At 65.0% G+C, this 57,671-nt stretch carries 41 protein-coding genes (1 of these 41 running past the window's edge); 23 read left to right on the top strand and 18 right to left on the bottom strand.

Features of this window, described 5'->3' with window-relative positions:
* The 4 genes from B9A15_RS15320 to pip form a co-directional block, all read right to left on the bottom strand.
* Positions 1 to 320, bottom strand: partial view of a zinc ribbon domain-containing protein YjdM gene (locus B9A15_RS15320; protein ID WP_084411300.1) — the 5' portion only. It extends 16 nt beyond the left edge of the window; only the first 320 of its 336 coding nucleotides appear in the window; it begins with the start codon at positions 318 to 320; its stop codon lies off the left edge, out of view.
* Positions 321 to 427: 107 nt separating this feature from the next.
* Positions 428 to 1,474, bottom strand: a complete 1,047-nt coding sequence (ruvB, locus tag B9A15_RS15315; protein ID WP_084411298.1) for a Holliday junction branch migration DNA helicase RuvB — start codon at positions 1,472 to 1,474, stop codon at positions 428 to 430.
* 134 nt (positions 1,475 to 1,608) lie between these two features.
* Positions 1,609 to 1,881, bottom strand: coding sequence for a DUF6894 family protein (locus B9A15_RS15310; protein WP_139798417.1), 273 nt, complete (start codon positions 1,879 to 1,881; stop codon positions 1,609 to 1,611).
* A gap of 41 nt (positions 1,882 to 1,922) precedes the next feature.
* Positions 1,923 to 2,870, bottom strand: a complete 948-nt coding sequence (pip, locus tag B9A15_RS15305) for a prolyl aminopeptidase (RefSeq protein WP_084411294.1) — start codon at positions 2,868 to 2,870, stop codon at positions 1,923 to 1,925.
* Positions 2,871 to 2,924: 54 nt separating this feature from the next.
* On the opposite strand from pip, the gene B9A15_RS15300 reads away from it, so the two are divergent.
* Complete coding sequence (locus tag B9A15_RS15300) at positions 2,925 to 3,119, top strand: hypothetical protein (protein WP_084411293.1); 195 nt, start codon at positions 2,925 to 2,927, stop codon at positions 3,117 to 3,119.
* A 194-nt stretch (positions 3,120 to 3,313) separates the two neighbouring features.
* The gene (locus tag B9A15_RS15295) at positions 3,314 to 4,417 is read left to right on the top strand and encodes a matrixin family metalloprotease (RefSeq protein ID WP_170923323.1); all 1,104 of its coding nucleotides are present in this window, start codon (positions 3,314 to 3,316) and stop codon (positions 4,415 to 4,417) included.
* Positions 4,418 to 5,056: 639 nt separating this feature from the next.
* Here the strand turns inward: B9A15_RS15295 and B9A15_RS15290 are convergent.
* A complete protein-coding gene (locus B9A15_RS15290) occupies positions 5,057 to 5,317 on the bottom strand; it encodes a DUF6894 family protein (protein WP_139798416.1) in 261 nt (86 codons plus the stop codon).
* 447 nt (positions 5,318 to 5,764) lie between these two features.
* Here B9A15_RS15290 and B9A15_RS15285 point away from each other — a divergent pair, with 447 nt between their 5' ends.
* From B9A15_RS15285 to B9A15_RS15275, 3 genes are all read left to right on the top strand, one after another.
* Positions 5,765 to 6,112 carry an ArsR/SmtB family transcription factor gene (locus B9A15_RS15285; protein ID WP_084411287.1) on the top strand — a complete coding sequence of 116 codons (348 nt, stop codon included), beginning with the start codon at positions 5,765 to 5,767 and terminating at the stop codon, positions 6,110 to 6,112.
* Positions 6,113 to 6,252: 140 nt separating this feature from the next.
* On the top strand, positions 6,253 to 6,978 hold the full coding sequence (gene arsH, locus B9A15_RS15280) for an arsenical resistance protein ArsH (RefSeq protein WP_084411396.1): 726 nt from the start codon (positions 6,253 to 6,255) through the stop codon (positions 6,976 to 6,978).
* A gap of 235 nt (positions 6,979 to 7,213) precedes the next feature.
* The gene (locus B9A15_RS15275; RefSeq protein WP_084411285.1) at positions 7,214 to 8,365 is read left to right on the top strand and encodes a PQQ-dependent sugar dehydrogenase; all 1,152 of its coding nucleotides are present in this window, start codon (positions 7,214 to 7,216) and stop codon (positions 8,363 to 8,365) included.
* 108 nt (positions 8,366 to 8,473) lie between these two features.
* Here the strand turns inward: B9A15_RS15275 and B9A15_RS15270 are convergent, their stop codons facing one another.
* The 3 genes from B9A15_RS15270 to ubiE form a co-directional block, all read right to left on the bottom strand.
* Complete coding sequence (locus B9A15_RS15270) at positions 8,474 to 8,845, bottom strand: hypothetical protein (RefSeq protein WP_084411283.1); 372 nt, start codon at positions 8,843 to 8,845, stop codon at positions 8,474 to 8,476.
* Between the two features lie 189 nt (positions 8,846 to 9,034).
* On the bottom strand, positions 9,035 to 10,621 hold the full coding sequence (gene ubiB, locus B9A15_RS15265; RefSeq protein WP_084411281.1) for a 2-polyprenylphenol 6-hydroxylase: 1,587 nt from the start codon (positions 10,619 to 10,621) through the stop codon (positions 9,035 to 9,037).
* A 65-nt stretch (positions 10,622 to 10,686) separates the two neighbouring features.
* Positions 10,687 to 11,466 carry a bifunctional demethylmenaquinone methyltransferase/2-methoxy-6-polyprenyl-1,4-benzoquinol methylase UbiE gene (gene ubiE, locus B9A15_RS15260; RefSeq protein WP_084411279.1) on the bottom strand — a complete coding sequence of 260 codons (780 nt, stop codon included), beginning with the start codon at positions 11,464 to 11,466 and terminating at the stop codon, positions 10,687 to 10,689.
* Between the two features lie 189 nt (positions 11,467 to 11,655).
* On the opposite strand from ubiE, the gene mutM reads away from it, so the two are divergent.
* Positions 11,656 to 12,549, top strand: coding sequence for a bifunctional DNA-formamidopyrimidine glycosylase/DNA-(apurinic or apyrimidinic site) lyase (mutM, locus tag B9A15_RS15255; protein ID WP_084411277.1), 894 nt, complete (start codon positions 11,656 to 11,658; stop codon positions 12,547 to 12,549).
* A 134-nt stretch (positions 12,550 to 12,683) separates the two neighbouring features.
* On the top strand, positions 12,684 to 12,866 hold the full coding sequence (locus tag B9A15_RS15250; RefSeq protein WP_084411274.1) for a hypothetical protein: 183 nt from the start codon (positions 12,684 to 12,686) through the stop codon (positions 12,864 to 12,866).
* A 27-nt stretch (positions 12,867 to 12,893) separates the two neighbouring features.
* Here the strand turns inward: B9A15_RS15250 and B9A15_RS15245 are convergent, their stop codons facing one another.
* A complete protein-coding gene (locus tag B9A15_RS15245) occupies positions 12,894 to 14,246 on the bottom strand; it encodes an HlyD family secretion protein (protein ID WP_170923322.1) in 1,353 nt (450 codons plus the stop codon).
* 628 nt (positions 14,247 to 14,874) lie between these two features.
* On the opposite strand from B9A15_RS15245, the gene B9A15_RS15235 reads away from it, so the two are divergent.
* The 5 genes from B9A15_RS15235 (at position 14,875) to B9A15_RS15215 (ending at position 20,314) form a co-directional block, all read left to right on the top strand.
* The gene (locus tag B9A15_RS15235) at positions 14,875 to 16,344 is read left to right on the top strand and encodes an FAD-dependent oxidoreductase (protein ID WP_084411268.1); all 1,470 of its coding nucleotides are present in this window, start codon (positions 14,875 to 14,877) and stop codon (positions 16,342 to 16,344) included.
* Positions 16,341 to 17,717: an MFS transporter gene (locus B9A15_RS15230; protein ID WP_084411267.1), complete on the top strand. Its 1,377-nt coding sequence runs from the start codon at positions 16,341 to 16,343 to the stop codon at positions 17,715 to 17,717. The genes B9A15_RS15235 and B9A15_RS15230 overlap by 4 nt, the downstream gene beginning before the upstream one ends.
* Positions 17,717 to 18,529, top strand: a complete 813-nt coding sequence (locus B9A15_RS15225) for a thioesterase II family protein (protein WP_084411266.1) — start codon at positions 17,717 to 17,719, stop codon at positions 18,527 to 18,529. The genes B9A15_RS15230 and B9A15_RS15225 overlap by 1 nt, the downstream gene beginning before the upstream one ends.
* Positions 18,530 to 18,833: 304 nt before the next feature.
* On the top strand, positions 18,834 to 19,124 hold the full coding sequence (locus B9A15_RS15220; protein ID WP_084411265.1) for an acyl carrier protein: 291 nt from the start codon (positions 18,834 to 18,836) through the stop codon (positions 19,122 to 19,124).
* Positions 19,124 to 20,314 carry a beta-ketoacyl-[acyl-carrier-protein] synthase family protein gene (locus tag B9A15_RS15215; RefSeq protein WP_084411263.1) on the top strand — a complete coding sequence of 397 codons (1,191 nt, stop codon included), beginning with the start codon at positions 19,124 to 19,126 and terminating at the stop codon, positions 20,312 to 20,314. The genes B9A15_RS15220 and B9A15_RS15215 overlap by 1 nt, the downstream gene beginning before the upstream one ends.
* 128 nt (positions 20,315 to 20,442) lie before the next feature.
* Here B9A15_RS15215 and B9A15_RS15210 read toward each other — a convergent pair whose 3' ends face one another.
* The 3 genes from B9A15_RS15210 to B9A15_RS15200 form a co-directional block, all read right to left on the bottom strand.
* Positions 20,443 to 21,879, bottom strand: a complete 1,437-nt coding sequence (locus tag B9A15_RS15210; protein ID WP_139798415.1) for an efflux transporter outer membrane subunit — start codon at positions 21,877 to 21,879, stop codon at positions 20,443 to 20,445.
* Positions 21,880 to 21,973: 94 nt separating this feature from the next.
* Complete coding sequence (locus B9A15_RS15205; protein ID WP_084411261.1) at positions 21,974 to 22,798, bottom strand: ABC transporter ATP-binding protein; 825 nt, start codon at positions 22,796 to 22,798, stop codon at positions 21,974 to 21,976.
* Complete coding sequence (locus B9A15_RS15200) at positions 22,795 to 23,919, bottom strand: ABC transporter permease (protein WP_084411260.1); 1,125 nt, start codon at positions 23,917 to 23,919, stop codon at positions 22,795 to 22,797. Before B9A15_RS15200 ends, B9A15_RS15205 begins: the two co-directional genes overlap by 4 nt.
* A gap of 447 nt (positions 23,920 to 24,366) precedes the next feature.
* Here B9A15_RS15200 and B9A15_RS15195 point away from each other — a divergent pair, with 447 nt between their 5' ends.
* From B9A15_RS15195 to B9A15_RS15180, 4 genes are read left to right on the top strand one after another with little or no spacing between them, the layout of a single operon-like run.
* Positions 24,367 to 24,813 carry an acyl carrier protein gene (locus B9A15_RS15195; RefSeq protein WP_170923321.1) on the top strand — a complete coding sequence of 149 codons (447 nt, stop codon included), beginning with the start codon at positions 24,367 to 24,369 and terminating at the stop codon, positions 24,811 to 24,813.
* Positions 24,810 to 26,927, top strand: coding sequence for an AMP-binding protein (locus B9A15_RS15190; protein ID WP_084411257.1), 2,118 nt, complete (start codon positions 24,810 to 24,812; stop codon positions 26,925 to 26,927). The genes B9A15_RS15195 and B9A15_RS15190 overlap by 4 nt, the downstream gene beginning before the upstream one ends.
* 43 nt (positions 26,928 to 26,970) lie before the next feature.
* A complete protein-coding gene (locus tag B9A15_RS15185; protein ID WP_084411255.1) occupies positions 26,971 to 43,899 on the top strand; it encodes a hybrid non-ribosomal peptide synthetase/type I polyketide synthase in 16,929 nt (5,642 codons plus the stop codon).
* Positions 43,896 to 45,299, top strand: coding sequence for a condensation domain-containing protein (locus tag B9A15_RS15180; RefSeq protein WP_084411253.1), 1,404 nt, complete (start codon positions 43,896 to 43,898; stop codon positions 45,297 to 45,299). Before B9A15_RS15185 ends, B9A15_RS15180 begins: the two co-directional genes overlap by 4 nt.
* Before the next feature lie 67 nt (positions 45,300 to 45,366).
* Here B9A15_RS15180 and B9A15_RS15175 read toward each other — a convergent pair whose 3' ends face one another.
* The 6 genes from B9A15_RS15175 to B9A15_RS15150 form a co-directional block, all read right to left on the bottom strand.
* The gene (locus tag B9A15_RS15175) at positions 45,367 to 46,437 is read right to left on the bottom strand and encodes an ABC transporter ATP-binding protein (RefSeq protein WP_084411252.1); all 1,071 of its coding nucleotides are present in this window, start codon (positions 46,435 to 46,437) and stop codon (positions 45,367 to 45,369) included.
* Positions 46,438 to 46,455: 18 nt separating this feature from the next.
* Positions 46,456 to 47,505, bottom strand: a complete 1,050-nt coding sequence (locus B9A15_RS15170) for an NAD(P)-dependent alcohol dehydrogenase (protein WP_084411250.1) — start codon at positions 47,503 to 47,505, stop codon at positions 46,456 to 46,458.
* A 5-nt stretch (positions 47,506 to 47,510) separates the two neighbouring features.
* Positions 47,511 to 47,780 (bottom strand): DUF2160 family membrane protein, encoded by a 270-nt coding sequence (locus B9A15_RS15165; RefSeq protein ID WP_084411248.1) that lies wholly within the window; start codon positions 47,778 to 47,780, stop codon positions 47,511 to 47,513.
* A gap of 4 nt (positions 47,781 to 47,784) precedes the next feature.
* Entirely contained in the window at positions 47,785 to 48,621 is an 837-nt protein-coding gene (locus tag B9A15_RS15160) for a carbohydrate ABC transporter permease (protein ID WP_084411246.1), read from the bottom strand.
* Between the two features lie 3 nt (positions 48,622 to 48,624).
* Positions 48,625 to 49,500: a carbohydrate ABC transporter permease gene (locus B9A15_RS15155; protein WP_084411394.1), complete on the bottom strand. Its 876-nt coding sequence runs from the start codon at positions 49,498 to 49,500 to the stop codon at positions 48,625 to 48,627.
* A 224-nt stretch (positions 49,501 to 49,724) separates the two neighbouring features.
* Positions 49,725 to 51,176: an extracellular solute-binding protein gene (locus tag B9A15_RS15150; RefSeq protein ID WP_084411244.1), complete on the bottom strand. Its 1,452-nt coding sequence runs from the start codon at positions 51,174 to 51,176 to the stop codon at positions 49,725 to 49,727.
* Between the two features lie 210 nt (positions 51,177 to 51,386).
* Between B9A15_RS15150 and B9A15_RS15145 the strand changes: the two genes are divergently transcribed.
* From B9A15_RS15145 to B9A15_RS22625, 7 genes are all read left to right on the top strand, one after another.
* Positions 51,387 to 52,367: a sugar-binding transcriptional regulator gene (locus B9A15_RS15145; RefSeq protein ID WP_244556975.1), complete on the top strand. Its 981-nt coding sequence runs from the start codon at positions 51,387 to 51,389 to the stop codon at positions 52,365 to 52,367.
* A gap of 53 nt (positions 52,368 to 52,420) precedes the next feature.
* A complete protein-coding gene (locus tag B9A15_RS15140; protein ID WP_084411240.1) occupies positions 52,421 to 53,305 on the top strand; it encodes a sugar phosphate isomerase/epimerase family protein in 885 nt (294 codons plus the stop codon).
* Positions 53,306 to 53,309: 4 nt separating this feature from the next.
* Positions 53,310 to 54,296 (top strand): tagatose kinase, encoded by a 987-nt coding sequence (locus B9A15_RS15135; RefSeq protein WP_084411238.1) that lies wholly within the window; start codon positions 53,310 to 53,312, stop codon positions 54,294 to 54,296.
* Complete coding sequence (locus B9A15_RS15130) at positions 54,293 to 55,582, top strand: D-tagatose-bisphosphate aldolase, class II, non-catalytic subunit (RefSeq protein WP_084411236.1); 1,290 nt, start codon at positions 54,293 to 54,295, stop codon at positions 55,580 to 55,582. The genes B9A15_RS15135 and B9A15_RS15130 overlap by 4 nt, the downstream gene beginning before the upstream one ends.
* 17 nt (positions 55,583 to 55,599) lie before the next feature.
* The gene (locus B9A15_RS15125) at positions 55,600 to 56,364 is read left to right on the top strand and encodes an SDR family NAD(P)-dependent oxidoreductase (protein WP_084411234.1); all 765 of its coding nucleotides are present in this window, start codon (positions 55,600 to 55,602) and stop codon (positions 56,362 to 56,364) included.
* A 99-nt stretch (positions 56,365 to 56,463) separates the two neighbouring features.
* A complete protein-coding gene (locus tag B9A15_RS15120) occupies positions 56,464 to 57,192 on the top strand; it encodes an SDR family oxidoreductase (RefSeq protein WP_084411232.1) in 729 nt (242 codons plus the stop codon).
* A gap of 120 nt (positions 57,193 to 57,312) precedes the next feature.
* On the top strand, positions 57,313 to 57,579 hold the full coding sequence (locus tag B9A15_RS22625; RefSeq protein ID WP_139798414.1) for a hypothetical protein: 267 nt from the start codon (positions 57,313 to 57,315) through the stop codon (positions 57,577 to 57,579).
* The last annotated feature ends 92 nt before the right edge of the window (positions 57,580 to 57,671 follow it).

Below are 57,671 nucleotides of genomic sequence, written 5' to 3'. Positions count from 1 at the left end.
AATTCCGACTTCAGCTTCATCGCGCCGACCCCGTCGATCTTGCAGTCGATATCGTGATCGCCCTCGACGAGACGGATGTTCTTCACCTTGGTGCCGACCTTGACCACCTGGGAGGTGCCCTTGATCTTCAGATCCTTGATCACCGTCACCGTATCGCCGTCGGCGAGCGGATTGCCGTTGGCATCGCGGTATTGCGGGTTGGCCTCGCCGCCTTCCCCCAATGGCGCCCATTCATGGCCGCATTCGGGACAGATGAGGAGGTCTCCGTCCTCATAGGCGTGAGGGGACTGGCATTGGGGGCATGCGGGACTATCGCTCATCGATCAGATCTCGAAGAAGGGGTGGAAGGGGTGGAGCGAGCGGCGCGTCCGGCAGACGAACGGACCGCTTGCTTGACTGAGGTGGAGGAGTTCCGTGTTGTCCAGCCTCACGTCTCGCCGCCCTCTTCGAAGAGGCTCGACTGGACGCCCTGATAGCCAGCCGGGACGGCAAGGCCCATATGGCGAAAGGCATGCTGGGTGAGGACGCGGCCACGCGGCGTGCGCTGAAGAAAGCCCTGTTGCAGAAGATAGGGCTCGACAATGTCCTCGATGGCATCGCGCGGCTCCGACAGCGCCGCCGAGATCGTTTCGATGCCAACCGGGCCGCCGCCGAAATTCAGCGCGATGAGATCGAGATAGCGCCGATCGAGCTGGTCGAGGCCGAGACTGTCCACCTCCAGCCGCGACAAAGCCTCGTCAGCGATCGGCCGGGTGACGACCTTGGCCTTGGCGAATTCGGCGAAATCGCGCACTCGGCGCAGGAGCCGGCCGGCGATGCGCGGCGTGCCTCGCGCGCGCCTGGCGATTTCCCGAGCCCCCTCCTCGTCCATCGGCAGAGCCATCAGCCGCGCGCCGCGCAAGACGATATGTTCGAGCTCGGCGATCGTATAGAAATTGAGCCGGGTCTGAATGCCGAAGCGATCGCGCAAAGGGTTGGTCAGGAGACCCATGCGGGTCGTCGCGGCGACGAGGGTGAATTTCGACAGGTCAATCTTCACCGATCGCGCGGCCGGGCCTTCGCCGATGATGAGATCGAGCTGAAAATCCTCCATGGCCGGATAGAGGATCTCCTCCACCGCGGGGCTGAGACGGTGGATCTCGTCGATGAAGAGGACGTCGCGTTCTTCGAGATTGGTGAGAAGGGCGGCGAGATCGCCGGCCTTGGCGATCACCGGACCGGAGGTCGCGCGGAAATTGACGCCCAGCTCCTTGGCCATGATCTGGGCAAGCGTTGTCTTGCCGAGACCGGGAGGGCCGACGAAGAGGACATGATCGAGCGCATCGCCCCGCGCCTTGGCCGCCTCGATGAAGACCTTCAGATTGGCGCGGGCCTGGGCCTGGCCGACGAAGTCGTCGAGCACTTGGGGCCTGAGGGTCGTGTCGACGTCTTCGCCGCGCTTGTCGGGCGTAACGAGGCGATTGTCGTCGCTCATGGGGCAATGCTCCGCACCGGCTGGCAGGCCATTGGTCCGCCGTTCGGGACCTGGCACTTCTTAGAGCCTTCGCATAGCCCTCGGGGCGCGCGGGTTCAATCGTGGCGCGGACCGAGACGAGCGAGCATCCCGCCTCAATGGATGGCTTCGGCCTGGGGTGAGGACATGGCCAGCATGGCGATGACGAAGAGGAGACACCCGGTTTCGTCCGTCACCTCGACGCGCCAGGACCCGCTGTTGAGGACGAGATCGGGCTGATGCTGAAGAACCGTCGCGCCAAACATGACCGCCTGAGCGCGCGCCGCTTCGAAGGAGGGCAGTTCCGTGCCCTCGCGGTCCAGTTCGCGAGCGCCATTGGTGACATGAAAGAAGAAGCGCGGCATTGCAGCACCGGATGCATGGGTCATGGCGATCGAACGCCGCCGCCATTCCACCGGTTCCGATGTGATTAGCCGCCGAAGCGATCCGTTGCCTCGATCAGACGCTCCAAGATCCCGCTCTCGTCAAAGGCGTGGCCGGCGCCTTCCACGATGTGAAACTCGGCATCGGGCCAGGCTTTCGACAGCTCATAGGCGGTGCGGGCCGGGCACGGCATGTCGTAGCGGCCATGGATGATGGCGCCGGGAATGCCGGCCAGACGATGCGCGTTGTCGAGAAGTTGGCCCTCTTCCAGCCAGCAGCGATGGACGAAGAAATGGTTCTCGATCCGTGCAAAGGCGAGCGCGAAATGGGCGTCCGCAAAGGCTGCCGAGAGCTCGGCATTGGGGATCAGCTTGATCGTCTCGGCTTCCCATGTGCTCCAGGCTTTCGCGCAGGCGAGCTTCTCGGCCTCGTCCTCGCCGGTCAGGCGCTTGCGATAGGCGGCGATCATGTCGCCGCGCTCGGCCACGGGGATCGGGGCGAGGAACCGCTCCCATTTTTCGGGAAACATCTCCGAGACGCCGAAGCGGTAATACCAGTCGAGCTCGCTCTGCGTCACCATATAGACGCCGCGCAGAATGAGTTCGCTGACCCGGTTCGGATGGGTCTCGGCATAGGCGAGCGCTAGCGTCGAGCCCCAGGAGCCGCCAAAGACCTGCCAGCGCTGGGCGCCCACCATCTCGCGCAGCCGCTCGATATCGGCGACGAGATCCCAGGTGGTGTTGGCCTCGAGACACGCATGGGGCGTCGAGCGCCCGCAGCCGCGCTGGTCGAAGACGAGGATGTCGTAACGGGCAGGATCGAAAAGACGCCGATGGAGCGGACTCGCGCCGCCGCCCGGCCCACCATGAAGGAAGACAACCGGCTTGGCGCCCTTCGTGCCGCAACGCTCCCAATAGATCCGGTGGCCGTCCCCCACGTCCAGCATGCCAGTCTCGAAAGGCTCGATCGGGGGATAGAGATGGCTGGTGTGCATAGGGCGAAGGCTCCCTGACAGGGGATGGGACGGCGATAGACGACCCGATAGACCATGGCCGGCGCCAAGGCCAAAGCCTTTATTCACCCTGCCAGCGCGATTTTTTGCCGTGAAATCGGCCGCGAAACGCTCCAAGCGAAGCGCGTCGGGACCCTGAAAGCTTCCCCCAGAAGCACCGGTTCAGCGGCGGCCCAGCCAAACCGCCCGACCGACACCTTCAAGACATTGATATCAAACGTTTTTCTTTGATACCGCCGGATAAGCCGCAAGGCTAACAGAGAACGAAGCGCGATGCTTAACAAGACGAGAAACGATCAGGTAAATCAAACCTGAAATCAAACTATCAGATTTGAGGTCTATTCGGAACGTATTCTCAGATTCTGCTGGCTACCTTCGAAGCATAACGAGCGCAAAGACGCCGAAACACTTCGATGGGGATCGTCATGGACCACGTTCAGCAGAATTATTCTCTTAACCACGCCCATTGGCAGGAATTTAAGTCGGCCAGCTGGCAGAAGACGACCGTGACCTGGTCGTTCGCCGACTTCAACACATCCGCCGAGCGCATCAAGTTCGACGGCTTTATCACCAACGCGGACTTCCAAGAGGCGATCCGCGCCGCCTTCGCCGAATGGGCCTCGGTCGCCAATCTCGAATTCATCGAATCCGACGACACGTCCGGTGTCGATGTGCGGATCGGCTTCGGCGATCTGGACGGCGCCCGCGGCGTCCTGGCTACGACGGACTATTTTTACTCCGGAACCATGTTGAAGGAGTCCTTCATCCGCTTCGACACGGCGGAGAGCTGGCAGAGCTCGCTCACTTCCAACAGCCAGACGCCGACCTATCTCGTTGCCTTGCACGAGATCGGACATGCGCTCGGCCTCGGCCACTCGACCACCGGCGCCGACACGGTGATGAAGGCGACCTTGAACCGCGGCGCCGAAGGTCTCGGCGCCGACGATATCGAAGGCATCCAGAAGCTTTACGGCGCGGTCGCCGAACGACAGACCGAAGCCGGCAGCGCGCCGGATGCCCTGGCCGGAACCGGATGCGGTTGTGGCTGCGGAGATAGCGGCTTCAAATGCGACAATCCGGACCATCAGCCGGACGCTTCCACCCAAACCCCCAACGTGCCGGGGCTGACGCCCGATCTCTCCCAGGCTCTGGGCGATACGACGGAAGCCGTTGTCTATCGCTTGTATCTCGCCGCCTTCGATCGAGCGCCCGATGCCGACGGTTTCGGTTTCTGGGTCGACATGGCCTCGGATGCTCTCGATTTCACCGCGGTTGCGCAGACCATGATGCAATCGGACGAGTTTCAGGCGAAATATGCCGAGGCGACGACCAGCCACGCCTTTGTCGAAACGCTTTACGAGAACATCCTCGATCGTGACGGCGAAGCCGACGGCGTCGGTTTCTGGTCCAACATGATCGAGACCGGATCGCTCAGCCGGGCCGATGTCCTCGCCCAGTTCGCGGAATCCCATGAGACCATGGCCCACCTGACCGCAGCGGTCCATGCCGACGACCACCTGATCTTCTGATCGACCTTCCGAGGCGCTGGACCGAGCTTGTTCGGCGCCTTTCCCGGCCCAAAGACGCTCATAGGCATGAATCGGCGACCAAGGCCGATCCTGCCCCCAACGGCTGAGCCGGCATCATCCCCCAACTGAGCCGCCGTTCCATGATCGGAATGGCGGTCTTTTTTGTTTGCGAAGCCGAGCTTTGCAAAGGACGCAAGGAACGGCCGCCTTGCTTCGAAAAGGGCCGGATCGGCGGGCTGAATCTTTGAGCGCCAGGCGATATATCGGGATCGCAGTGCTCGACACTTCGCTCGAACGCAGGCGGCGACTTGTTTGCAAAACCAATACCGTCGACGCTTCGTCATTCTCGGCCAGCGTGCCGAGACTCCAGGCTCAGCGCCGCCTAAAGGCGGTTCAGAATTAGAGTCGGCCATTATTCCAGTTGGTCAAACCGCCGCGCTGGATTACCGGTACGGGGACCGAGAATGACGCGCGCGATGAAAGCCAAGGTCTGACCTTTAAGTGCCGAGCACTCGATATATGCCGTTTGAAAAGACTGTCGTGTTCCCTTCAATCGGGATCGCCCCCTCCCGTCTAACTCTCTATATTGCCACATGATATGACCGGGAAAGTCGTGCAATTTTCCGATCACATCATGCTCTAGTGCTGGCCGTTCGGATGAGGCGGCGTCAGCCAGCCGGATTCCACCGTCAGCGTCGCGGCGAAGACCGGCCGATTGGTCTCGTCGCGAACTTTGACCTCGGCGACATAATGATCGTCCTCAACCGGCAGGTTCTCAGCCACGATGACGGGAAGCGATGCGATTGCAAGGCGCCGCACCGTGGCGACATCAAGCCCGTCGCTACCCTGTTCATCCAATACCTCGTTCGTCCCGATCCGGACGTCGAAGTAATAGCGCATCGTCATTTCCTTGTTCGAGACCACCCTTCATGCAGGTCGCACATGGATGGGCGATGGGCCGTCTTTGCTCCCACCCTTTTTCGTTCACGGGGCAAAGGCGTTGATGGAAACCGGACGAGAGGGACGGATATCGATTTCAGTCCAATGCTCTCCCAGTGCTTGTTCGGCGGCATGCCCCGGCGGAACAGGTGAACTCTCGCCGCGCCATGCCTCAAACGATTACATATGCAATCGATTGCTATCCTTATATTATAAACTGACTCGGACACGGGACATAGAGGACCGCGCGCTTTATTCGGTCGCTGAGCAATTGATCCGCCGCACGGATCGCTCAAAATGCGTAGGGCGATCGAAAGCCGAGAAGGGTGGTGGGCAGCTCGGTCCCCTGTGGGGCCGTCCCAAAAGCGTATTCCTTGCATCCTACAAGGATCATTGTATAGTTTTGTCATGACCGATGACAATGCCGTTTCAGCGCTTGCCGCCCTCGCCCATAACGACCGACTTCGGGCCTTCCGAACTCTCGTGCGCGCTGGACCGAACGGCATGGCGTCGGGCGAGATCGCCGACCATCTTCAGGTGCCGCCGACACGGATGAGCTTTCATCTGGCGAGCCTCGAACGGGCCGGCCTCCTGCGCTCCTGGCGGGACGGACGGCGGATCCTCTATGCGGCGAGCTATGACGATATGCGCCGGCTTCTGGCGTTTCTCACCGAGGATTGCTGCTCCGGAAATCCGGAGATCTGCGGCGAACTGGCGCCCTTGGCAGCGCTCTGCTCATCGGATGATTGCGTGTGAGCCTTGAAACCCGTCGCAGCGACATCGCTCCTTGAGACAAGCGGCGCGACGGCCATTCCAACGCTCTCGTCAAGCTCGGCGCAGACGACATGGCCTTTCGCGCCCACCAGACCATCCATGCCACCCTGCCCGAGTTGCCCATGACCGATCCCCTGCCCTTGGACCTGCCGAATATCGACGCTCCCCAACTCCATCCGATCGACAGAGAGATGCTGGCGGGGTCGGGCGATCCGCGCCATCCGCCCCGCATCCTCGTTCTCTATGGTTCGATCCGCGAACGCTCCTATTCCCGCCTTCTGTCGGAAGAGGCCGGCCGGCTGCTTCGCTGGTTCGGCTGCGAGGTGAAGAGCTTCGACCCGCGCGATCTGCCGCTGCCGGACGGGGCAGAGGCAGATCACCCCAAGGTGAAGGAATTGCGCGATCTGGCCGACTGGTCGGAAGGGATGGTCTGGGTCAGCCCCGAACGCCATGGTGCCATGACCGGCATCATGAAGGCGCAGATCGACTGGATACCGCTTTCACTCGGAGCCAAGCGCCCGACCCAGGGCAAGACGCTCGCCGTCATGGAGGTTTCCGGCGGTTCGCAGAGCTTCAACGCCGTCAATCAGATGCGGATTCTAGGGCGCTGGATGCGGATGGTGACGATCCCCAACCAGTCCTCGGTTCCCAAGGCCTTTCTGGAATTCGACGACGCCGGCCGCATGAAACCCTCGGCCTATTATTCGCGGGTCGTCGATGTCTGCGAGGAACTCGTCAAGTTTACCTATTTGGTGCGCGGCCGCTCGGCCTATCTGACCGATCGCTATTCAGAACGGGTGGAAAGCGCCGAGGCGCTGTCGGAGCGGGTCAATCAGCGCAGCCTCTGAGCGATCGGAGTCTGTGAGATAGCTCCCCGCGGATGCGCGCCAGCTCCCGCTGCCATAACGCCAGGGTGATTCTGGATTGAAGGAACGCCGAGCGCGGCTCGGCCTTGTTGTCATAGCGTGCCCACGCATCATCGGGCGGGCGGTTGGACTTGCCGATGGCAAAGTGCCGACAACGCCCCGCCTGCCGAGCGCGGGGCCAAATCGCGATCCGACACATGCACCGATGAGGCATTTCATGACGAAGATCACCCCGACCATCGCCGCGCCCTTCATCGGCGCGGTTCTTCTCTCCACCACCGCGCTTGCCCAGGAGGGCTTCACCATCAATGGCGGCGACCAGGCCGTCTCGGTCACGCCGGTCACCGAATTCGACGAACCCTGGGCCATGACCTTCCTGCCGGACGGCACCATGCTCGTCACCGAAAAGGGCGGCACGCTTCTGCATGTCACGCAAGGCGGCGAGAAGACTGAGGTGTCCGGCGTGCCCGCTGTCGCCTATGGCGGCCAGGGCGGTCTCGGCGACGTGGTACTCCATCCCGACTTTGCCGAGAACGACATGGTCTATCTGTCCTATGCCGAAGAGGGCGAAGGCGGCTATGGGGCGGCGCTCGCCCGCGGCACGCTCGATCTGTCCGGCGACAGCCCGGCCCTTCGCGATGTCAATGTCATCTGGCGCCAGGCGCCCAAGGTCGACAGCCAGAAGCATTACAGCCACCGCATCGTCTTTTCACCGGACGGCATGATGTTCGTCACCTCCGGCGAGCATCAGGAGCAGACGCCGGCGCAGGACATGGACACCAATCTCGGCAAGATCATCCGTCTCAATGACGACGGGAGCGTGCCGGACGACAATCCGTTCCAGGACCAGGGCGATCTCGCTCGCCAGTTCTGGTCGGTCGGCCATCGCAACATGCTCGGCATCGCCTTTGACGGCGACGGGCAGCTCTGGGCCCATGAAATGGGACCGCGTGGCGGCGACGAACTCAATCGCATCGTCGCCGGCGAGAATTATGGATGGCCGGTCGTCTCCAATGGCGACAATTACAGCGGATCGCAGATCCCCGACCACGACACCAATGACAGCTTCAAGAAGCCTGAAGTGTCCTGGAATCCTGTGATTTCACCGGCCGGCTTCGTCATCTATGACGGCGAGATGTTCCCCGAATGGCAGGGCGACGGCTTCATCGGCGGCCTGTCGAGCAAGGCGCTGATCCGCGTCGGCTTCGGCGAGCAGGAAGACGGCACACTCGGCGCCGAGACCGAACGCTTCGATATGGGGGAACGCATTCGCGAGGTCGAACAGGGCCCCGATGGCGCGCTCTGGCTTCTGGAGGATGGCGACGGCGGCCGGCTTCTGAAGCTGACCCCGCAAGAGGACGCCAGCTGAGAGAAAGGGGCTTCTCGATCGGGATGGTGGGAATGAAATGGAGCGTCGCCCCTCGGGCGGCGCCTTTTCTGTCGACGCGGGCCGGCAGCTTTATGCGCCGCCGAGGCCTCAGGCGCCAGGCTTCTGCCAGACTTCGGCGCCAAGCTTGGCGCCGCCATGGACGACCCAGGTGCCGGACAGAGATCCGTCGCCCCGCAGATCATAAAATGCGACGCCCGGCCGCGCATTGTCCGGCTGATAGACGACCGCCAAACGCCCGTCGCGGAAAATCCCCGTCCCTTCGGTGCGATCGGAGCCTATGGTCCAGGTGATCCGGTAGGTTTCGCCTTGCGGCTCGATTACGACCTCGCCGCGATACTGACCCTGATTGCTAGGATTGCTCCCCACAACGTCATAGCGCCCGCCGATCTCCGCCGCCTGGATGACATAGGTCGACGCGACGAGGCAAAGGCCCGTGGCGAGGCCGAAGAAAGCGCGCATGATGCAACCCTCACAGAGAGAAAATCCGGCGCCGTCGACGAAGACAATTGCCAGCCGGCTCGGCGAAGAATCGCATCATATCGGGTTGGTGACAAGGAGTGGCGTCGCTGATTCTTCTTCGAAGCCTACGTCAAAAGAAGCGCTATCTGCCATTGAACGGCGGCTCGGAATGTCTCCAGCACTATACGATCACCCAAATGCCAATGAAATCGCGATCGAGACCAGTGAGATCGCGATGATCCATTGGGCGAGACGGCCGGACATGATCGATGCGCGTTTTTCGGTGGCGAGATCCTTCAAGGTGTCGTCGTTCAGCCTGATGCCGTTTTCGATAAGATCGGGCAGCTGGATGGACAGAACTTCGAGCCCATGCGCGAGATCGGGCACGCGTCTCAAAAGCCTCAGTGCAGCCTGTGCCCCGTCGCGGGCCTCGCGCAATTTGGCGGCCGGCCCGAGCTCGTTGAGGATATAGTCCGAGACCACCGGCTCGGCGGCCACCCACATATTGAACTTCGGATCGAATGAGCGGGCAACGCCTTCGACGACGACCATCGTCTTCTGAAGAAGCACCAGCTCGGGACGCGCCTCCATGTGGAAGAGCTCGGTGACCTCGAAGAGCAGCGAGAGCAGATGCCCCATGGAGATGGTCTCGGCCGGCTGGCCGTATATCGGCTCGCCGATCGCCCGCAGCGCCTGGGCAAAGCTCGCAACGTCCTGATTGCGCGGCACATAGCCGGCCTCGAAATGGAGTTCGGCGACGCGGCGATAGTCACGCCGGATAAAACCATAGAGGATTTCAGCCAGGAACCGTTTGGAATCGGCCGACAGGCGCCCGACGATCCCGAGATCGACGGCCACCACATCGCCATTCGCCGCAACGAACAGGTTTCCCTGATGCATGTCGGCATGGAAGAAGCCGTCGCGCATCGCCTGGCGCAAAAACGACTGGACGACGGTGACGGCGAGCTTCTTGGTGTCGTGGCCAGCCGCCTCGATCGCCTTCACATCGGCCATCTTGATGCCGTCGATCCACTCCATCGTCACGACGTCGCGGCCGGTGCGCTCCCAGTCGATGCGCGGCACGCGAAAGCCGGAGTCGTCGGCGAGATTCTCCGCCATTTCCGAGGAGGCCGCCGCCTCCAGCCTGAGATCCATCTCGATGCGGGTCGACTGGGTCAGGGTCTCGACGATGGCGACGGGGCGCAGGCGCCTCGCCGAGACGAAGAAGCGTTCCAGAAACTTGGCGATGAAGGCAAAGGCGTCGAGTTCGCGGCGGAATTGGGCGCGCACATTCGGCCGGATCACCTTGACGGCGGCAAAGCGCTCGGTGCCGTCGTCATTGCGGATACGGGCCTTGTAGACCTGGGCGATCGAGGCCGCGCCGACGACATCGCCCAACTCGATGAAGAGCTCGTCGATCTTGCGCCCGAGCGTGACCTCGATCTCGGAAATGGCGAGTTCGGTCGGAAAGGGCGGCACCTTGTCCTGGAGAAGACCGAGTTCCGTCGCAACGCCAGTCCCAACGATATCGGGCCGGGTCGCCAGAAACTGGCCGAGCTTCACATAGGATGGGCCGAGCCGGTTGAAGGCGCGCGAAAGATTGTCCGAACGCTCCCGCTTGGAAGCGGACCGCCGCTCCAGAAGCCGCGCGAAGCGATAGGCGAGCATCGGGCCGGGCGGCAGACCTTCGGCGGGAAAGGATCCGACCACGCCTTCGCGGGCCAGCACAAAGGCCGCGCGAATTAGGGCGAGCGTACCGGAAATGGGATTGGCCACGATCCGTCAGCCCCACATCGCCCGGGCGCCCACCGGCATTGCGATCGTCGAAAGTCTCATGGCCTTCAAAGCTTCCAGCCCGAATGGATGGCCGCGATGCCGCCGGTCAGATTGCGATAGGTGACGCGCTCGAAGCCGGCCCTCTCGATCGCGGCGGCGAAATTGCGCTGGTTGGGGAAGCGCCGGATCGATTCCACCAGATATTCGTAGGATTCGCGGTCCTTGGCGACGCGCTCGCCGATGGCCGGAATACCGCGGAACGACCACGCGTCGTAAAGCGCGTCGAGCCCCGGAACGTCGACCTCGGAAAATTCCAGGCACAGGAAGCGCCCGCCCGGCTTCAAGACGCGGAAGGCTTCCTCCAGCGCCGTCTGGATGCGCGGCACATTGCGGATGCCGAAGGCGATCGTATAGGCGTCATAGGCGTTGCCAGGCAGGTCGAGCGCCTCGGCATTGCCCTCCAGAAAACGCAGATTGTCCGAAAGGCCGCGCTTGATCGCCCGCTCGGCGCCGACGCCGAGCATCGAGGCGTTGATGTCGACCACCGTCCCCGTCGCGCGCCGACGCGTCGCCTCGACGATGCGGAAGGCGACGTCGCCCGTGCCGCCGGCGACGTCCACGAAGCGGTAGGACGGGCGATGGGCGGGTGCGAGCCAGGCGACCATCGCATCCTTCCAGGCCCTGTGCAGACCGCCCGACATCAGATCGTTCATGATGTCGTAGCGCTTGGCGACCCGATGGAAGACCTCGTTGACGCGGCCCTGCTTCTCCTCGCGCCCGGAGACCGTATCGAAGCCGTAGCTGGTCTCCATCGCATCCGCATCTCTCGCGCGGCTGTCGGACATTGAGCGGCACCCCGTAATTGTTTGCATCCGGCCCGATGACGATATGGGCATTCGAACGCGACGACGCTTATCTTGCGTGACGCCATTCGTATGGCGGGTCTAGCTGTCCGATCGCCGCATGGGCAAGCGCATCAGAACCCGATACGGCGCGAAGGCCGATCGCGCTGCGAAATGAGGACTTAAACGACCATGCCCGAATTGCCAGAGGTTGAGACGGTTCGGCGCGGGCTTTTGCCGGTGATGGAGGGCGCGGTGTTTCAGCGCGTCACCGCGAACCGGCCGGATCTGCGCTTTCCCTTGCCCGAAAGATTGGCCGAGCGCCTGGAGGGAACGCGGATCGAAGCCTTGAGCCGGCGCGCAAAATATCTTCTCGCCGAAACCTCGGCCGGCCTCGTCCTCGCCATGCATCTCGGCATGTCGGGTTCGTTCCGCATCGAAGCCGATGGGGCAAGCGAGGTGCCCGGCGAGTTTCTCTATCCGCGCAGCGAAAACCGGCTGCACGATCACGTGCGCTTCGACTTGCGTCATCCGGACCGGCCAGGTGCATCGGTCGTCTTCAATGATCCGCGCCGCTTCGGCTATATGACATTAATCGAGCGGGTGGGGCTTGCCGATCATCCCCATTTTCGCGCCCTCGGCATCGAGCCGACGGGCAATGCCCTGTCGGGGGCGTCTCTGGCGCCGCGTTTCGCCGGGCGTGCTGCCCCCTTGAAGGCGGTGCTGCTCGACCAATCGGTGATAGCCGGGCTCGGCAATATCTATGTCTGCGAGGCCCTGTGGCGGGCGCGCCTATCACCGCGCCGCTCTGCCGGAACGCTTGTGAACAAGGCGGGTGGCCCGACGCGCCGGCTGGACGAACTCGCAAGCCACATTCGCGAGACGATCGCCGATGCGATCAAGGCCGGCGGCTCCACCTTGCGCGACCATCGCCAAGTCGATGGCGATCTCGGCTATTTCCAGCATAGCTTCGCCGTCTATGGCCGGGAGGACGAGCCCTGCCTGCGGCCATCCTGTCGCGGCGTCGTCAAGCGCATCGTCCAGTCGGGTCGCTCGACCTTCTTCTGCCCCCTCTGTCAACGCTGAGCCTTTGTCCCCACCGAGCGGAATGTCCGACCGCGAGCGTCAGCGATGTTGCTCGGCAGTCCCTTCATCTGGATCAGCGAAATTCCGGTGGCTATAACGCCTCGATCGCCAATCATGAGGGGCTTTGAAGGATCGTGTTCACGCTGATCGTCACCAGCATCATCTATGCAGCCGGGCCGCAGGAACGGATCGAGGCCATCGATACGGCCAGCATCGCGGGTTTCGAGACCGTCGAACTCTGCGAAGCGGCGGCCAAGACGATCGGGGGGCAGGCGCTCAACGTCGAACGCCAGGCGGTCTGCGTGAAAACTCGCTGATCGCGGCGGCGGCGGCAAGACAATCCGTCAGGGCTTCAAGAGAAGCATGAGATCGGCATAGGGGTCTTGCAGGCCATCGCTATGGTGATGCCCCCTTGGGTGCCGATCGTCATGAGAGGCCGCACTCTCGACCGAGCCGATGAGAAGCGGATCGAGATCGGGCAGGCTCTCGCCTTGCGTCGTCTGACGCAGCGACATCGCGATGGTCTCGATCGCCGGAGCGCTTTCGATCACCTCGGACACCTCGCTCGAGTCCTCCTCGCTGCGTGGTATGCTCCCGATGTCGATCATCACGTCGACCCGCAGATTGATCGGCAGCTTAACGCCTTCAGGCAGGCTGACGATGACATCGAGGACACGCGTATCGCGCAATTCGGCCGGATCGTCGGCCGTGATCACCTTGGCGCCGAGGCGCGGGCTGATGCGCAGAACCGTGCCGGTGAGCGTGCGCCCGCCAAGAGCGGCCGCCGTGATCGTCGCGCTCTGCCCGACGGCGACGTTGGAGAATTGGGTCTCGTCCACCTGGGTGCGCACCACGAGACGGGAGGTGTCGGCGATCTGCAAAACCGGGGTCTCGATCTGGGCGGTGATCGCCTCGCCCGGCTCGCGATAGACGCGCAGCACCACCCCGTCGACGGTCGCGCGCACTTCCGACAATTCGAGCGCGGCTCGTGCCTCGTCGAGCTGGCTCTTGGCGAGCGCTTCCTCGCCGCGCGCCGCCTCGATCTCTTCTGGGCGCGATCCCTCAGTGAGAATCGCCAGCGCCTCCTCGGCGTCGGCCCGCCTCTCGCGGCCCGCCTTCAGCGCGGTTTCGGCCTCGTTGAACGCTTCCCGCGAGACCGCGCCCTGACCGACAAGCGCTTGTCGGCGCCGATATTGTTCCTCGGCAAGGGCGAGATTGCCCAGTTCCAGCCGCAGTCGTGCCTCGGCCTGACGAACCTCTTCGTTTCGCGGGCCTTTTTCAATCATGGCGCGCTGGGCGGCCTTGATCCGCAGCGTCGCTTCCGCTTGGGCAACGCGGGCCTTTAGATCGTCGTTCTTCAGGGAGGCGACCAGTTGGCCGCGTTTGACCCTGTCGGCCTCCTTGACCGAAACCATGGAGAGAACGCCGGGAATACCCGGTGAGAGATCAATGGCCCCCGATTCCGGCTCGACCACCCCCAGTCCCGCCACGAAGCCGCTGCCCCGCGGCTGCTGACCCTCATCGAGTTGCGCAAGGAGAATGCCGCCGGCCGGCGAGCGATCGAGGATCGAGCCTGTCGTCAGCCGATCGAGGCGCAATCCCGCGACACCGTCATGGTCGAAAACCGCCAGAGCGATGGCCGTCGCGGCCACGGCGGCGAGCTGCCTTGTGGCGACCGCCTTTTGCTTCGCACTCATGCGCGTCCCCATCGGATAGCGGCGGCAGATCCCGAGCAAAGTCCGGCAAAGCCGCGCCGGTCGGTCCAAGGCACTCGACCAAATCCATGCGTCATGCTGCCCATCCGCACCTTTGAACTGAAGCCACGCGGCCTCGATACCCGTCCGCTTCGGCGGCTTTCCGTCCACGGACCCGCCAGGGCCTGAAGCTCGCATCTCATGGTTAACGTCGCGTGAAAGACGGCGAATCCTCGCCTGCATTCGGCGAAGATCTTCGATGGAAATCGTCGACAATTTTATTTCAATTTTACCCTGCGATTTACCATCCATCTACGCGACATCTGCTCATTTTAAAAATTCGTTGAGAATAAACCGCACGTGGACTATGGGTTCTCTTTAGAGATTAACGAGACATTAAGCATGACGGTGCGGTGCATGTCGTCGACATCCAGCCCCGAGCCGCCATCCCCAAGCCGATTGCGGTGCCGCCCTCGGATGGAAGCCGGTCGGTCGGAGCCGCTGAGGTCCTCAGCGTCCTCAAGGCCCCCTCCCGCCCGGCGGCGGACAGCCCGGCAACGCCTCGGCGCCTCCCGCCCGCGAAGGCTCGGTGCAGCATCTTTTGACGCCAGGACGAGAGGACAGAGCCCCAATGCCATCCCGAACCGCCTCTTCCTTTCAGGGCCAGAAGATCGTCATCATCGGCGCCGGCCTTGCCGGAACGCTCTGCGCCATCCTGCTCGCCCAGCGCGGCGCGCGCGTCGAACTGATCGAGCGCCAGGATTTCGAGCCGGGTGCCGATTACAGCAATCGCCGTTCCTTCAATCTGACCATATCGAGCCGGGGCGCGGCGGTTCTCGAAGCGGCTGGATTGTGGCCGCGCATCAAGGCGCGGACGATCCCCATCACCGGCCGCATGTGCCATGACGGACGCGGCATTCAGAAGTTTCCTTACGGCCGCGACGAAAGTTTCGCGCTCCATGGCTGCCGCCGGGCCGACGTTAACGCCGAACTCGTGGCGGCCGCCCGAGAATACGAGACCGTCACTCTGCGCAGCGGCTACACGCTGGACGGGATCGACAAGCGCAGCGGCGCGGTGACGATCTCGCCGGTCGCCGGCGGTCCGTCCGAGACCATTTCGGACGCCGATTTCACCATCGGCGCCGATGGCGTCTATTCGACCATGCGCCGGCTGATCCATCGCGGCGAGCGGGCCGACTTCAATCAGCATTTCCTCGACTGGAACTATCGCGAGGTCTTCGTGCCGGCGGGCTCCGACCCCGATCATCCCTGGGTCATGGATCCCAACGCTCTGCATATCTGGCCGCGCGGCGATCTGATGATGTTCGCCCTGCCCAATCCGGACGGCTCCTTCACCGGCAATTTCATCTATCCGTCCGACCGGGAGACCGACTTTCAAGTGCCGGGCCTAATGGGCGAACTCTTCCGCCGAGAATTTTCCGACGTGGCCGGTCTCCTCGCCAATCCGGAAGAGACGCTGAAGGCGACGCCCCCCTCCTATTTCCCCACCCAGCGCAACACCAAATGGTATTACGGGGACAAGTTCGTGCTCCTCGGCGATGCGGCCCATGCCACGGTGCCCTTCTACGGCCAAGGCATGAATTCGGCCTTCGAGAGCACGGCCGAACTGATCCGGTGTCTTGAAGCCGTGGAGCCTGTGGCCCGCGCCAAGGCCTTCGCGACCTATCAGGCCAAGCGAAAGCCGAACACCGACACGATCGCGGACCTCTCCATGACGAATTTCGAGGAGCTGCGCTCGAATTTCAAACATGTCATGCCGAAAGCGCGGCGGCGCGCGGAAGTGCTTCTCAACCGCCTTTTTCCGGACCATTTCGTACCGCTGCATGTGCAGATTTCCCATTCCCTGACCGACTATCGCCAGGCCGTGGACGACTGCGCCCGCCGCGACCGGATGCTGCGCTGGTTCGGGCTCGACATTCTGATCCTGGGATTTGCGGCGATCGACCTCGTCAGCCGGGGCATTGCCCGCCTCTCCGCCGATTCGGCGGCCGATTTTTCCGACCTCTCCTCGGCCATGGGCGAGACGGCCGAGACCAGCTTTGGCCTTGCCCCCACGGATTCGATGGAGCGCCGGGCATGATGGCCTTCGCCGTTCTCATCGGAGGCCAGCTTCTCTCCTTCATCGGCACGACGCTGACCGCCATGGCGGTTGGCATCTGGGTGTTCGAGGAGACCGGCTCGCTCGTCTCCTTCGCCTGGCTCCTGATCCTGACCCTCGTTCCGGCGATCCTCATCCTGCCCTTTGGCGGCCTTATCGCCGACCGTCTGCCGCGAAAGCCGGCGATGATCGTGGTCGAATGCCTGTCGGTCTCGACCAGCGCGGCGGTTCTCGCCCTGATGGCCTCCGGTCGCCTGGAGATCTGGCATCTCTTCGTCCACGCCGCGCTCAACGGCGTCGCGCTCGGCCTTCAGCGCCCGCTCTATGAAAGCACGACGCCGCTGATGGTGCCTAAGGAACGTCTCGGCTCGGTCAATGGGATCGTTCATTCGGTCGCGGGGCTCGGTCAGGTTCTGGCACCGGTCATGGCCGGAACCCTGGTCTTCACGATCGGGCTCGAGCGCGTTCTGATGCTCGATCTCGCGACTTTCCTCTTCGCGCTTGCCTGCCTTCTCGCCGTTCGCGTGCCCAATCCGCCCCGCGAGGAGAAGGCGGCCGGGGAGAATTCAGGCCGCGCCTTTTTCGAGGATGTCGCAAAAGGCTGGCGCTTCGTCACCCAGCGGCCCGGTCTTCTGGCGCTTTTCGGCTTCGTTACCTTGCGCAACTTCTTCTTCGCCACCTGCGAAGTCGTGGTGATGCCGCTGCTTCTCGTCGTCACGACGCCGGAAAAGGCCGGGGCCGTGCTCTCGGCCGGCGGGCTCGGCGTTATCGCCGGCGGTCTTGCCATGGGCTATCTCGGCCGCAGCCGCCGCCTCGTCACCTGGATCATCGCCGCCCAGGGCCTGACGGGCATCGCGATGATCGTCGGCGGCATCGTCACCGACCTGACCGTCATCGCCGTCGCCCTGTCGCTTGCCTTTCTCGCCTTCCCGATCGAGGAGGCGAGCAGCACGACCATCATGCAACGCAAGGTGCCGGCCGCGCTTCTCGGCCGCGTCTCCAGCGTGCGCAACATCATGGCCATGAGCGCGCCGCCGCTTGCCATGATCATCGCCGCGCCGCTGGCCGGCGAGGTCTTCGAGCCGATGATGCAGGACAATGGCTCGCTCGCCGGCAGTTTCGGCCTGTTCATCGGCACCGGAGAAGGGCGCGGCATGGCGCTGCTCCTCTTTCTGTCCGGGCTCTTGACGCTCGGCCTCACGATCCTGGGGTTCTTCTCCACGCGGCTGCGCAATCTGGAAGCCGAATTGCCGGATTACGAAGCCTATCACGCCGGCGAAGAGAGACGGTCGGGATCGGTGCCGGAGGTCTTTGCGCCTGACCTCGTCACACCCCAACCCATGGGGACACGCTGATGCGCCGCCCGGCCCTATCGCTTTATCGCCCGCTGGAAGGTGCCCGCGCCCGGATCGTCGCCTTTCCCCATGCGGGCGGCGGTGCATCGGCCTTTCGCGGCCTCAAAGCCGCGCTGGCGCCGCTCGCCATCGAGCTCTGCGCCTTGCAGCCCCCGGGCCGCGAGAACCGGCTGTCCGAGCCCTTCCATCGCACAGCTGAGGCGGCCGCCGAGGAATTCGCCGAAGCGGTTTTGAGCCTTCCCGCCTGCCCGACGGCCTTTCTCGGACACAGTCTTGGCGGCCTCTTGGCCTATCTGACGGCGCAAAGGCTCGAGGGCACTCGGGCACTGCCGATCCATCTCGTCGCCTCGGCAAGCCGCAGCCCGGCGCTGCCGCGCAATGTTCACCTCCTTCGCGACGACGACGATCTCACCCAGCACCTTGCCGATCTCGGCGGACTGCCGGAGATCATTCGGGCCGAGCCGTCCCTTCTCGAAATGTTCGAGACGATCATCCGGGCCGATCTCAATATGGGCGAGACCCACAATCCTCGGATCGACACTGCGCTCACCTGCCCGATCAGCGTCTATAGTGGCGAGAGCGATCGCCTCGTGCCTCCCTCCAGCGCCAGCGCCTGGCAAAGCCTGTCCCGCCAGCCTTTGCGAACACGCCGCTTTCCCGGCGGCCATTTCTTTCTCTACGAAGCGCCGGCCCTCGTCGCCGAGGCGCTGGACTCCGACCTTGGCTGGTCGCGCGCGTCCGATCCCCTCTTAAAGGAGCGAGAAACGGCCTCGCCATCGCGCATCAGGGTTTCGAGCCATGCCCATTCATGAGCGCCCCATGAGGATCAACCATCTTCCTTCACCAAACCCGCAACCTCCGACAGTTTTCGCTCTGTCTTTGAGCGCAGAGCGCGTAAACTGATCGTGTACTCGTTAAGTATCCGCCTCCTTCTTCATCAGGCATCGATTACGTTTTTGCCTTCGACGAACCATGGGACGGTTTCGAATTGATCTTCGAGTGAACCGCGACTGAAATCGGTCGCCCCTTCGCTCGAAGCCATTGTCATCCGCAAGACGCAGACCGGAAGCTCGTAGAAGGTTTCGGCGTCTTACTTCAAACAAGAAGGATCATACGATGTCCGATGTTTCGCAGCGACTGATGCAGCTTCTGGAGAAGCAGACCGGAAAGTCCTTCGCCGACCTCGACCCGGCCACGGAATTCGAGGCCATGGGGATCGATTCCTTCGACTTCATCGAGCTTCTCTTCCTGATCGAGGACGAGTTCGGGGTCGAGATCGACTACCGGGCCAATGATGTCGCGAGCCGCCTTAAGCGGGTCGGCGACGTCGTCGCCATTGTGGAGGAACGGGTCGCGGCCAAGGACGAGGGCATGATGATGGGCGCGCTCCCGGCCGCAGCCTCCTGATGCGCCGCGTCGCGGTCACCGGCCTCGGCGTGATCGCGCCGGGCGGATCTTCGGTCGAGCCGTTCTGGGATGGGCTCGTGGCGGGACAAGCGAACAGCGCCGAGGCGACGGCCCTTCCCGGCAGCGGGTTGCGGGTCGCGGAGATCACCGACAACGCCTTTCTGAACGCCTTGCCCGTCAAGGCCGCGGCCCTCGACCGCAATGCGCAGCTCGCGGTTCAGGCCGCAGGAGAGGCCCTCGCCATGGCCGGCATTTCGGCCGAGACGGTCGATCCCCAGCGTGTCGCCGTCGTCATCGGCAATGGCGGCGCCGGCCTGACGACGTTGGACGAGCAATTCAAGCGCCTCTATGGCGATCAGCAGACCCGGCTGCATCCGCTCGCGGTCTCCAAATCCATGTCGAGCTCGGCGGCCAGTTGGGTGTCGATCGCCTATGGCCTGCGCGGCCCGACCTTCGTCATCGCCAGCGCCTGCGCCTCCGGCAGCCACGCCATCGGCATCGCCGCCGATCTCGTGCGCGGCGGAATCGCCGATGTGGCCGTGGCGGGCGGGGCCGAGGCGCCGCTCGGCGCCGGCACGATCCGCGCCTGGCAGAGCATGCGGATTCTTGCGCCCGATCTCTGCCGCCCCTTCGCCAAGAGCCGTGGCGGCCTTCTTCTGGCCGAAGGCGCAGGGATGCTCGTCATCGAGGCCGAAGGCCATGCCAAGGCCCGCGGCGCGCGAAAGCTCGCCGAGGTCGCGGGCTTTTCCTCTTCAGCCGATGCCAGGGACATGTTCGATCCGAGCGAGGACGGCATGGCCTTCGTCATGCGGGACGCGCTCGCCAGAGCCGGGCTCTCGCCGGCCGATATCGGCTATATCAATGCCCATGGCACCGGCACGCAGGCCAATGACGCGGTCGAGACGAGGGCGGTCAAACGTGTCTTCGGCAAGGATAGCGCGCCGCCGATGTCCAGCACCAAGAGCGTGACCGGCCACAGTCTGGGCGCGGCCGGCGGCATCGAAGCCGTCGCGACGGTGCTCGCCATGACGCGCGGGCTGCTGCCGCCGACAGCCAATTACGACGAAGCTGATCCCGAATGCGATCTCGACTATGTGCCGAATGTCGCGCGAGAGGCGCGAGCCGGCGCGGCGGTCTCGAACTCCTTCGCCTTCGGCGGCCTCAACGCCTCGCTCGTCTTCACGGCCTGAACGCCGGGCACGCCTTCTAGAGTGAAACGCGACCAAGTTGGGTCGCATGTTCACTCTAACCTCTTGTTTGTCGTAAGCCGTGATCCAAAAAGTCGATCAACTTTTTGGATCACGGCTTACTCTATAGGTCAGCGCGCCCGCGCCACCCGCTGCGGGTTGGCCCGGCCGGGGCCGGCGAGACCCCGGCCGACGGCGACGTTGAGATCGATGAATTCGCGCGCCACCTGCCGTTTGATCTCGGCAAGCTCGACCGCGGATTCGAAATAGCGGCGCTCGGCATCGAGGGCCTCGAAAAGCGGCGTCACGCCGCCCTTATAGGCGGCCTGGGAGAGATCGTAGCTGCGTCTTGCGGCCGAGACTTGGCTGGCGGCGGCGTCGAAGGCGCGCTTTTGACGGGCGAAGGTGACGAGCGCGTTCTCCACCTCCTCCACCGCCTTCAGAACGCTCTGGCGCCAGGCGATTTCCCGCGCCCGCGCCTCGGCTTCGGCCACCCCCACATTGGCAGTGAGGCGCCCGCCCTCGAAGATCGGCAGGCGCAGGGACGGGCCGAAGGACCAGGTGTTCAAGGAGCCGCTCTTGGCGTCGGTCGAGATATAGCTCGGCGCAATGCTGCCATTCAGCGAGATCGAGGGGAAAAGCTGGGACCAGGCATAGCCGATATCGGCGGCCGCGGCCTGGAATTCGAGTTCGGCAACCCGCACATCCGGCCGGTTGCGCAGGAGATCGGCGGGGACCCCCACATTGACATCATAGACCGGCAGCGGCTGGCCGCCCTCGGCCTTCAGCACCGGGAGCACCTCGCTTGCCGAACGGCCGACAAGCGTCGCGGCGCGATTGGCCGCGCGGCGGACATTCGCCTCCTGGATCGGGGCTTCGGCCTCGGCGGCGGCGAGTTCGGTTTCGGCCCGTGCGACGTCGAGACCGGAGGCTAGCCCCTCGTTGCGCTGGGCCCGGACCAAGCCAAGCGTGCGGCGGAAAGAGGCGGCGCGCCGCTCGGCGATGCGTGAGAGTTCCTGAAAATAGCGTGTGTCCACATAGGCGGCGGAGAGATCCGAGACGAGCGCGAGCCGCGCCACGTCGAAGCTCGCCCGTGCCGCCTCGCTCTTGGCCTCGGCCGAGCGGGCCTGGCTATAGACCTCGCCGAAGAGGTCGATCAGCCATTTGGAGGTGAACTCCGCCCCCTTGGTGACGACCTCGCCATCCACGGTCCGCATGGAGCCGACTTCCCGCTTCACCTCGCGCTTGGCGCCCAAGGTGACAGTCGGAAAGAAGCCGGCATTGGCGCTCGTCACCCGTCCATCGGCCGCCGCGATACGGGCTTCGGCCTCCTTCAGTCCGAGATTGCCGGAGGCGCCGAGGACGATGAGGCGCGTAAGGCCTGGATCGCCGAAGGCCTGCCACCAGTGATCGGCCGCCATCCGGCGCGGCTGACCGATCGAACCGGTGTGCTCGCTATAGTTGACGAGAAGCGGGATCGTCTGCTTCTGCGGCACGTTCGGCCCGAAATTGCACCCGCTCAAGGCGAGCGCCGAACAGGCGGACAGAAGGGCGAGGAATGGCTTCATGGTCAGAGTTCCCGAGAACAGCCCGGCGCACCGGCAGGCCGGCCGCGCGATCGCTCCCTTCACCCATGACAGGCGTTGAATGATAATTCGTTAACTATGAAAGCGAAGAGATCCGAGGGCCCTCTTGGCGCGCGCCGGAGCCACCGCGGCCGTCGCCACTCGCCGCCCGCCGCGCCTCGATCAAGGCGGAAAGCGTCGATCGCAAGGCGTTGCTCTTCGGCCGCGCGGGGCCCCGCTCCTCGACCACCCGCCCGTCCTCGATGGTGATCTCCCGGTCGACCATCGGTTCGAGCCGGTGATCATGGGAAACGAGGACGACGATCCGGCCTTCCTTCACCGCCAGATCGCGCAGGATCTGGGCCACCGCCTGGCCGTTTTCCGTATCGAGAGCGGCGGTCGGCTCGTCGGCGAGGATCACCGGCGGATCATGGGCGATGGCCCGTGCGACGGCAAGGCGCTGGCGCTGGCCGCCCGAAAGCTGTTTCGGGAAATGGTCGGCCCGATCGGCAAGGCCGAATTCGGCGAGAAGCGCCTTGGCCCGCTTTTCGGCAGCCCCGCGATCCATGCCGATGATGTCGAGCGGGGCGGCGATGTTCTCCCAGGCTCTCAGGCTCGAAAGCAGATTGAAAAACTGGAAGACGAAGCCGATCCGGTTGAGCCGCATCGCCCGCAGCCGCTTCTGGCTGAGACCGGTGGTGGGCGTCCCGCAGATGCTCACCTTACCCTTGTCCGGCTCCTTCATGGCGCCCATGAGTTGGAGGAGCGTCGTCTTTCCACTGCCCGAGGGACCACGGATCAGCAGAACCTCTCCGGGCTTTGCGGTGAGCGAGACCCCCCGCAAGGCCGGCGTTGCGAACTCGCCCTTGCCATAGGTGAGGACGGCATCCTCGACGATGAGGCTTTCAGGGGTCTGGATCATCTGAACACGCTGGTGGGGTCGATCGTATAGAGCTTTCGGATCGCGAGAAGCGAGGCAATCGCGCAGAGGGCGAGCGTCAGGATGCCGATGGTCGCGATGGCGAGCGGAGGCAACAGGACGGCCGCGGGCGACGAGGCCGAGGAGGCGGCGAGAACCGAGGCGATCACCGCCGCGACGGTAAAGCCGATGCCCCCCGCGATCAGGGACTGGGTGAGGACGATGCGGTTGAGATAGCCGGTTCCGGCGCCGATCGCGGTGAGGGTCGCATATTCGGCGAGGCGCTCGACCGTTGCCGAATAGAGCGTCTGGGCGACGATGATGACGCCGACGAGACCGCCGAGCGCCGCGCCCATGATGAGGGCCGAGCCCGCGCCCGTGGTCAAAATCCAGTATTGGCGCGTGCGCGAGGCGAAATCGCTCGTCGTCAGCACCTCTTCCTTGGTCAGAACCGCGCCGAGCCGCTCGGCGAGCGCGGCGGGTTCGACGCCGGGCTTGGCTTTCACCAGCATGTAGCTCGCGCCGCCATGCTCCACATTGGTGTAGCGCAGAGCGTTGTTATAGGAGGTGAAGACGTAAGGGGACTGGGTGAAGGTTCTGACCCCCGAGGTGAAGCCGGCGATGACCGCCATCCGCTCGACGATCTCGACCCGATCGCCGAGTTTCGAGACGCCGAGCTTGTCGGCATAGAGCCGATCGACCATCACCGCATTGGGGGCAAGAAGGGCGTCGCGTGATCCTTCGACGATGTTCCAGGGCGCGGCCATGCCCGTGCGGGGATCGAAACCGACCAGGATCACCGATTCCATGCCGCCATCGGGCCGCTTCCAGCCGCTGAACTGGATGACGACCCGGGCGACGGATTCGACACCGTCGACGGTGAGGGCTCGGTAATAGGCGGATTCATTGAGGAGGCCGGACTGGTCCACATTGCTAGTGCCGCGCGCCATGATCCAGACATCGGCGCCGGCATTCTCGACGAGCCCGGCGGACGTCTTCATGAAGCCGAGCAGCATACCCGTCTGCAGTGAGATGAGAACGACGGCGAAAACGATGCCGATCACCGTCGCCGCGAAGCGGATCGGGTCCTGACGCAGGTTCCGCCACGCCATCAGCGTGGTCATCAGCTAAACCTCCGGCACGTGACTTTGAAATGACGGCGCAAGAGGCGCGCCCTGTCCCAAAGTCAAAGCCGAGTTGACGGCTCGCCGCAAGCCAAACGACAGATCAATCTGATCCCTTAACGTCAATTCGTAAAACAACGGTTAACAGTCGGCGCATCCTTCGACATCGGCTGCCGCCTTCATTACACTTTTATGACCCGATTTCCTCAAATTGAACCACGAAGAAATCGTTCGCAATTGCTTAAAATGCTTTCGATCCAGGTGAATGACATGCTTCCAGCACGAGAAGGACTTTCTTCACGAGGGTGGGCTAGATCATGAGTCTCTTCAATTTTGGCGGCGGAGACCAGAACGGTGTCATCGGCGAGACATCGATCCATCGGGCGCATCAAAAGAGCGCATCGTCATCCCGCCGGGCGGGGATCGCGGATGCGAAGGGCGGCTGCGATGCATGACGCCCGACAGGACCTGACGGCCTATTTCGCCTCGCTGCTTCGCCTGCCGGCCGATCGGATCGCGACTGACGCCAATCTTCTCGATCTCGGCGCCGACTCGATCATGCTGATCGAGGCCCAGAGGCATGCCGAGACGCGGTTCGGCCTCAGCATTCCGATCCAGCGCTTCTTCGAAGATCTCAACACGATCGACCGGCTGGCCGCCCATATTCGAGACACCGCCACCGCGCCGGTTCCCGCACAGGGCATTGAGGAGGACGACGCGCGCGCAGCGCGCCTCGCGCCGCCGCGAAGAAGCCTGGAGCCGTCCAGCTCGGTGCGTGCGCTGATGCAGGCTCAACTGGCGCTCGCCGCCGAGACCATCGAGGCGCAGAACCGCCTTCTCCTCCAACGCCGCCGATCGGCGCGAGAGACAAAGACTTCGGAGCAGCCTCGATGACCGCGCGGACCGCCGAAACCCTCCTCGACATCATGCTTTCGCGCGCGGCCGAGCATCCGACCGATATCGCCTATCGCTTTCATCGGTTCGGGGCGAGCGAGACGCAGGACGTCCTCATGGACGACCTTGCCCGTTCGGCGCGTGCGATCGCCGAAACACTGACGCGGCGTGGGCTTTCCGGCGAGCGCGTCATTCTGGCCCTTCCCCACGGGCCGGATTTCATTCGCGCCTTCTATGGCTGCCTTGCGGCGGGCGCCGTCGCGGTGCCGGTGCCCATGCTGAAGCCCGGCAAGGAGGATCGACGCTTCGAGGCGGTGCTGAAGGACGCGCGACCCGCCCTCGTCGTCGTCGATCAAGCGGCCCTCGAACAGGCCCGTTCTGTCGTGGACAGGGTCACGCAGGATGGCGGCGCGAGCGCGCAGGTCGCGACCGTCGATCAAAGCGAAGGCGATGCGGCCGGGTGGCAAAGACCGGATGTGAGCGCCGATACGCTTGCCATTCTCCAATACACCTCGGGCAGCACCGGCGATCCCAAGGGCGTGATGATCACCCATGGCAATTTCGTCGCCAATGCCAAGCTGATCCAGTCGGCCTTGCGCGTGACGGCGTCCTCGACAGGCGTTCTCTGGCTGCCCTTCTATCACGATATGGGCCTCGTCGGCGGCGTCGTCATGCCGATGTATGCGGGCGCTACCGTCGATCTGATGAGCCCCCAGGACTTTTTGCGCGCGCCGATACGCTGGCTGGAGGCCCTCGCGGAGCGCAAGGCGACGATCACGGCGGCGCCGAATTTCGCGCTGGAGCTCTGCTGCGATCTTGCGAGCCCGGAGGCCCTCGCCGGCCTCGATCTCTCCCATCTCAGCTGCCTTTTGACCGGCTCGGAGCCGGTCAATGCCAACACGGTCGAGCGTTTCATCGCGACCTTCGGATCTTATGGGTTCCGCCGGGATGCCGTCCTGCCGGCCTATGGTCTCGCCGAGGCGACACTGCTGGCGACCGGCACGTTGCGCGACAAGGTCGGCCCGACGATCCGGGCCTTCGACGGCAAGGCGCTGGAAAGCGGCCATCCGGCGGCGGCGCAAGGGAACGCCCCATCTCGCCGCCTCGTCGGCAATGGCGCGCCCGAAACCCGCGTCCGCATTGCCGAGCCCGAAACCGGCCGCCCGCTCGGCGAAGGCGAGATCGGTGAAATCTGGCTCACGGGCGAGAGCATCGCCAAGGGCTATTTCGGCAGGCCCGAACTCTCCTCCCATGGCTTCGGCGCAAGACTCCTCGGCGAGCCCGAGGCCGGCCCCTTCTATCGCACCGGCGATCTCGGCTTTGTCGAGGGTGACGATCTCTTCGTGACCGGCCGTATCAAGGATCTCGTCATCATCAGGGGCCGCAACATCCATCCCCAAGATGTGGAGGAAAGCGCGACCCGCAACGAGCCGCGCCTGTGGACCGGCGGCTCTGCGGCCTTCGGTGTCGATCGCGGCGCGGGCGAGGAGCTGATCCTCATCGTCGAGGCCGGCCGCAGCAGCGTCTCGGCCTTGAAGGACGAGGCTTCCGGGTCAGCGCTCGCCGCCGATCTCGTCGCCCGTATCGTCGAGGCCCATGAGGTCATGCCGGCCGAGATCGCCATCGTGCGACCGGGCCGCATTCCCCGCACCACCAGCGGCAAGATCCGCCGCTCCGCCGCGCGCGAGGAATGGCGGGAAAGCGGCTTTGCCGCCGGCCTCATCCATCGCTGGACGCGGCCCGAAGGCGATGGCGCCGGCGCATTCGCTGGTCCCGTGATCGGCGAATGCCTCACCCGGCAGGATGTCGAGGCCTGGCTTCTCGCCCGGCTCGCTCATCATTCGGGACGCCCACCCCATCAGATCGCGCTCGACGAGCCTTTCGCGAGCTATGGTCTCGACAGCCGCACCGCCATCGAAATGATCACCGCCATCAACGGCTTGAACATCGCGAGAACCGTCGAGCCGACCGACCTTTACGATCATCCGACGATCGAGCGCCTTCTCGACCATATGTTCGACCCCGAGGCCGCCCAGCCGGCCGAGACGAAGACGGACGAAACGAGCGATCTCGAAACGGAGGCCGCCGCCCTTCGCGCGTTGCTCGACGCATGACAGTCGGCGCCTTCGACCAGAATTTGAGGACAGGAAGCGCGCGGTGACGAAACCTTCCGATAGCGATCTCCTCCAGCTTCTCTCCCGCGCCCGCAAGCGCATCGAGACGCTGGAAGCCGGCGCGACTATGCGCGAGCCGATCGCGGTCATCGGATTGGCCTGCCGCCTGCCGGGCGCGCCGGACGCCTCGACCTTCTTCGACAATCTATTGAACGGCGTCGACGGCGTCGGTCCCTTGAGCGACGGGCGTTGGGACGCCGATGCGCTGGTCTCGAAGGGCGAAGCGCCGGAATTGGGTCGCATGCGCACGCGCGACGGCGGCTTTCTGAAGGATATCAAAGCTTTCGACGCCGCCTTTTTCGGCATTTCCGGCCGCGAGGCCGAATTCATGGACCCCCAGCAGCGGCTTCTTCTCGAAACCGCCTGGCACGGTCTGGAAGATGCCGGGCTTCTGCCGACAAGCCTTGCGGGAAGCGATACCGGCGTCTTCATCGGCATATCCAGCGCCGATTACGGCTTTCGCCAGGCCGGCACCGATACGGCGCGCGAGGCCTGGGCCGGCACCGGCAACGCCCTGTCGATCGCGGCGAACCGGCTGTCCTATGTTCTCAATCTCAACGGGCCGAGCCTCGCGGTGGACACCGCCTGCTCCTCCTCCCTCGTCGCGATTCACCAGGCGGTGCGCTCCTTGCGCCTCGGCGAATGCGGGCTCGCCCTTGTCGGCGGCGTCAATGTTCTTCTCAATCCGGACGTCTCGATCGCCTTTTCCCAGGCCGGGATGCTATCGCCGACCGGCCGGTGCCGCACATTCGATGCCGGCGCCGACGGTTATGTCCGCGCCGAGGGCGTCGGCATCGTCATCCTCAAGCGTCTGAAGGACGCGGTGCGCGACGGCGATGCGATCCGCGCCGTGATCGCCGGCTCGGCCGTCAATCAGGACGGGCGTGGCAACGGGCTGACCGCCCCGAGCGGCCCGGCCCAGCAGGCGGTGGTGCGCGCCGCCCTTCGCGATGCGGGGATCGGCGCCGGCGATCTCGCCTATGTGGAGGCCCACGGCACGGGCACGCCACTCGGCGATCCGATCGAGATCAACAATCTCGCCAAGGTCATGGACGGCCGCGAGGGTGATCCGGTCCTCGTCGGCGCCACCAAGGCCGCGATCGGCCACACGGAGGCGGCCGCCGGGATCGCCGGCCTCATCAAGACCGTGCTTGCGATGGAAGCCGGCGTCATTCCTGGCCAACCCCATCTCACCGATCTCAATCCCCGCCTCAAGGACGCCGCGACGCGCTTTGCCGTGCCTGTGCGAAAGACCACTCCCTGGCCCGAGACGCGCGATCATGCCGGCGTCAGCGCCTTCGGTTTCGGCGGCACCAATGCCCATGTGGTGCTGCGCCGACATAAGGGCGCCGACGCCCCTTTTGCCGCAACAGAAGACGCCCCGTCCCGCGCGATCTTGACCCTCTCGGCCCGCAGCCAGGCGTCGCTCAAAGCCCTTGCGGGCCATGTGGCGGCCAATCCCCCCAGCGATCCCGTTGAATTTGCGACAAGCCTCGCCGCCCGGCGCATGACCCATGCCCACCGGCTGGCGCTACCCGTGACGCGCGATGGAACGGACCAAGTCGCGCCCGCGCTTGCCGCTTGGGCGAAGGGCGAAGCGAGCCGGGCCGTGGCTGGCGAGCGCATGGGCCACCGCCCGCCGCGCCTCGTCTTCGCCTATGGTGGCCAGGGCTCCCAGGCCCTCGGCATGGGGCGCGGCCTCTACGAAGGCGACCCGGCCTTCCGCGACGCCTTCGATCGCATCGCCGGTCTCCTTGCCAAAGAGCACGATCTGCCGCTCGCCGAGATCGTCCTCGGCACGGAGGCCAAGCGCCTCACCCGAACCGAAAACGCCCAGCCGGCGATCGTCGCCCTCGAACTCGCGCTGACCGAAGCCTTGGCGGCGCGTGGCATCCGGCCCGATATGGTGATGGGCTACAGCCTAGGGGAATATGCCGCCGCATCCGTCGCCGGCGCCCTTTCGCCGGATCAGATGATCGGCCTCGTCGCCCAGCGTGGCCGGCTCTTCGGCTCGTTGCCGGAAGGCGGGGCGATGCTTTCCTTGCGGGCAGGGGAAGACTTCGTCGGCCCGGCGCTCGCCGAGATCGGCGGCGAGCTTTCCATCGCCGCCCGCCTGTCGAAGGAAGCGCTGGTCGTCTCCGGCGAGGCGGGCGCGATCGACCGCCTCTTCCGCAAAGCGTCCGATCAGAAGATCGCGGCCAAGCGGCTCCCCGTCTCCCACGCCTTCCATTCGGCCCGTCTCGACCCGATCCTGCCCGATCTCGCCGCGCTTTGCGGCTCGGCGGACATGCGCCCCCTCGCTCTGCCGCTTGTCTCCAATCTCGGCGGGCGCGTCATCGCGCCCGGCACGCCTCTTTCGCCCGATCACTGGACGACCCATAGCCGCGAGACGGTGGACTTCCTGCGCTCCATCGAGACGCTTGCCGAAGACCCGACGACCGTCATCCTGGAGATCGGGCCCAATATGACGCTGACGGCGCTCGGGCGTGCCATCGGCGCCCTGACGCCGGAGCGCTTTGTTGCGACCCTTACGGGGCGCGGTGACGAGATGGAGGCTCTTGATGCCGCATTGGCGCGGCTCGCGGCGCTCGGACACGACCCGGACCGGGCGGTGATGCCGAAAGGACGCCTGCCGGGCTCGGCCCTGCCGCTCTATCCCTTCGAGCGCACGGAATATTGGATCGAGCCAGCGCGCCCGACCACCTCGGTCGAGGCGCGGGCCTTATCGCCCGCATCGCCCTCCGCCGCGTCGCCCTCGACCCCATCGCCTCCCAACCCGTCTATCGCCAATATCGATCGGATCTTCGCCGCCCTTCCCGCTTCGAACGATGCGGAGGATGAGATCGGCCAGATTTTCTCCGACCAGATCGATCTCGTCCGGCGCACGATCGCAAGCCAGCTCGCGGCGATCGAGCAATTGTCCGGCGAAACACCGAAGCCGCCGAAACCCGGCGCATCCGCGCCGTCCCCGATCGCAGAGCCCCCCGCCATCGCCGCCGTAGCGGGATCGACGCTCGCGGCCCTTCCCGCGACCTCGGCCGATGCTCTCGCCAAACTGCCCATGCGGCCGGCCGCCGAACTCGTCTGGCTTCTCGCCCAGAAGAGCGACGACGCCTCGCGCGCCTATCACATTCCGGTCTGCCTCGATCTCGACGGCCCGCTCGATCCCGCCCATCTTGAGGCCGCTTTCACCGCGCTTCACGCCCGTCACGAGGCGCTCAGGGCCTGCTTTCCGGTTCCGGGCGAAATGCATGTGCGGCCGCTCGACGGTTACCGGCCCGACTTCCGCCTGGTGGACGGCACAGGCTGGACTCAGGCCGAGGAGGCGGATTTTGCCGAAACGCTGGGCGAGGAGCTGTTCGACCTCGCCGAAGGGCGCCTCATCCGCCTGACGCTCGTCAAGCGCGGCGAGACGCGCTGGCTTCTCGCGCTCGAAGCCCATCACCTCATCGTCGACGGCCTGTCGATGAACTGTCTGATGGGGGAGCTCGCCGAACTCACCAATGCCGCGCGCGATGGCCACCCCGCAAATCTTTCGCCCGCAACGCCCTATCGCCTCTGGCTCGCCCGTCATCTCGCTCTGCCGCAAAGCGAGGAGGCCGAGGCGCGGCGCGGCTATTGGCGCGAGCGGCTCGGCCAGGGTGCGCCTATGCTCGCTCTTGCCACCGACACCCCGCGCGGCGGGGACAAGAGCTATCGCGGCGAGGCCGCCTTGCGGCTCCTGGATCAAAGCGAGGCGAAGGCGCTTGGACAGGCGGCCCGCTCACTCGGGCTGACGCCCTTCATGCTGCTCCACGCGCTTCTGGCTCTTGCCCTGGGTCGCTTCGCCGGCCAAAGCGAAGTGGCGATCGCGACCCCCACCGCCGGCCGGACCACCGAGATGAACGGCCCGCTGGTCGGCTATTGCTCGGACATCATCTTCTCGCTCACCGCGATCGACGGCTCGGAAAGCCTCGAAGCCTATTGCCTGCGCGCTCGCAAGGCCCTGCTCGCCGATCTCGCCCAGGCCGACTGGTCCTTCGCCTGGATCGCGGAGGATCTGAAGGCGCAAGGCAAGACCCTGCCGCTCCAGACCGTCTTCAACTACCAGTCCGCCTATGTCTCGGCGCCCTTCGATGGGCTGGCCGTCTCTTTGCGCCCGCGCCCCTTACGCCATCTCGACGGCGAGCTTACCCTCAATGCGGTCGAGATCGAGAGCGGCCTCCTTCTCGAACTGAATTACTACGCCGATCTCTATGAAGCACCGAGCGCGCAAGGGCTTCTGGACGCCTATGCAACCATCGTGCGGGCGGTCGCGAACGGCGCGCGGGGTCCGATCGGCGCACTTCCACTTGTCGACGAGGCGATGAGCGAAAGGCTCGAACATCTCGGCCAAGGCCCGAAAACGGAAGCCCCCGCGGCTGCCCCCGCGCGAATGATCGAGCGCATCGCGGCCGAACAGCCCGACACAATCGCCATCCGGGCCGGCGCCGAAACGCTCACCTATCGTGCCCTTGACCGGCGCGCCAATGCGCTCGCCCATCGCCTCATCGAAGCCGGCCTTTCCCGCGAAGGCCTCGTCGGCATTCACCTCTCCCGCTCGATCGAACTCGTCGTCGCCCAGCTCGCAGTCTCCAAGGCCGGCGGCGCCTTCGTCATGCTCGATCGCCGCCAACCGCCGGAGCGCCGCCGCCGGATCGTCGAGCAGGCGGGCATCGCCCTTGTCATCGGCGAGGCGGGCGATCTCGGCGATTGTCCCGGGATTTGCTTCCTCGACGATGCGACCAGCCGAGACGAAGCCGAAACAGGCCCCGACATCGCGGTCTTGCCAGATCAGCTGATGGCGGTGATCTTCACGTCGGGCTCCACGGGCGAGCCGAAGGGCGTCATGATCGAGCATGGCTCGGTCGCCAATTACGTTTCATGGCTTTCCGGCGAACTCGGTGTCGGCCCGGCCGACCGCATCCTGCAATTTGCCTCGCCCGGCTTCGATGCGAGCCTCGAAGAGATCTACACCGCGCTGACCTCCGGCGCCGGCTTGACGCTTCGAGACGAGGCCCTGCCGGTCGATGCGCGCGCCTTCTTCGCCGATCTCGACGCCAAAAAGATCACCATCCTCGATCTTCCCACCGCCTTCTGGCACACGCTGATGGCGGACGAGGCGGCGCTCTCCTACGTCCCTCGGAGCCTTCGCCATGTGATCCTCGGCGGCGAGGCGGCAAAGTCCGGCGCCGTCGCAAGCTGGATCGAGCGCGCCCCGAAAACGATCGGCCTGTGGAACACCTATGGCCCGACCGAGACGACCATCGTCTCGACCGCCGCCCGGCTCGACAGGCTCGACAAGCTTGGCGAGGGTCCGGTCCCGATCGGAACGCCGGTCGCCAACACCCGCGCCCTCGTTCTCGACGACGCGCTGAACCCCGTCCCGCCGGGCGCGGTGGGCACGCTGTTCATCGGCGGAGCGGGCGTTGCGCGCGGCTATCTCGGCCGGCCCGATCTGACCGAGACGGCGTTCGTCGAAATCCCTCACGAGGCGGGCCGCTTCTACCGGACGGGCGATCTCGTGCGCTGGCGCCCCGACGGCCTCCTCGACTATCGCGGACGAGCCGACGACCAGATCAAGCTGCGCAGCTTCCGCATCGAGACCGGCGAGATCGAGAAGGCTTTGGAGTCGCTCGCGCCGATCGCGCAAGCCGCCGTGATCGCCGAGGAGGTCTCGGGCACTCTGCGCCTCGCGGCCTATGTCGTCGCCAAGCCCGGCGCGTCGATCGACCGGGCGGCCTTGCGCGCGCACCTTCTTCAAAAACTTCCCGATTACATGGTGCCTCAGGCCTTCATCGCCGTTGCGCATCTGCCGCTCAGCGTGAATGGCAAGGTCGACCGGCGCGCTCTGCCCGCCATCGACTGGCCGGCGGAGCTTGCCGCAGCAGCCAGCGATGCGCCGAGAACAAGTCCTGAGCCGAGCCCTGAACCGGCCGCGGCGCGCTTGACGGATACCGAAAGCCTCATCGCCGAGATCTGGGGCGAGGTTCTGGGCCTTGCGCCGGCTAACCTTTCGGCCGGCGCCGACTTCTTCGCCGTCGGCGGCGACTCGCTTCTTGCCATGCGCGTGCTGACGCGGCTCGGCGAGCGGACCGTCGGCCTTTCGCCCCGCGATCTCTTGCGCGCCACCCGCCTCGGCGATCTCGCCCGGCTGATCGACGGGCGCGGCGCGGCGCCCTCCGTCAAGCACCCTGCCCCGATCGCGATCCCGCGCGTCGATCGCAGCCAACTTCTGCCGCTCGGTCCCGGCCAGCGGCGGCTCTGGTTCCTCGATCAGCTCGACGCGACGGGGAGCGCCTATATCCTCCCCTCGCGGATCGATCTCGAAGGCCGGCTCGACGAGCAACGCCTGCGCGCCGCCCTTTCGGCGCTCGTTGCACGCCATGAAAGCCTGCGCACCCGTTTCGTGGATGAGGACGGCGAGCCCTTCGTCACCATCGACGCGCCGAGCGAACCGCCCCTCCATGTCGTCGATCTGTCGAGCGATCCGAACCCCGAAGCCGCGCTCGCCGCAGCCCTTCCCGCCGCCCTGAAACCCTTCGCGATCCATGGCGGCCCGCTCCTGCGCGCAACGCTCTTCCGCATCGCACCGACGCGGCACGTCCTTCTTCTGACCGCCCATCACGCGATCACGGATGGCTGGTCGATGGCGATCATCGCCCGCGATTTCGCGGCGGCCTATGGGGCGGGCGCAAAGGCCGGACCGCTTTGCGGCCTTGCCCCTCTCGATTGCGGCTATGTGGATTATGCGTCCGTCATCGCGGCGGCGCGCAGAGAGCTGGACGAGGCCCCGCTCCAGGCCTTTTGGCGCGCCAAGCTCGCCGATCTTCCCGAACTCCTCGAACTGCCCATCGACCGCCCGCGCTCGGACACGCCAGACGGGCGCGGCCGGGTCCATCGTTTCGCGCTTTCGCAAAGCCAGACGGGCCGCCTTCATGCGGTCGCTCGCAGCCTCGGGGTGACGCCCTTCGCGGTGCTTTTCTCGGCCTATGGGCTCCTCCTTGCGCGTCTCTCCGGCCAGGGTGCTTTCGCCATCGGCACGGTGACGGCGGGCCGCACCCTGCCGGGGGCCGAGGATATCGTCGGCTTCTTCGCCGATACGCTCGCTCTGCGCTTCGACGTCTCGGAGATCGCCGATTTCGGCGCGCTCTGCCGGCGATCGGGCGAGGAGCTGATCGAGGCCATTGCCCATTCGGCGCTCCCCTTCGAGGCGATCGTCGAGGACATCGTCACCGACCGGTCCGGCGCCTATAGCCCGATCTTCCAGGCCCTCTTCGTCTGGCAGAACACGCCCGCTCCCGTCCATGAGGCCGATGGCCTGACCATTCGAAGCGAGCGGCTCGACAAGGGCGCGACCCAATTCGACCTCGTCCTCGACATGACCGAGACGCCGTCCGGTATCGAGGCGATGCTGGAATATCGCACCGAGCTGTTCGAGCCGGAGACGGCGGCGCGGATCGCCGATGGCTTCCGCAAGCTTCTCGACGAAGCGCTCGCCGATCCGCAAGCGCCGCTCGCCGCCATCGGCGCCGCGAGCGATGCCGCACATCTTCCCATGGATGATATCCCCGAGATCGCCGATCGCCGGGTCGATGCCGTGATGGACGACTGGGTGACGAAGAGGCCGGAGGGGATCGCGGTCCGCTTCGAGGCCGAGGGTGGAGAGATCACCGAACTCACCTGGGCGGAACTCGGCGCCCGCGCCGAGGCCCTGGCTTTATGGCTGCAAGGCCAGGGGATTGGCGAGGGCGACCGTGTCGCGATTTGCGCCGAGCGCTCGCCGGACCTTATCGCCGCGCTCTATGGGGTGATGAAAGCGGGCGCGGCCTATGTGCCCTTCGATCCCGCCGCCCCAGCCGAGCGCCAGCGCGCGCTGCTCGAAGCCTCTCAGGCCAAGCTCCTCATCACGGAACCCGCGCTTCAGCCGCTCTTCGGCGAAACGCGCATCCCCATTCGCCTCCTCGGCGACCCGGTTCCAGCCGCATCACAGCCGTTGAAGCCGGCTAATGATCCCGGCGCGCCGATCTATGTGATCTTCACCTCCGGCACGACGGGCACGCCCAAGGGCGTCGTCGTGCCCCATCGCGGCGTCGCCAATATGGCCCTCGGCATGGGGCGGCGCCTCGGCGCCCGGCCGGATGACAGCCTTCTTCAATTCGCGCCGCTCAATTTCGACGCCTCGGCGCTGCAGCTCTTCGTGCCGATGCTGGCCGGCGGAACGGCCGTGCTTCATCATCAGCCCGGCCGGCTCGGCGCCAAGGACTTCATGGATCTGGCAAACCGCCACGGCCTCACCATGCTCGACCTGCCGGCGGCTCTCTGGCGGCGCTGGGTCGACACCATGAGCGAGGAGGGCCTGCGGATGGCGCCCTCCATCCGCATCTTCCTCACCGGCGGCGAGGCGCTGTCGCCGCGCACCATGCGGCGCTGGTCGGCGCTCTGCGACAGGCCCGTCACCTTCCTCTCCTCCTACGGCCCGACCGAGGCCTCGATCACCGCCACCGCCTATGTCAGCGACAGCGCGGCGATGGCGGATATCGCCGACCTGGCGCCCGATCTCGGCGAACCCCTGCCCAATGTCGCCATCCATGTGCTCGATCTCTTCGGGGCGCCGGCCGCTCACGGCATTGCCGGCGAGATCGCCATTGGCGGGCCGGGTGTCGCCATCGGCTATCTCGGCGACGAAGCCCGCACCAAAGCCGCCTTCGTCACGCGTCAAGGCCTCGGGCGCGTCTATCTGACCGGCGACTATGGCCGCGTGACCCCCGACGGACGGTTCGAATTCCTCGGGCGGCGCGACGCCCAGATCAAGATCCGCGGCTTCCGCATCGAGCCCGCCGAGGTCGAGAGCGCGATGCTCGCCGTGCCGGGCGTTGAGGCGGCTCTCGTCACGCTCCAGAAGACGGCCGATGGCCGCCGGCTTCTCGTCGCCTATGCCGTCGGCAATGAGCAAACGGGCAAGGATGCGCTCTCGGCCGCGCTCCGGGCGCATCTCGCCGCGAGCCTCCCCGAACACATGGTCCCGGCCGCCATCCTCGTTCTCGATGCGCTGCCGCTTCTGCCGAACGGCAAGATCGATCGCCGCGCTTTGCCCGAGGTCCCGGTGGCGAGCCTCGGCGAACGCCCCTATGAAGCCCCGCAGACCCCGACGGAACAGGCGCTGGCCGATCTCTGGGCCAACCTCCTGTCCCTGGAGAGGGTCGGTCGGGGCGATAATTTCTTCGAGCTCGGCGGCGACTCGATCCTCAGCCTCCAGCTTGCCTCCAAAGCCCGGCGCGCCGGCATCGCCTTCGAGGTGCGCGACGTCTTTCGGGCCCAGACCCTGTCGGCGCTCGCAAGCCTTGCCAAGAACGCCGAGACCGCGACGTCGCCGCTTCTGGCCGCCCTCGAGGCCGGACGGGCCCGGGCGCCGGGCGAAGCGCTCACCCTCGACCATGTGCCGCTCGCCAGCGTGACGAGCGCCGAACTCGAGCGGCTCGAAGCCGAGGCGGGCGACATCGAGACCGTGCTCGATGCCACGTTCGGCCAGGCGGGTATGCTCTTCCATTCGCTGCTCGCCCCCGAAAGCGGCAGCTTCCTCATTCAGACGCGGATCGACTTCACCTCCGATCTCGACGTCCACGCGCTGAAGGGCGCGATCGGCGATCTCGTGACGCGCCGTCCGGTGCTGCGCACGAGCTTTCGCTGGGAGGACCGGGAGGCCCCGCTTCAGATCGTCCATCGCGGCGCCGATCTCGCTTGGCAAGACACCGACATTACGGGCGAAGCGGACGAGGCAGCGGCTCTCGATCGGATCGCGGCGAGCGATCTGAAAACGCCGCTCGATCTTGCCCGAGCGCCCCTGATGCGCCTGACGCTGGTTCGACGGCGCGCGGGTTACACGCTTTTCTGGCTGAAGCATCACGCCGTCGTCGATGGCTGGAGCATGCCGCTTCTCTATGACGACCTCCTCGCCGCCTATGCCGCGCGGCTGACAGGCCGCAAACCGGACTTGGCCCCGGCGCCCGGCTTCGAGCGCTATGTCGCCTGGCTGCGGGATTTCGACATCGAGGCGGCTCGAGCCCATTGGGCGGGCGAGCTGGCCGGGTTCGATGCCCCGACCGACATCCCCCTCGGCAAGGGCGCGGACGCCGAAACCGGCGCTATCGCGCGGGCGGAAACGCTTCTGGGCCGATCCGTCTTCGAAAGGCTTTCCGCCAAGGCCCGGGTCGAGCGCGTCACCCTCGGCACTCTCGTTCTCGGCGCCTTCACCGTCCTCCTGTCACGCTATTGCGGCACCGACGACGTCCTCACCAATGTCACTGTCTCCGGACGGCCGCATGATCTCGACGGCGGCGAGGCGATCGTCGGCATGTTCCTCAACGCCCTGCCGATGCGCGCCGAGGTGAGCGAGGCGGCCGAACTCTGGCCGTTCCTGCGTGCGCTTCAGGAGCGTCAGGCGTCGAACGAGGCGCATGGCCATCTAGGCCTGCCCGATCTCCAGCGCTTCACCGGCGTTGCGCCCGGAGAGCGCCTGTCGGAGACCCTCGTCGTCGTTCAGAACACGCCGCTCGGCGAGGCGATGGCCGCCGGCCATGGCGCCGGCCGTGCCGGCCTCTCCGGCCTCGTCACCCGCATCGAAGGCCTTCAGAAGACAAGCGCGCCGCTGACGCTTTTCGCCGAAGGGCGCGGCGACGCGCTCTCGCTTGCGCTGCAATATGATGCGGGGCGCTTCGAGGCGGGCGAGATCGAGCCCCTCGTCGCAAGGCTCGCACGGCTCCTGGGCCAAATGACGGAGGCCGAGCATCTCGGCGATCTGCGCCTCCTGGACGAGGCCGAGGAAGCTGCCCTGTTGAAGCGCTCGGCGGGGCCGGCCATGCCGCTCCCCGAGGCGGGCTCGCTGATTGCGCTCTTCGAGACGCAAGCGCGCCGCACCCCCGAAGCCATCGCCCTGTTCGACGAGAAGCGCCGCGTCACCTTCGGCGAACTCGATCGCATGGCCACCGCCATCGGCCATGCGATCGTCGCCCGAGGCGTTGCGCCAGGGGCCGTCGTCGCGCTCCATGCCGGCCGCTCCATCGAGGCGACCGCCGCCCTGCTCGCCATCATGAAAGCCGGCGCGGCCTTCCTCGCCCTCGATCCGACCTATCCCCCGTCGCGGCTCGCCGCGATGCTGGAGGATTCCGGCGCAGCGCTGCTTCTGACGATCGACGAGCCCGAGGCGAGCGTGTCAGTCGCCGCGCCCGCGCGCCTTTCGATCGAAGAGGCCCTGGCCCATGACGGTTCGGGCCGGCTGCCGGGCGCCGATATCCTCACGCCGGAAAGCCTTGCCTATCTCATCTATACCTCCGGCTCGACGGGCCGGCCGAAGGGCGTGCGCGCCCTTCATCGCGGGGCGCTCAACCGCTTTGCCTGGATGTGGCGCGAAATGCCCTTCGAGCCGGGCGAGGTGATGGTCCAGAAGACCGCTCTCGGCTTCGTCGATTGCATTTGGGAGATCTTCGGCCCGCTTCTGAAGGGCGTGCCCTCGCTGGTTCTCGACGAGGCGAGCGTGCGCGACGTGCCGCGCTTCATCGACGCGCTCGCCCGCCACAAGGTCAGCCGGCTCGTCCTGGTGCCGACGCTTCTGAGGGCGATGCTCGACCTCGAACCTGATCTTTCAGCGCGGCTGCCGCATCTTGCCCATGTGGTCTCGTCGGGCGAAGCGCTGCCCGCCGATCTGGTGCGCGCCTTCCGCAAGGCCGCCCCCGGCCGCCGCCTCGTCAATCTCTACGGCTCGTCGGAAGTCGCCGGCGACGTGACCTGGTACGACACCGCCGAGATGGCGGAGGCAACGCTCAAGCCGGCCTCGCTCGGACGCCCGATCGACAATTCGGCCGTCTATCTCCTCGACGCCGCCCATCGACCCGTGCCCGACGGCCTGCCGGGCGAACTCTGGATCGGCGGCGCCAATCTCGCCGAGGGCTATCATGGCCAGCCGGACCTTTCGGTCGAAGCTTTCGCGGCGAACCCGTTCGGCGATGGGGCGCTCTTCCGCAGCCGCGACTGGGGCCGCCGCGAGCCGGACGGCACCATCACCTTCCTCGGCCGCCAGGACGGGCAGGTGAAGATCCGCGGCATGAGGGTCGATCTCGCCGAGGTCGAAGCCGCGATCGCCGATCTCGACGGCATCGAGCGAGCGGTCGTACTTTCCCGGCCGGGCCAGGGCGGGCGCCCCGCCATCGTCGCCTGGACGGTTGGTTCACTCGAGCCCGACGCAACTCTACAAAGCCTCGAACGGGTTCTGCCGCGCCATATGCTGCCGAGCGCGATCATGCGGCTCGATGCGATCCCGCTCCTGCCCAATGGCAAGGTGGACCGGCGCGCTCTGGCCGATCCGTATCGCAGCGAAATGCGGACCGGAGGGGATATCACCCCTCTGGAAACACGGACCGAACAAGCCATTGCCGCGATCTGGGCCGGCGTACTCGGCCTTCCCATCGAGGAGATCGGGCGCGGCCAGAACTATTTCCAGCTCGGCGGGGATTCGATCTCGGCGATCCAGGTCGCGACCCGTGCGAGCGCATCGGGCCTTTCGGTCACGGTGCGCGATCTCTTCGAGACCCCCGACCTGAAAAGCCTCGCCGCCCGCGCCGATGCGGCACGCACAAAGGTAGAGCCGGTCGCGCTCGGCGCCGGCTTCCCGCTTATCGATCCGTCCGACTGGCGGTCCTTCTCGAAGATGCTGGGCGGCTCACTGACCGACGAGGCCGTGCGCGCCGCCATCGGCAAGCTCGTCATTGCCCACCCGCCTCTTGCCGCCCGGATCGTTCCTGCAGCGAAGGGGCCGATGCTGGTGGAGGCGCCTGTCGCCGCACGAGGCGAAGGGGATGGCACTCCGATCTTCACGAACGCCATCGAGACCGTCGACGGCAAGCCCCGCTTGACGCTCGCCGGCCATCCGCTCCTGATCGATGCCGGAGGCTGGGCCACGATCCTTTCCGATCTCGGGCGCATCCTCGAAGGCCGGGAGCCGAGACGCGCGGGCTCGGTTCGTCTTGCCTCGCCATCCGCCGCGCATGAGCCGGGCGCCCTCGCTCCCCTCCATAAGGCAAGCCGCGTTCCGGTCGCCCGGAGCCTCTTTGCGACCGCCGCCAGGACTTTGCGCGCGACACCGGACGACCTGATGGCGGCCGCCGCCATGCGCGCCTTCGAAGGCACGGCTTATGACGGCGCGATCGGCTGGATCATGCCCGGGCGCGGCAGCGGTTTCGGCGATACGGGCGAGCACATTCTGCCCCTTCCCTCCGCCTCCGGCGATCCGCTCGGCGATCTTCGCGCCGCCAAGATCGCCCTCAGGGGCGTTGCCGACGAGAGCCCGCACAAGGTGAGCGCGCCGCGTCTCACTTTGCGCCTCGTCGCCGCTGACCAAGGCGCGGATGGCTGGCACGGATCGGCGCCGGTGGCATCGGTCTTCGAGGGCAGCGAAGCCCATATGGAAGTGCTGCCGACGCCGGACGGTCTCGGCCTCGCCCTCCATGGAATGCCCGAGGGCGCGGCCGAGATGCTGCAGATCATCGGCCTCGCCTTCACCGATATCGGCCTTCGCGCCCGCCGCTTCGACCCTTCGCTCTGGGTCGAGGCCGATTTCCCCCTCGCCGATCTGAAGCTTGGGGCGGCCACGCGCCTCGCCGAGCGCTATCCAGACCTCGAGACCGTCCAGGCCGTGACGCCCGGCCAGTCAGGCATGATCGTCCACACGCTCGCCGAGCCGGAAAGCGCGGTCTATGGGCTCCATACGGTGATCGCGCTGAACGGGACCTTCGACCGCGAAGCGCTCGAAGAGGCCTTCGCCGGGCTCTTCTCCCGCCATTCCATTCTGCGGACGAGCTTCGACTGGAGCCTCGGCGACCAGCCGCTCCAGATCGTTCACCGGCAAGTGGATTTGCCGCTCACGGTTCTCGACTGGCGACACCTGGACGCGGCAACCTATGAGAGGGACCTCGAAACCCTCATCGCCGCCGATCGCGACCGGCCGATCGATTTGTCGGCGGCACCCGCCATGCGTGCGACCCTCGTCATGAGACCCAGCGGCGGCGCGGACCTTCTCTGGGCCGTCCACCACGCCATTGTCGACGGCTGGTCGCTCTCGCTCCTCCTGCGCGATCTCGTCGCCCGTTATGACGCGCGTCTCGGCCTCGGCAGCACTGAGCTTCCCGAAGCGCCGGCCTTCGCCGACCATATCGGCTGGCTCAAAAGCCGCGATCACGAGGCGGCAAAGGCCCATTGGAGGGAAGAGCTCGGCGATCTTTCGACCGGAACCGACCTCGTCATCGGCCGGGGCGTTCCGGCCGAGAGCGGCCGCTATGCAAGCCGGCGCTTCGGCATCGAGGCCGAGGCGCTGACCCCCCTTCTCGCCCGCGCGCGGCAGGCCGGCATCACCACCGCGACCCTCATTCAAGCGGCCTGGGCGACGCTTCTTGCCCGCTACAACCAGGCGGACGAACAGGTCTTCGCTGTGACCGTGTCCGGCCGGGCAAGCGAGCTTGCCGGCATTGAGGATGCCGTCGGCCCCTTCGTCAACGTCCTGCCCTTGCGCCTTGAGACCCGCGACACGGCGAAGCTCTCGGATTGGCTGCCGACGATCCAGGCCCGCCATGCGAAGAACGATGGTCACAATCATCTGTCCCTTGCCGACATTCAGGCCTTGAGCGCCCTGCCGCCCGGCGAGCGCCTCTGCGATTCCATGCTGGTCGTCCAGAATTTTCCGATGGACGAGCGCCTGATCGCAGGCTCCGATCGCGGGAGCGGCAGCCTGTCCGACGCGATCGAGGCGATCGACGGCCATCAGACCACGAGCTATGCCCTGACGCTCTTTGCCGTCCCGCAAGGGGACCGGCTGGAGATCGATGTGGTCTATGACGAGGGCCGCTTCGACGATGAGACGATCGAGAGCCTGGCCGCCCATCTCGGCGAGGTTTTTTCCTCCATGGCGCGCGCCGAAACGATCGGGGAGATCGACATTCTGCGCCCCGACGAGGCCGAGACGCTTCTGTCCCTCGGCGAGGGTCCCGATCGGCCCCTCCCGAAGGTCGCGAGCGTCCTCGAACTCTTCGAGGAGAGGGCCGACGAGATGCCCGAGGCCCCGGCGCTCTTCGATGCGAGCGGCACGACGACCTATGGCGAGTTGGAGATCGGCGGCAATATGCTGGCCGCCCGGCTGATCGAGCGTGGCCTCGGCCGGGGTTCGATCGTCGCGATCCATATGGAACGCTCGCCTTTGATGGTCGTCGCGCTTCTCGGCGTCATGAAGGCCGGCGCCGCCTGGCTGCCGCTCGATCCCTCCTATCCGCCCGAGCGGCTCGCCATGATGGTCGAAGATTCCGGCGCCGCCCTCATCCTTCATGACGAGCGCCCGCTGGCCTTTTCCTCCGCCGCCCCCAGGCTCGACGTCTTCGAGACCCTGGCCTCGGCGAGCCTTGCGGACCGCCCGGCCTCGCCGCTCGCGCCGGAGGATCTCGCTTATCTCATCTACACCTCTGGCTCGACCGGACGGCCGAAGGGCGTGCGCGCGCTCCATCGCGGGCTTATCGCCCGTCTCGACTGGAGCTGGCGCACCTTCCCTTATGGCGCGGACGAGGTGGCGGTGATGAAGACCGCGCTTCCCTTCGTCGATTCGGTCGCCGAGATCTTCGGCCCCCTCGCCCAAGGCGTTCCAATAGCCCTCGTCCCGGTCGACGAAGTGGCCGATACGGACCGGCTCACCGCGATCATGGAACGCTACGGGGTGACCTGGATCGTCCTCGTCCCCTCGCTTCTGAAGGCCCTTCTCGACTGGCCGCAGACGATCTCACAGCGTCTGAAGGCGCTGCGCACCGTCATCGTCAGCGGCGAGGCGCTGACGGCCGAACTCGTCGGTGCTTTCCGGTCGGTGTTCCCGACTGTGCGGCTCGTGAATTTCTACGGCTCCTCCGAAGTCGCCGGCGACGTCACCGCCTTCGACACGGCAAAGATGACGGTCGACGATCCGGCCGCCCCGGTGCCGATCGGTCGCCCGATCGACCGGAACGCCGTCTATATTCTCGATCGCCGGATGAAACCGATGCCGATGGGCATGCCGGGCGAACTCTATGTGGGCGGCGCCAATCTCGCCGATGGCTATCACGAGCGGCCGGATCTGACGTCCGAATCCTTCCTCGCCGCGCCCTTCGCGCAAACGCGCCTCTTCCGCACCAAGGACTGGGCGCGCTGGAACGCAAACGCCGAGGCCGAATTCCTTGGCCGCCAGGACGGGCAGATCAAGATCCGTGGCATGCGGGTCGAGATCGGCGAAGTGGAAGCGGTGCTGCGCAGCCTGAGCGGTGTCGAGAACGGCGTCGTCAGGGCCGTTCGCGGCGCCGATGGCGGGCTTGCCCTTGCCGCCTATTGGGCCGGCCCGGCAAGCACCGAGGCCTTGCGCGAGGGACTGTCCCGCAAGCTCGCCGGCCATATGGTGCCGCGCCATTTCGTATCGCTCGACGCCCTGCCGCTTCTGCCGAACGGCAAGATCGACCGGCGCTCCCTGCCCGATCCGCGTCTTGCCCCGCGCGAGGCCCAAAGCGGCCCGGATGCCTTGGAGCGCCCCGCCGGCTTCATCGAGGAGACGCTTCTGCCGATCTTCGCAAAGGTTCTGGACCTGTCGCCGGCCGAGATCTCGGTGACCGACGACATCTTCGCGCTCGGCGGTCACTCGCTCGCCGCCGCTCGGGCCCTGGCGGAGATCGCCGAGACGATCGGCGTCACCTTGCGCCTGCGCCAAGTCTTCGAAGCCTCGGATTTGCGGTCGCTGGCCGCCCTCGTCGAGGCCGAGCTTCTTCAGGGTCTGTCGCCGCAAGAGCTTTCGGCGCTCATCGAGGAGGTCCGGCGCGAAGGCGTCGGCATCAAGGCCGCATGACGAACCCATCCCTGCCAGAGACCTTCACGAAACTGTCGCCCGGCCTGCGCGACGCGGTGCTGCGAAAGCTGGTCGAGCGCCGCAAGCGCCTCGATTCCGGTCCAGCGCTGCGCTTGCGCGTGGCGGACCGCTCGCGCCCCGTCCCGGCATCGCTCGAGCAAGAGGGTTTTCTCGATCTTCAGGAGCGCTATTCAGGCCGGCTCGCCTGGACGATCGCGGCTCCGCCCATCCTTCTCGACGACGTCGATCCTTCGAGAGTTCGCCAAGCGGTCGAACAGCTTCAGCGGGATCATGACGTTCTCCACGCGACCTTCCATCGCGGCCGCCATGGATGGGAGATGGCGCTCGATCCCAATCGCCCCGCGCCCTTCGCCATCACCAAGATCCCTTTCACGGCGGCCCTTGCCGGCGCCGAGGCCTTCGTGCGCCGGCGCTATGACGCGCTTGTCGCCGAACCCTTTGCGCCGGAGACCGGGCCGCTCTGGCGGGCGGAGCTCGCGATGCGGGGACGCAAGGGCGTCCTTCTTCTCACCTTTTGCAGCCTTCTCGTCGACGGGGACGCGCTTTATGGCCTGAAACAGCGGCTGGAAGCGCTTTTGGCGCCAGAGGCCGGATCGCGCGCGATGCCGGAAGCCCATCGCTTCGACTATGCCGACTATGCCGCGACGCAGCACGCGCTTTTGCGCGAGGGCGCCTTCGATAGCGCTCTAGAGGCCTGCGAGAGCCTGCTGGATGGCGGCCCACCCGCCCATTGGCGGGACGGCCGGGCCCCGATCGGCCCCTCGCGCCTCCACGAACAGCATCTATGCGAAGAGACCGGCCGGGCGCTCGACGCCTATGCGGGCCGTCATCACACGACGCCGCCGGTCGTTCTCCTCACCGAATATCTGAACACGCTCAAGGCGCTCGACGGCGGCGACGATCTCTGGGTGAGTCTTGCCTCGGCGCCGCGCGATCTGCCGGGAACCGAGACGATGATCGGGACCTTCGCCCGCCAGACCCTTTTCAGGCTTGCCTGGAGCGAGACGACCGACATGCTCCCCAATGTCCACGCCCGGATGGCGACAAGCCTCGACGCCGCCCCTCTCCCCCAGACCCTCGTCCGGGCAATGCTGGAGCGAACCTATCCGAACGCTGCGTCAGCCTATCGTTATATCTTCAACCACCGCGTGGTCGGCACCGAACCTGCCGAGGACAAACCTGCCCACGATATCGTCTATCGCACAGGCCCCAAACGCGGCGACGGAGAGCGCGAGGAAGACATCCTCTTCATGGTGCTTCAATCCGGCCGGACGCGCACCCTCCACTGGTATCTCCGCGCCGACCGCTTCGTCCCGGCGCAAGCGGAGGACCTCCTCCGCCTGTTCCACACGCGCCTGATGCGGCGTATCATGGCGTAAGGAAGGGCTCCAAGCGGCGGATGGGCCGGGCTAAACCCTGAAGAGCCGTCAGGCCACGGCGGATGGTCTAGCGAAGTCTCTGCTGCGTCTTGTCGTCGAACAGACGGACATCGACGGGATCGATCTCGAAGCCGATCCTCTCGCCGGGCTTTGCGCTGATCCGCTCCTTGACGATGGCGTCGATCATGTCTTCGCCGGAGCGCGCGAAGATCTGGGTCTCCGATCCTGTCGGCTCGACGACGACGACATTCATGGGGACGCCGCTTTCCGGCGATCCGACGCGGATATGTTCCGGCCGGATGCCATAGACGACTTCACGGCCCTCGTCGGCCGCCGTCTCCGGCACGGGAAGCACGAGGCCCTTGTGGGAGACGAAGGCTTTCTTCCCGTCATGGGTGCCGATCCGACCCTTGACGAAGTTCATCGAAGGCGAGCCGATGAAGCCGGCGACGAAGACGTTTTGCGGGTTGTCGTAGAGATCGAGCGGCGCGCCGATCTGCTCGACGCGGCCATCGCGCATGACGACGATCTTGTCGGCCATGGTCATCGCCTCGATCTGGTCATGCGTGACATAGACGATCGTGGTCTTCAGGCGCTGATGCAGTTCCTTGATCTCGACCCGCATGGAGACGCGCAGCTTCGCATCGAGATTCGAAAGCGGTTCGTCGAAGAGAAAAACCTGGGGATCGCGCACGATCGCCCGGCCCATGGCGACACGCTGGCGCTGGCCGCCCGAAAGCGCCTTCGGATAGCGATCGAGATATTTCGTCAGATCGAGAATCTCGGCGGCCCGGCCGACCTTTTCGTCGATCTCGGCCTTCGGCCGTTTGGCCATCTTCAGCGGAAAGCCCATGTTCTGGGCCACCGTCTTATGCGGATAGAGCGCATAGGACTGGAACACCATGGCGATGTCCCGCTCCTTGGGCGGTACGTCGTTGACGACCCGCTCGCCGATCGAGATCGTGCCGCCCGAGATCGCCTCGAGACCCGCGAGCATCCGCAAAAGGGTCGACTTGCCACAGCCCGAGGGGCCGACCAGCACGACGAATTCGCCATCCTCGATATCGATATCGATTCCGTGCATCACCTGCACCGAGCCGTATCGCTTGACGACGTCCTTGATTTTTACGCCAGCCACGTCAGCGTCTCCCTCGGTTCACTGCGGCAGTTCGATCTGCATCTTGACGTCGGCGGGCGGCGCCGAGGCGGCAATCTCAAAGGCCTTGACGCTCTCGTCGAAATCGAAGGTCCGCGTGATCAGCGGCTTCACGTCGATCGCGCCGGAGGCGAGCATGGCGACGCAGCGCGGAAAGACGTGAGCATAGCGGAAGATGTTCTCCACCCGCGCCTCGCGCACCATCGCGGCGCCGGCATCGTATGAGATCGGCTCCGACTGGCCGCCGATCAGCACCACGCAGCCGCCGGGCGCGAGCGGCTCGAAGATCTGGGCGGCGGCCTTCGGCGATCCGGTCGCCTCGAACAGGACGTCCGCGCCCCAACCATCCGTATCAGCCTTGACCCGTTCGCCGACCGTCTCCTTGGCCGCGTTGACGGCGATGATCGCCGGGCTGAGGCTCTGCGCGATCTGAAGTTTCTTGTCCGAAAGGTCGCTGACATAGACCCGGGCGCAGCCGCCCGCGAGCGCCGAAAGCGCGGTGACGAGGCCGATCGGCCCAGCGCCAAGCACGACCGCGATGTCGCCAGGCTTGATCTTCGCCTTTGTCGCGGCATGGACGCCGACGGCCAAAGGCTCGACCATCGCGGCTTCGGCAAAGCTAACAGCGTCGGGGAGCTTGAAGGTGAAGGCCTCCGGGTGAACGCAGGTCGGACGCAAAATGCCGTGGACCGGGGGTGTTGCCCAGAAGCGCACCGCCGGATCGACATTGTACATGCCGAGCCGCGTCGCCTTGGAATTTGGATCGGGAATCCCCGGCTCCATGCAGACCCGGTCGCCCTCCTTGAGCGTGGTGACCTCGGAGCCGGTCTCGATGACCGTACCGGAGGCCTCATGGCCGAGGATCATCGGTGCCTCGACGACGAAGGGGCCGATGCGGCCATGGGTGTAGTAATGAACGTCGGAACCGCAAATGCCGACGGTGTGCAGCTTGATGCGCACGTCCCGCGGGCCCAGGACCTCTTCGTCCTTCTCGATCGGAAAATCGCGGAGCGAGAGTTCGTCCTTGCGTTCCAGAACCAATGATTTCATGGGGTTCAGCCCTTCCAGACGATGATGACGGCGAGAATGACGGCGATGACTTGGGCGATATTCAAGGAGAGCCCGGCTGGCTCCAGGAAGCGCAGCCAGAACAGGCAGAGCGCGACCCAGATCACGACCGAGATGAAGAGCCGATCGAACCAGTTGGTCTGGATCGGCAAAAAGCCCTGATGCTCCTTGCGATCGATCGGCGACTGCCGGCTTTCCTCCTCCTGTTCGTGGAGGTTGATCGGCGTTTCGATGTCCTGCGGGTCGGTCCGCGTCATGGCATCATCCTTTCACGGCGCCGAAGGTCAGGCCCGCCACGATGTGACGCTGCACCATGCTGAAGATGATCAGCGCGGGAATGAGGGTGAAGACGGAGATCGTCGCCATGATGCCCCATTCCGTGCCGGTCGTGGTGACATATTCGGAGAGACCCGTCGTCAGCGTGCGGGCGTTGAAATTGGTGAGTGTGGCGGCCAGGAGATACTCGTTCCAGGCAAACACCCAGGTGAGGATGAGCGTCACGGCAAGACCTGGCCGCGCAAGTGGAAAGACGATCTCGGTGATCACCGTCCAGGCGCTCGCGCCATCGACGAAGGCCGCCTCGTCGAGCTCCTTCGGGATGCCGTCGATCGTCGGCCGCAGGGTCCAGATCGCGAAGGGCAGATTGAATGTGCAGTAGACGAGGATCATGCCGATCCGCGAGTCGAGAAGCGTGAAATCCCCGAAGCGATAGACCTGTGTGAGAAGCAGAAAGAGCGGCAGGAGGAAGACGGCCGGGGGCGCCATGCGGTTGGTGATCGTCCAGAAGAAGATCGATTCCTTGCCGCCCAGATTGAACCGGCTGAGCGCATAGCAGGCGAGAAAGCCCAAGACGGTCACCAGAACCGCATTGCCGGTCGAGATGATGAGCGAATTCACCATATAGCCGCGCAGCGTCTCGTCATTAATGACGTCGATATAATTCTGCCAATAGAACTTCGTCAGGATGATCTCCGGCGTGGAGAAGAGTTCCACCGCCGGCTTCACCGAGATGACGAACAGCCAATAGATCGGGAACAAGGTGAGAAAGCTGATCGCGATCCAGAACAGAAGATACAGCCAGGTTCTCTGCCGTTTCATGGGTCAGGCCTTCTTGTTGCGCGGGGCGATCAGAGCCGCGTAGAGGAGCCAGCAGGCGACGATCGTCAGATACAGAACGATGATCGAAACCGCCGAGCCGTAGCCGTAATTCGTCTTGGGGAAGACTTCCTTGAAGATGTGGACGCCGAGATAGCGGGTCGCCGAGCCCGGACCGCCACCAGTGAGCATCAGCACCTCGTCGACCGTTCTGAGCGCGTCCATCAGGCGGATGAAGACGGTGGCGAGCAGCGCCGGCGCGATCATCGGAAGCGTGATGTGCCAGAAGATCTGGCGCTTGTTGGCGCCGTCGATCTGCGCCTGTTCGAACGGATCGGCGGGAAGCGAGGCGAGCGCGGCAATCAGCGTCAGCGTGACGAGTGGCGTCCAATGCCAGATATCCATGATCACCGTCACCGTGAAGGCGGCGAGCGCGCTGGTGCCGATATTGAGGTCGTAGCCGAACCAGTCGTCCAGAACCGTCGGAATGATGCCGATCGAGGGTGTCGTCATCAGCTTCCAGATCGAGCCGACGATGATCGGCGCCATGATCAAGGGCAGGGTGTGAACGGTGCGGAAGATCGCCTTGCCGGGAAACTCCTTCATGAAGGCCTGAGCCAAAAAATAGCCCAGGATCACCTCGCTCAAGACCGCGAAGAAGACGAAGGCGATGGTGACGCCGAGAGACGACAGAAAGCCCTGATCGAAGACGAGCGCTCGGAAGTTATCGGCGCCGTTATAGATGATGTTCGGGTCCACGGCGAAGGGGTTCCACTGATGGAACGACAGCCAGAGCACGTAGAAGAACGGCACGACACCGAAAAAGAAGAGGATCACCAGCGTCGGCGCCAGCAAAATCCAGCCAAGTCTATTGGATTGCATCATGGACCTCGTGCCGGATGGCGCTTTTCGCTCGACAGGCGTGGTTTGACATGAGGATGGGCGGACCGGCCCTTAAGCTGGCTCAGCCAAAGCCGCCTTTTGCCGCTGGCAGGAAGCCAGGCGTGCGGCATAGGGAGGCGCATCAATCACGCTCGACGCGCCAACGGCTATAAAAACCCTTTGCGGGCCGCCCCGAAGGACGACCCGCCGCCGGGAGGCGAGGCTTATTTGCGATAGCCGAGATTGGTCAGCTCTTCCTCGGTCTTGGCCGCCATCTGGTCGAGACCGTCCTCGGGGCTGATGTCACCGGTCAGGATCTGGTAGAAGATCGGGGTGGTCGCCTCGATCACCTGGCGGTGGAACGGATAGGGAGGCGCGCCCTTGAACAGACGACCGTCGTCGCGCAGCATGGTGTAGTAACCGCCCAGCTGCTCGTCGACTTGCTTGACCTTTGGCGTGTCATAGGTCGAGGTCAGGGTGACGCGCGAACCGGCTGCGGCCCAGTCTTCCTGGATCTCCGGCAAGGCCATGAACTGCATGAAGAGCAGCGCCGCATTCTGGTTCTTGGAGGTCACCGGCAGGCCGAAGGCGCCGCCATCGTAATAGCCGATATAGCCTTCGCCGCTCTCGGCCGCTTCCATGACGCCCGGCTCGAGCGGCGGCAGGGCGACGCCCACATCCCCGACGACCCGCGACTTCGAATCATCCGTCGCGATCCAGGCTGCGTTCTCGCCATAGACCAGCCCCTGCGCGGCGCGGCCGGCGGCAAAGGTCGTCGCCACTTCCGTCCAGGTCGACTGCACCGATTCCGGCGGCGCGAGATCGCGCATGGAGAGCCACCACTTCATGGCAGCCTTGGCCTCGTCGGAATTCATCGATCCGCCATTCTCGACGGTGGCGGCATAATTGTTGTCGGCGTCGATGCCCCAGTCATAGACGCCGAAGGTCGGCGCGATGGATTCGAAATATTCGTACCAGGAGGCCGGATGGCCGGTATGGGCCTGAGCGGTCGTGCCCCACAGGTCCATATTGTTTTCCTTGCCGTATTCGGTGAAGAATTCGGCGATCTCGGCATAGTCCTCATGGGTCGTGGCGGGCTTCAGGTCCTTGCCGGTCTTCTCCTTGAAGGCAGCCTGGATGTCCGGATCGTTGAACAGATCCTTGCGATAGAGATAGACCTTGATGAAGGCTTCCATGGGGATGCCATAGAGATGGCCGTTCTCACCGCGGAAGTTCTCGGCGAATGTCGTGAAATTGTCTTCCGAATAAGCCGGCGCCTTTAGATCGGCGTTTTCTTCAAGAGCGGCGGTGACGTCCACCAGGAAATTGCGCGCCAGATAGGCGTAGACGATGTCCTGCTCGAGATAGACCATGTCATAGATGCCGGTCTTGGCCTCCATGTCCTTGATGGCCTTATCGTACATCTGATCCCAGGACGTCGTCTCGATCTGGACGTCGATGCCGGTCAGCTCTTCAAATTTCGGCGCCAATACGTCGGCGACATAATTCGATGCCGGCGTCGATTCCGTCACGCCGCGCAGCGTCACGCCATCGAATTGCTCTCCGGCCTTCTGCCACCAATCGGGGTTCTCGATCGAGATGTCCTGGGCGAGGGCACCGCCGGTCAGCAGCGATAGGGCGACAAGCGACGCGCCGAGCTTCAAAGCAAGCTTCATTGACTTCCTCCCATGAGTTGAGGGCCGCGCCATGCGCGTTGGTCGCTCCATCCCACGACCGATCCCGACATCAAGCATGCAAATGTATCAGCAATAATGCAAATGATTTTTTTACATCTGTATCTGTTGCCTTCCATTTGTAATTTCGACATGCTGAAAATGGCGCTATGCTCGCCACCGGGAGGGTGAACAGCATCGATGACAAGGGAAATGAACGACGAGGTCGATGCCTTCGCGGCAGAGGTTTCGTGGCACTATTACGTCAACGGGCTGACTCAGGCCGAAATCGCCAAGCTTCTCGATTCCACGCGGTTGCGGGTCAATCAGGCGATCCAGAAGGCCAAGAGCCTCGGGATCGTAAAGATCCAGGTCGTGACGCCGCTCGCATCTCGGATCGAATTGCAGGAGCACGCGAGACGCGCCCTTGGCGTGCGCCGCGTTCTCTGTGCTCCAGCCCCTCGCGATCATTACGAATACCATAATGCGGTCGGCGCGACCCTGGCGAGTTTCGTCACCGAGCGAATGCGCGTGCGTGCCTGGAAGACCCTCGGCGTGTCCTGGGGCATGACGCTGGAATCGGCCATCAACCGGATGCCCCAGCAAACCCATACGGATGTCGAGGTCGTTTCCATGCTCGGCGGCACGATGCAGGGCACGTCCTTCAACACGTTCAATATCGCTTCAGGCTTCGCGGCGCGCCTCGGGGCGACTTACTCTCTGCTCGTGGCCCCGATCTTCCTGTCGGAAGGTGTCGATCGCGCCCTCTTTCTCTCCCAGGCGATCTTCGCCGCCCATTTCGCGAAATTCGCGAAACTGGACGCCGCGATCCTCACCGCGAGCGACGTCTCGCCCCGATCTTTTCTGGTGGCGAACGGCCTGCCGAGCGAGGTGACGACGGACGAACTCAAGGCGGTCGGCGCCGTCGGCGACGTCCTCGGCCGGTTTCTCGATGCCGATGGCCGCTCGATCGACCATCCGATCGACACGCGCACGATCGGCGTCGATCTCGAAACCGTCCGAAGCATACCGGAGAAGATCCTCGCGGCGGCCGGAACGCACAAGGTTGCCATCATCCGCGCGGCCGCCAAGCGCGGCCTCGTCGATACATTGATCACCGACGACGTCACGGCAGAACTCATCGTGTCCGAGACCGTCAAGGAGACGGTGCCGAGCGAGGCGCTCGCGATCTGAGGACGCGTTCCGCGAGGCGCGTGCAGCGACCCGTTGAGACAAGGAAAGCAGCAATGAGAAAGCTCGGCATCCATTCGTTCGTCTGGACGAACGGTCTCACCCAGGACGGGCTGGAGATGGCGCTCGATAAATCCGCCGAGCATGGCTATCGGATGATCGAGTTCGCTTATCTGAGGCCCGAGAAATTCGATCTCGATCGCCTCGCAAGGAAGGCGAAGGCGCTCGATGTCGAGATCGTCGTCACCATGGGCCTGCCGGCCGAAGCGGATGTTTCGAGCGAGGACAAGGCGGTGGTCGCGAAAGGCCGCGATCTGCTCGCCAATGCCGTGAAAGCCGTGCGCGACGTCGGCGGCATCAGGCTCGGCGGCATCCTCTATTCGATGCATGGCAAATATGCGCGCATGCCAACCCGCACCGGCTGGATGCATAGCGCCGAAGCGATCGCCGAGACGGCCGACATCGCCAAAGACTGCGGTGTCGAAATCGTTCTGGAGATCGTCAACCGCTTCGAATCCAATCTCCTCAACACGACGGCTCAAGGGCTGAAATTCATCGAGGATACGGGCCGCGACGATGTCTATCTGCATCTCGACTCCTTCCATATGAATATCGAGGAAGCCGATCCGGCGGCGGCGATCCGGCTCGCCGGCGACGCTATGACCTATTATCATATTGGCGAAAACTACCGGGGCTTTCTCGGCACCGGGACCATCGACTTTAATGCGATCTTCCGGGCGCTCGTCGAGATCGGATATGACCGTGACATCGTCTTCGAGAGCTTTTCGAGCTCGGTCGTCGACGAAGCGCTTTCGCTCGCCTGCGGAATCTGGCGCGACACATGGACGGACAACGACCCTCTCGCGGCTCACGCCAAGCGCTTCATCGAGATGAAGTGGGAGGAAGCAAAGCGCCAACACGACCTCAATCGCACGGCCTGAAGCAATGGTGAGCGCAGCACCACTGAGCCAGGACTCGCTCGGACCGACGATTTGCGTCGGCGAGATCCTCGTCGAGATCATGGCGAGGAGCGTCGGTGACGGCTTTCGCGAACCGATCGACCTCGTCGGCCCTTTCGCCAGCGGCGCGCCGGCGATCTTCATCGGCCAATGCGCGAAGATCGGCGGCTCCGCCGGCCTGATCGGAGCCGTCGGGCGCGACGATTTCGGACGGCTCAATCTCGATCGGCTCAAAGCCGACGGCGCCGACATATCCGCCATCGTGGTCGACGACCTTTACCCGACGGGCAGTGCCTTCGTGCGCTATCGAAGCGATGGTTCGCGCGATTTTGTCTATAATATCGCGACCTCCGCCGCCGCGCGTTTCGGATGGAGCGAGGCGGTCGAGACCCTCGTTCATCGTGCCGGCCATCTTCATGTCATGGGCTCGGCTCTTTCCATGGGGAGCGCCGTCGATGTCATCGAACGGGCGCTTCCCATCATCAAGGCGCGGGGCGGCTCCCTCTCCTTCGACCCCAATCTGCGCAAGGAGATCGTCTACGACGCCGACACCGAGAGGCGCTTTCGCGATCTCGTCGCGGCGGCGGATCTGTTGCTGCCTTCGGGGGAGGAACTGGAACGGGCCGCAGGCGTCGAGGGTGAGGACGCGGCCATTCGCCGGCTCTTCGAAATGGATGTGAAGGAGATCGCGCTGAAATGCGGCGCGGCCGGCGCCAAGGTCTTCAGACCCGGCGCAGCGCCGATCTTCGCTGCCGCCTTCGTCGTCGACGAGATCGACCCGACGGGGGCCGGCGACTGCTTCGGCGGCGCTTACGTCGCTTCGCGCCGCCTCGGCCTCGGACCGGAGGAGGCCTTGACCATCGCCAACGCGGCCGGCGCGCGAAACGTGACACGGCAGGGGCCGATGGAGGGCGCCGGCACGCGCGAAGAGCTGGGTCGGTTCATCGCCGAGACGGCGAGGCGAAGCCGATGACGCAAATCCTCGACAATCTCGCAAAGGCCCGCCGGGAGGGCGTTCATCGCGGGATCACCTCCGTCTGTTCGGCCCATCCCGTCGTTCTGCGCGCGGCCTTGCGCCATGCCCGCCAGCACGAAGTCCCCGTCCTGATCGAGGCGACCTGCAACCAGGTCAATCATCGCGGCGGCTATACGGGCATGCAGCCGGCCGACTTCCTCTCTCTCGTGAGGCGGATCGCGGTGGACGAAGCCTGTCCTTCCAATCAGATCATTTTCGGCGGAGATCATCTCGGCCCCAATCCCTGGCGGCATCTGCCGGCCGAGGCGGCCCTGGCCGAGGCCGAAAAGATGGTCGCGGCCTATGCCGCGGCCGGCTTTTCCAAACTCCATCTCGATTGCTCCATGGGCTGCGAGGGCGAGCCCGTCGCGCTCGACGACCACATCACGGCCGAGCGCGCGGCCCGGCTCGCGAGCATCGCCGACAATGCCGCGCAGAAGGCGGGGCATGCCCTGCCCCGCTTCGTCATCGGCACCGAAGTGCCCCCGCCCGGCGGGGCAGATCATGTGCTCGATGCCGTGACGCCGACAGCGCCAAGCGCCGCACGCGAGACGATCGCGATCCATCGCGATGTCTTTCAAACGATGGGGATCGCAGACGCTTTCGAACGCGTCGTCGCGGTCGTCGTCCAGCCGGGCGTCGAATTCGGCAACGAGAATGTGGTCGTCTACGATCCGGCGGAGGCGGCCGATCTGAGCCGTATCCTAACCCATGAGCCAAGCCTCGTCTTCGAGGCACACTCGACCGACTATCAGGGCGCCAAGCCCCTCTCAGCGCTCGTGCGCGACGGGTTCTCGATCCTGAAGGTCGGCCCCGAACTCACCTTCGTCCTGCGCGAGGCCCTTTATGGTCTCGACCTGATCGCCTCCGATCTCGTGGACGGCTATGGCGATCGGCCGCTCAAGCGGACGATGGAGGCGGTCATGCAGGCTTCGCCGGACCATTGGCGCCGGCATTATCGCGGAAGCGAGGCTGAGACCGCCATGCTGCGCCACTACTCCCTGTCCGACCGCATCCGCTACTATTGGTCCGCGCCGCAAGCGGAGGATGCCGTCGGGCGGCTGACGCAAGCCCTGTCCGGCCGGCGCCTACCCCTGCCGCTTCTCCGGCAGCATATGCCGGGAGCGGCCCATTTCGCCGACACGCCGATCGACCCTGAAGACATTCTGATCTGGCGCGTCACCCGAAGCCTCGAAACCTATCACGCCGCGACAAGGCCGGGCACGAGGCCGGACAAACCATAAACTCTGGGAGGAGACACATGGCTCTTGAACAATTCCGTATCGACGGCAAGGTCGCCCTGGTCACTGGTGGCAATCGCGGCATCGGCTTTGCCATTGCAAAGCTGTTCGCCGAGGCGGGCGCCAAGCTCATGCTGACGAGCCGACGCCGGACGCCGCAACTGGACGAGCTGCTTGACGCGAACCCCGAGCGATGCGCCTGGGTCGAGGCGGATCTCATCGATCCGAAGGCGCCGGATGCGATCGTTAAGGAGACGCTCAAAGCCTTCGGGCGGCTGGATATCCTCGTCAACAATGCCGGTGTCGCCGCCGATGGCGATTTCCACGACTTCGACGACGAGCGCCTTGCCTTCATCATGGACACCAATCTGATCGCGCCCTTCCGCGTGGCGCGCGCCGCGATCAAGCCCATGCTCGAACAGGGCGGCGGCACGATCGTCAATATCGGCTCGATCTCGGCCGATGTGGCGAACGATCCGCAGAAGCAGGTGGCCTATAATTCGTCGAAGGCGGCCGTCCATCAGATGACCAAGGTGATGGCCTTCGAATATGGCGGCCGCAATATCCGCGTGAACGCGCTCGCGCCCGGCTATGTCATCTCGGACATGACCGCCGGCGGCATCGCCAAACCCGATTGGAACCGGATCTGGACCGAGAACACGCCGATGGGGCGCTTCGCCCATCCGGACGAGATGGCCAATTGCGCCCTGTTCCTCGCTTCGCCCGCCTCGAGCTACGTGACCGGCGCAATCCTCACCGCCGATGGCGGCTACACCACACATTGACGGTAGAGATGCGCGGGGCCGACCGGCCGGGCTCTGCCCGCCTGATGGCCCCTCCTCAGCTTCCGCCCAGAAATGCGTTCCTCAATCTGGAGAACAGACATGGCTGAAAAACTGGACGGCAAGATTGCCGCCATCACGGGCGCGGCATCGGGAATCGGGCTCGCGACGACCGAAGCCCTCATCGATGCCGGGGCGCGCGTCGTCATGGTCGATCGCGACGAGACGGCGCTCGCCGAGATCACGGCACGGCTCGGCGACAAGGCGATCGCGCAAGTCACCGATCTTCTCGACCCCGACAGCTGCGCGCAGATGGTGCCCGAGATCCTTCAGAAGGTGGAGCATCTCGACATCCTCCACTGCAATGCCGGTACCTATATTGGCGGCGATCTGACCGAGACCGACACGGCCACGATCGACCGGATGCTCAATCTCAACGTCAATGTGGTGATGAAGAATGTGCGCGACGTCGTTCCGCACATGATCGAGCGCGGGACGGGCGATATCGTGGTGACGGCCTCCGTCGCCGGCCATATGCCGATCCAGTGGGAGCCGGTCTATTCCAGCTCGAAATGGGCGGTCACCTGCTTCGTGCAGACCATGCGTCGCCAACTCAACAAGCGTGGTATCCGCGTCGGCCAGGTCTCGCCCGGCCCCGTCATCTCGGCGCTTTTGTCCGATTGGGAGCCCGACCGCCTGCAGCGAGCGAAGGATTCCGGAAGCCTGATCGAGCCAAGCGAAGTCTCAGACGCGATCCTCTTCATGCTGACGCGTTCGCGCAATGTCACTATTCGCGACATGATCGTCCTGCCGACGAATTTCGACATTTGACCCCAACGCTCAATGAGGCCAACTCATCGAGCGTCGAGAAAGCCCGCGTGGCGCCTGAACGGTTCAAGAAGCGGCTCGGTCGCCATCCGTTCGAACTCGGGCATAGGGGTGCGAAGTGCCATGAGCGATTTCAGCGGCGCGACCACCGATACCCCGCCTATTCCATTGCGGCCTTCTCGCCCGGCCTTTGGCGGCCGGCTACGAGACGAGCGCCGGCTGCCAGGAGGATTGAGCTGGATAAACTTTGGGGTCCCCGTCTGGGGCTCCCATGAGACTCACACTGTTTCATGCGTCAAACGCAAACAGCCCCGCATTGCTGCGGGGCTGTTGATAGTTTTGAAGTTTTGTGTGTTTGGAGAAGAAGAAGCTGCTTTGATTTTTGCTTGAGCTATTTTTTGCGATTGGCAGACCTGGCGGCGACCGACTTTCCCGCGTCTTGAGACGAAGTATCATAGGCGCTGGGGCGTTTCACGGCCGAG

Source organism: Fulvimarina manganoxydans (assembly GCF_900176465.1).
In the GTDB taxonomy this organism is placed as follows: Bacteria; Pseudomonadota; Alphaproteobacteria; order Rhizobiales; family Rhizobiaceae; genus Fulvimarina; species Fulvimarina manganoxydans.
Note: the sequence above shows the minus strand (reverse complement) of the source record. Positions and strands in the feature narration are given on the sequence as shown.

What these genes read in the sequence shown, in the direction of transcription:
- B9A15_RS22625 (WP_139798414.1), top strand. Translation starts at nt 57,313, where the DNA reads ATGAGCGATTTCAGCGGCGCGACCACCGATACCCCGCCTATTCCATTG.
- B9A15_RS15170 (WP_084411250.1), bottom strand. Translation starts at nt 47,505, where the DNA reads ATGAAATCATTGGTTCTGGAACGCAAGGACGAACTCTCGCTCCGCGAT.
- B9A15_RS15220 (WP_084411265.1), top strand. Translation starts at nt 18,834, where the DNA reads ATGTCCGATGTTTCGCAGCGACTGATGCAGCTTCTGGAGAAGCAGACC.
- B9A15_RS15200 (WP_084411260.1), bottom strand. Translation starts at nt 23,919, where the DNA reads ATGACCACGCTGATGGCGTGGCGGAACCTGCGTCAGGACCCGATCCGC.
- B9A15_RS15275 (WP_084411285.1), top strand. Translation starts at nt 7,214, where the DNA reads ATGACGAAGATCACCCCGACCATCGCCGCGCCCTTCATCGGCGCGGTT.
- B9A15_RS15205 (WP_084411261.1), bottom strand. Translation starts at nt 22,798, where the DNA reads ATGATCCAGACCCCTGAAAGCCTCATCGTCGAGGATGCCGTCCTCACC.
- B9A15_RS15235 (WP_084411268.1), top strand. Translation starts at nt 14,875, where the DNA reads ATGCCATCCCGAACCGCCTCTTCCTTTCAGGGCCAGAAGATCGTCATC.
- B9A15_RS15155 (WP_084411394.1), bottom strand. Translation starts at nt 49,500, where the DNA reads ATGCAATCCAATAGACTTGGCTGGATTTTGCTGGCGCCGACGCTGGTG.
- B9A15_RS15195 (WP_170923321.1), top strand. Translation starts at nt 24,367, where the DNA reads ATGCATGACGCCCGACAGGACCTGACGGCCTATTTCGCCTCGCTGCTT.
- ubiE (WP_084411279.1), bottom strand. Translation starts at nt 11,466, where the DNA reads ATGTCCGACAGCCGCGCGAGAGATGCGGATGCGATGGAGACCAGCTAC.
- arsH (WP_084411396.1), top strand. Translation starts at nt 6,253, where the DNA reads ATGACCGATCCCCTGCCCTTGGACCTGCCGAATATCGACGCTCCCCAA.
- B9A15_RS15135 (WP_084411238.1), top strand. Translation starts at nt 53,310, where the DNA reads ATGGTGAGCGCAGCACCACTGAGCCAGGACTCGCTCGGACCGACGATT.
- B9A15_RS15290 (WP_139798416.1), bottom strand. Translation starts at nt 5,317, where the DNA reads ATGCGCTATTACTTCGACGTCCGGATCGGGACGAACGAGGTATTGGAT.
- B9A15_RS15160 (WP_084411246.1), bottom strand. Translation starts at nt 48,621, where the DNA reads ATGAAACGGCAGAGAACCTGGCTGTATCTTCTGTTCTGGATCGCGATC.
- B9A15_RS15285 (WP_084411287.1), top strand. Translation starts at nt 5,765, where the DNA reads ATGACCGATGACAATGCCGTTTCAGCGCTTGCCGCCCTCGCCCATAAC.
- B9A15_RS15125 (WP_084411234.1), top strand. Translation starts at nt 55,600, where the DNA reads ATGGCTCTTGAACAATTCCGTATCGACGGCAAGGTCGCCCTGGTCACT.
- B9A15_RS15295 (WP_170923323.1), top strand. Translation starts at nt 3,314, where the DNA reads ATGGACCACGTTCAGCAGAATTATTCTCTTAACCACGCCCATTGGCAG.
- B9A15_RS15210 (WP_139798415.1), bottom strand. Translation starts at nt 21,879, where the DNA reads ATGAAGCCATTCCTCGCCCTTCTGTCCGCCTGTTCGGCGCTCGCCTTG.
- pip (WP_084411294.1), bottom strand. Translation starts at nt 2,870, where the DNA reads ATGCACACCAGCCATCTCTATCCCCCGATCGAGCCTTTCGAGACTGGC.
- B9A15_RS15190 (WP_084411257.1), top strand. Translation starts at nt 24,810, where the DNA reads ATGACCGCGCGGACCGCCGAAACCCTCCTCGACATCATGCTTTCGCGC.
- B9A15_RS15140 (WP_084411240.1), top strand. Translation starts at nt 52,421, where the DNA reads ATGAGAAAGCTCGGCATCCATTCGTTCGTCTGGACGAACGGTCTCACC.
- B9A15_RS15215 (WP_084411263.1), top strand. Translation starts at nt 19,124, where the DNA reads ATGCGCCGCGTCGCGGTCACCGGCCTCGGCGTGATCGCGCCGGGCGGA.
- B9A15_RS15120 (WP_084411232.1), top strand. Translation starts at nt 56,464, where the DNA reads ATGGCTGAAAAACTGGACGGCAAGATTGCCGCCATCACGGGCGCGGCA.
- mutM (WP_084411277.1), top strand. Translation starts at nt 11,656, where the DNA reads ATGCCCGAATTGCCAGAGGTTGAGACGGTTCGGCGCGGGCTTTTGCCG.
- ruvB (WP_084411298.1), bottom strand. Translation starts at nt 1,474, where the DNA reads ATGAGCGACGACAATCGCCTCGTTACGCCCGACAAGCGCGGCGAAGAC.
- B9A15_RS15310 (WP_139798417.1), bottom strand. Translation starts at nt 1,881, where the DNA reads ATGACCCATGCATCCGGTGCTGCAATGCCGCGCTTCTTCTTTCATGTC.
- B9A15_RS15230 (WP_084411267.1), top strand. Translation starts at nt 16,341, where the DNA reads ATGATGGCCTTCGCCGTTCTCATCGGAGGCCAGCTTCTCTCCTTCATC.
- B9A15_RS15225 (WP_084411266.1), top strand. Translation starts at nt 17,717, where the DNA reads ATGCGCCGCCCGGCCCTATCGCTTTATCGCCCGCTGGAAGGTGCCCGC.
- B9A15_RS15165 (WP_084411248.1), bottom strand. Translation starts at nt 47,780, where the DNA reads ATGACGCGGACCGACCCGCAGGACATCGAAACGCCGATCAACCTCCAC.
- B9A15_RS15180 (WP_084411253.1), top strand. Translation starts at nt 43,896, where the DNA reads ATGACGAACCCATCCCTGCCAGAGACCTTCACGAAACTGTCGCCCGGC.
- B9A15_RS15245 (WP_170923322.1), bottom strand. Translation starts at nt 14,246, where the DNA reads ATGAGTGCGAAGCAAAAGGCGGTCGCCACAAGGCAGCTCGCCGCCGTG.
- B9A15_RS15270 (WP_084411283.1), bottom strand. Translation starts at nt 8,845, where the DNA reads ATGCGCGCTTTCTTCGGCCTCGCCACGGGCCTTTGCCTCGTCGCGTCG.
- B9A15_RS15300 (WP_084411293.1), top strand. Translation starts at nt 2,925, where the DNA reads ATGGCCGGCGCCAAGGCCAAAGCCTTTATTCACCCTGCCAGCGCGATT.
- B9A15_RS15145 (WP_244556975.1), top strand. Translation starts at nt 51,387, where the DNA reads ATGAACGACGAGGTCGATGCCTTCGCGGCAGAGGTTTCGTGGCACTAT.
- B9A15_RS15130 (WP_084411236.1), top strand. Translation starts at nt 54,293, where the DNA reads ATGACGCAAATCCTCGACAATCTCGCAAAGGCCCGCCGGGAGGGCGTT.
- B9A15_RS15150 (WP_084411244.1), bottom strand. Translation starts at nt 51,176, where the DNA reads ATGAAGCTTGCTTTGAAGCTCGGCGCGTCGCTTGTCGCCCTATCGCTG.